Here is a 55253-nt window from a genome sequence, read left to right on the forward strand (position 1 = left end):
CTCGGTCTTAAGCCAGTGGACGATCTGGTCGGCAATAAATTCCCGCGTGCTTTCCCGCTGAATCAGGGTAATCAGGCGGTTGATGATGGCGTCCAGCAGCACCTGGTGACGGTTGTTTTTGGTCATGCTTTCCAGCATGACGGCGCTGGTCTCGGTTAGATCGACCTTGTCGATAGCCTTGTGGACGGCGCGTTTGAGCAGGCGTTGAATGCGTCCATCGTCGGTAAGTTCCAGAAAACCGCTCATCACCTGCACCAGATGCTGCCCCACGCGCCGGGCGTTATCGGGCTGGCTGAACCAGGCCCCAATCATCTGTGCGGGCTCGTAGCGACGGATAAGATCGACAAGGGATTGCGTATCGAGAAACTTTTCCTGCACGAACTGGCCGAGATTGTCGCCGATGCGGTCTTTATTGCGCGGGATAATCGCCGTATGGCGCGAGATAAAGGGAATGGGCACCCGGCGGAACAGCGCGACAACGGCAAACCAGTCCGCCAGCGCGCCGACCATCGCCGCCTCGGCAATGGCCTTTACGCCGCGCACCCAGAAGGTTTGCGGCAGGAACAGAGTGGTGATAAACGCTGCGACGGCAATCAGCAGCAGCGACAGCGCGAGAAGCTTGGCGCGTTTGAGTTCGGTATGTTTTTCCATGGGTTAAGGATAGAGGGATACGGGGGAAAAGTGCAAAGCTGCACGAGGCCAGTCATCTCACTTTCTGGAATGCTCCTTCAGAAATCAAATCAAAACATTGTCTTTTTCGTTCAAATACTGCTCTGTTTGTATATGCTTTTTTGTATATACAATCAGGGAAGGGTACACTATGCCTATAGAGTATGAATGGGATAGCAATAAGGCGAAAAGCAATCTGCAAAAACACGCCATTCGTTTTGAAGATGCAGTTCTGGTTTTTGACGATCCCTGCCATTTGTCTGTTCAGGATCGTTATGAAAACGGGGAGTTTCGCTGGCAAACCATTGGTCTTGTACAGGGTGTTATTGTCATTCTGGTCGCGCACACGGTACGTTTTGAAAGCGGGGATGAAATCATACGTATCATCAGTGCGCGTAAAGCGGATCGTAAAGAGAGGAGGCGTTATGAGCATCGTTAAACATAAACGCGGTAGTGCACCGGAAGTGAGTGCCCGCCGGGAGGCTGAACTCAAAGCGCTGGCGGATAAACCCGACAGGGAAATTGATTACAGCGATATACCGGCCACGGAGGATGATCGCTGGGCCGGTGCCGTGCGGGGAAAATTCTATCGACCGCTCAAAACTCAGGCATCAGTACGCATTGACGCCGACGTGATGGAGTGGCTTAAACGGCCAGGGAAAGGTTACCAGACGCGGCTTAATGCCATTTTGCGCGAGGCGATGCTGCGCGATCAGAACAAAAAATAACACAGGCAGCGTCAGGCTGCCTTTTCTCTCAGAGGATATTTGCCACTACCCGCCACAGCACCCACCCACCAAACCCCATCAACACCACCCCTGCCGTGCGCTCTATCAGCCAGAGCGAACGGCTGAGCTTTCGCTGAACCGCCGGTAACCCCATCAGCGATATCAGCGCCAGATCCCATACCAGCACCACCATCACCATCCAGACGCCGCAGGTCGCCTGCTGAAGCAGTGTGACGTCCGGCCCGAGTAACGCTGTCATTAGCGCCAGGTAGAACAACGCGTTTTTGGGATTTAACAGCGCCGAACCCAGCCCCAGCAGGATTTGCTTACGCAGAGAAGGGCAGCGCTGGCGGGTTTCTTCCAGCGCCAGCGGCTGCGGGCGGCTGCGCACAAGATGCGAGCCAATCCACAGCAGGTACAGCGCGCCGGACAGTTCGATAAGCGTAAACAGCCACCCAAACTGGCGCAGCGCGCTCCAGCCGATAATTACCAGTAAGATATATAACCCGTTACCTGCTGCGATGCCGAGACACAATCCGGCGCTGCCGCGCAGCCGGTAGCGGGCGGCGTAGCCTACCAGCAGGAAGAAATCCGGGCCCGGGCTTAACAGGGCAACAAAATGCGCCAGCGCCAGGGCAAGAAAGGCGGAGGGAAATAACAGTTCCATAGCGACCTCAGTGACAAATCTGAGGTCACCTTACGACGTTACGTATCCTGATTATTGTCTGATATTGATCGGCCCGTGGCGTACTGGCGCGGCGTGGCGGCGGTATAGTTCACGAAGGTCTTATGAAAATGACTCTGGTCGGCAAACCCGCTCTGGTAGCCCACGTCGGCGATATCATCCCCCGCGCGCAGCCGCGCTTTGGCGTACTCCACGCGCGAAATGTTGAGGAAACTGCCCGGCGTCAGGCCGGTATCCTGCCTGAAAGTGCGGATCAGCGTCTCCTTGCGCAGTGAGAATCGTTGGGCGAGTTCGTCAAGGGAAGGCGGTGCGGCAAGGTCGGAGAGTAACGCCTGCTGAACCTGCTGACTGGTTGAGCGAGGTGCATTCATCTCACCCGCGCAACGGGGAAGGGCAGAAAGCAGGGTCTCCACGGATGCGGAGGACATCGTCCCGACAACGGCAAGAAAGTGCTTAAAGAGCGTGGGATCGCGAATAACCTGTAGCGCCAGGGGAAGATCGGTGTCGATATAGAGCATATGGTAACTGCGCGGCTTCCCGACAACGGGGTTGCAGCTGTGCGGGGCATAAGCCGGGATCACGATAAGATCACCGGGATCAAGAACGTACGCATTGCCATGACTTACGCAGCAGGTCTGGCCTTCCACAATCGCGCCGATGGAGAGCTGTGGATGGCAATGACGTTTATATGCCCGGGTGCTTTGCCACGTACTGCGCAGCTCAAGGCCTGCTGCGCGGTTAAAGGTCTGGCGGATGTGGCGGGTATCGGTCATAGGAACTCCATTGATGAGCATTTTTTATACCATGTCTGCGCATCGCCTGGCAGCGTCTTGTTAAGAACCCTCCGTATATACCCAACTTTACCTTCAAAGCCAGTCAGATTGACTACCCTTAATACCCTAAGCGGTAAAACAAGGAGATTCGATATGGCTTATCAGACAGTAAATCCTGCCACGAACCAGCTCATCAAAGAATATCCCTCTCACACTGACGCAGACGTTGAAGCGGCGCTGAAGGCAGCCGATGCGCTCTATCATTCCGACTGGGCGAAAGGCGACATAAGCCAGCGCCTGCCGGTGCTGCATAAGCTGGCGGACCTGATCGACGAACGCGTGGAGGATCTGGCGAAAATCGCCAGTCAGGAGATGGGTAAGCTCATCGAACAAAGCCGCGGCGAAGTGAAGCTGTGCGCGCAAATCGCCCGCTACTATGCGGACAACGCGAAGCAGTTCCTGGCCCCGGTGAAGTATGACTCTGAACTCGGGGAAGCATGGGTTGAACATCACCCCATCGGCGTGCTGATGGCCGTCGAGCCATGGAACTTCCCGTACTATCAGCTGATGCGCGTTCTGGCGCCAAACCTGGCAGCGGGCAACCCGGTGATCGCCAAGCACGCCAGCATCGTGCCGCACTGTGCAGAGACCTTTGCACAACTGGTACGTGAAGCGGGCGCGCCGGAAGGGGCGTGGACCAACCTGTTTATCTCGTCCGAACAGGTGGCGAACATTATCGCCGACGATCGCGTACAGGGGGCGGCGCTGACCGGTTCAGAAAAAGCGGGTAGCGTGGTTGCGGCACAGGCTGCGAAGCACCTCAAAAAATCGACCCTGGAACTGGGCGGGAACGATGTCTTCGTGGTGCTGGACGATGCCGACCTGGATAAAGCCGTGAAGATCGGCGTTAACGCGCGGCTGAACAATGCCGGGCAGGTCTGTACCGCGGCGAAGCGCTTTATCCTGCATGAAAAGATTGCAGACGCCTTCCTGAGCAAATTCACCGAGGCGTTTAAGCAGGTGAAAATTGGCGATCCGCTGGACGAAAGCACCACGCTGGGGCCTTTGTCATCCAAAGACGCGCTGGAGACGCTAACTAAACAGGTTAACGAGGCGGTGAAAAATGGCGCGAAGCTGCACCATGGCGGCAAGCCGGTTCAGCGTGACGGAAGCTTCTTTGAGCCGACCATCCTGACACATATCTCGCGCGATAATCCGGCGTACTTCGAGGAGTTCTTCGGTCCGGTAGCGCAGGTTTACGTGGTGAAAAGCGACGACGAAGCGGTCGCACTGGCTAACGATTCCCACTACGGTCTGGGCGGCGCGGTGTTCAGCCAGAACATCGAGCGCGCGAAGAAAATGGCGTCGCGCATTGAGACCGGGATGGTGTACATCAACTGGCTCACCGACACTGCGGCAGAGCTGCCGTTCGGCGGCGTAAAACGTTCGGGTTACGGACGCGAGCTGTCGGACCTGGGGATCAAAGAGTTTGTGAACCAGAAGCTGGTGGTCGTTCGCAAGTAATGCGGTAATAAAAAAAACCTGCCATCCGGCAGGTTTTTTATTAACGGTCGCATCGCCTTTCTTGCCGGGTGGCGCTGCGCTTACCCGGCCTACAATGTGCAATAATTTTAATACATTGCACCCTTCATTGTAGGCCCGTGCAAGCGTAGCGCCGCCGGGCGAAACGCGCAAACAGGCTTAGAAGGACACTCCACCGCCTACATATGCACCATCGATCAGCGTGTGGTTTGGACGACCGTCTTTACCGTCTACGCTCACGTGGCGATAGCCCACTTTCAGCGTGACAGGTTTGACTGGCGTCCAGCTTACGCCGCCGTTAGCTTCAACATAGTTCTTCACGCTGTTGTTCAGGCCGTCTGGCGCCACATAACCTTCACCAAACACGTGAATGCTGTCCGTAAGCGCAACGTTAACGCCGCCGCCAATCGGGAATGCCACGCCGTTATCGCCTTTTTTCGGGCCGATGTAGATGGCTTTCGCGCCAGCATTCAGCATCACCGGACCCACTTCCAGGTTATAGCCTGCCCCAACGCCGCCGGTCTGGGTACCGTCATCGGTGTTTTTCAGCCAGTTGCTCTCCGCATACAGGCCGGATGAGGATTTCCCCATTTCCAGATTGAGGTTAGTAAAGTTTTTACCCTGCTCAATGCTGCCACCCATGGCCAGTGCGGAGCCCGATACGGCGGTCAGAGCAGAAAGGATCAGGATGTTAAGTTTTTTCATGAGTGTTTCCTCGTCATTAAATTAATCTGAGGGCACCTTAACAAGCGATGTTTATGACTGCAAATGTGATATGTATCGCATTTATATGCTGTTTGTGTTGGGTTTTTGAATGGTAAATGTTGATGAGTTGTTTATATGGCAAATCGTCAATGTCCAATACATTCGCGTTTAGGGACAGTTTACATTCCTGGCTAAACGTAAAATGAACGAGGCGCAAATAGTCCTTCGCCATGAATTAATTGGGTTTCTAATAATTTCCAAAAGTATTTCAGCTGACACAGATAAAGACAGAGGTTTACATTTCTGGTGATTGATATACGTCCGTACGCGCCGCTTCGTTGCCATTACATGTCATTTTTCTGACACCTTTCTTCATTACGTTGTTGGCTTCACTTACTGGATGCTAACAATATGAAAAGAAAAATTATTCCTGTGCTAGTCGGTTGTGCGCTCTCTTTCTCTGGCCTGGCGGCACAGCCAACCGCGGAGCGCTACGTCGTCAGCTTTCCCGAAGGCGCGCATGTCAAATACAGCGGTGCGTTTGCCAGCGCATTCCCGAACGGGCTCCCGGTGGGGATTGGTTCGGGTTTGTTATTCACGGGCAAGCAGGGCGATGCGCTGACGTTTGCGACCGTGACCGATCGCGGTCCTAACGCGGATTCGCCAAAAATGGGGAAAAACGATGCCAAAATCTTTGTTACCCCGGATTTCGCCCCGCTGCTGATGACGATCCGTGTGCTAAACGGCAAAGCGGAGGCCGTGGACGCGCGACCGCTGCATGATGATAAAGGCGAGATCAACGGCCTGCCGCTGCAAAGCGGCGTGATTGGATCTACCAATGAAGTCGCGCTAAGCGACACCTTAAAAGTGCTGAAAGGCGATAACCGCGGGCTGGATACGGAAGGCATCACGCCGGACGGGAAGGGCGGCTACTGGCTGTGCGATGAGTATGGCCCGTTCCTGATTAACATCGACGGGAAAGGGAAAATCCTCGCGATCCACGGCCCGCAGGCGACGGAAGGGGAGAAAGCCATCGCAGGTGGTCTGCCAAACGTTATCAAATGGCGTCAGGCAAACCGGGGCTTTGAAGGGCTGACCCGCATGCCGGACGGACGCATTATCGCCGCCGTGCAAAGCACGCTGGATATCGACGGGAAGAGCAAAAAACAGGCGCTGTTTACGCGTCTGGTGAGCTTCGATCCGGCGACCGGGAAAACCGCGATGTACGGCTACCCTGTCGACAGCGCGGCCTACAGCAAAAACAGCGACGCTAAAATCGGCGACATAGTGGCGCTGGATAACCACACCATCCTGCTGATTGAACAGGGCGAGGATAAAAATGACGCAATGCGTAACCTCATCTACAGGGTTGATCTGAGCAAGGCGAGCGATCTGGCGGCCTTCGACAAGCCGGGCGAATACCCGGAGTTTGATGATGAGAAAACGCTGGCGCAGCGCGGCATCACGCTTGCGGAAAAAACGCAGGTGGTCGATCTGCGTGCGCTGGGCTGGCAGCAGGAAAAGGCCGAAGGGCTGGCGCTGATTGACAGCAAAACGCTGGCAGTGGCGAACGATAATGACTTTGGCGTGAAGGTGGCGATGCAGAAGCCAGTCGAAGGCAAGAAGCTCAAGGATTATCGGGTGAACGCGCAGGGGGCGCTGAAGCTGGATGACAAACCGGTTGAAACCACCCTCAGCGTGAAGCCGTTGAAGAAACCGGAGTCCGACAGCGAGCTGTGGATTGTGACGCTGCCGGAGGCGTTGAAATAAGTTCCCCCTCACCCTAACCCTCTCCCCGCGGGGGAGAGGGGATAATCGGTGCGGTTATTTCTTCAGCCCCGCAAACGCTGCCCGAATTTCCTCTTCCGGCAGCTGTATTCCAATAAACACCATCACGCTGTGCGGCGCTTCATCGTCCCACGGGCGATCCCAGTCGGCGCTGTACAGGCGCTGCACGCCCTGGAACAGCAGGCGGTTCGGCTCGCCGTCGATCCACAGCATCCCTTTATAGCGCAGCAGCTTGTCGGCAAATGACAGCAGCAGGTTCTCCATCACGCGGGAGACCTCGCTGATGTCCACCGGGTAGTCCAGCTCCACCACAATCGACGTCACGTCGTTTTGCTTGTCGGACATAAAGTGGAAGCGCGGTTTCGCGGTGACGTTCTCTTCCAGCATAAAGCCGTTGGTGTTGAACAGCTGAGCGAGATCGATATCGCCATGCGTCACCGTGTAAATGGGCGCACGCGAGTTGATGCGCGTCAGGCGCTCGCGCAGTTTTTCACTTTCACCCGCCACGTCGGTTTTGGTCAGCAGGATGCGGTCGGCGTAGCCAACCTGGGACTGGGCGATGGTGAACTGGTTCATCTGCTCGTCGGCGTGTACCGCATCCACCAGAGCGATGACGCCGTCCAGCAGGTAGCGCTGGCAGAGGATCTCATGGGAGAAAAAGGTCTGAATAATCGGGCCGGGGTCGGCCATGCCGGTGCACTCGATCACCAGTCGGTCGAAGTCGATGTCACCGCGATCGCGGCTGTCGAGCAGGTCCAGCAGGGCGTCTTCTAATTCGTTAGAGCGGGTGCAGCAGATGCAGCCGTTGGTCAGGGTTTTGATCTGGGTGGCGCGGTCGCCAATCAGCTGATCGTCAACGGAGACTTCGCCAAATTCGTTTTCGATGACGGCGATTTTGAAGCCGTGCTGCTCGTTCAGAATGTGGCGCAGCAGGGTGGTTTTACCGGCGCCGAGGAAACCGGTCAGCAGGGTAACGGCAATCGGGGTCATGGTTTCTCCTTTAGCAGCAGCGGACGCCGCCTTCTCCACTTCCGCCGTAGCGCGCTTCCTGGCGCTCGCGGAAGAATTCAGTGTAGGTCATGTACGGCTTATCCGGATGGTTGGTCTTCATATGCTCAACGTAGTTGTCATAGTCCGGAATGCCAATCAGCATTTTCGCCGCCTGACCGAGGTATTTTTTTGCTTCGCCTAAGTTACCAAACATTGAGGGTTCCAGATAGAAGAAGCCCGGTGGCGCTACGCTTACCGGGCCTACAGTAACATGCTTAATTAATGGTGTGAGGAGGTCTTCACGCCGCCTTCCGGCACCGGTACGTACGGGGTCTCTTTGTCCGTACGGCCCTCAACGTTACGCACTTTCATCCAGGTTTTGATGCCGTAGAAGATAATGCTGTACACCACCACCAGGAACAGAATGCTCAGACCCGCGTTGGTGTAGTTGTTCACCACGATATGGTTCATGTTGGCAATCTGCTGCGCGGTCAGATCCGCGCCGCCTGCGGCAATCTTCTCTTTGTACTGGTTAGCCATGAAGAAGAAGCCTTCCAGCTGCGGGTTGGTGCTGAACAGTTTCAGACCCAGCGCCCAGGTAGTGCAGAGCAGCAGCCACAGCGCAGGCACCACGGTGACCCAGATGTATTTGGTGCGTTTCATCTTCACGAGGACAACGGTACCCAGCACCAGGGCCACAGCCGCCAGCATCTGGTTAGAGATACCGAACAGCGGCCACAGGCTCTTCACGCCGCCCAGCGGGTCAACAACGCCCTGATACAGCAGATAACCCCACAGGCCTACGCAGCCCGCAGTGCCCAGAACGCCGGCCACCAGAGAGTCGGTTTTCTTCAGGAATGGCACGAAGTTACCCAGCAGATCCTGCAACATGAAGCGGCCTGCACGCGTACCGGCATCCAGCGCGGTGAGGATGAACAGCGCTTCAAACAGAATACCGAAGTGGTACCAGAAGCCCATGTCCGCCCACGGCAGCACTTTGTGGAACACGTGTGCGATACCCACCGCCAGCGTTGGCGCGCCACCTGCGCGGTTCAGCACGGACGGTTCGCCGATGTCTTTCGCGGTCTGCATGATCTGCTCAGGCGAAATCACGAAGCCCCAGGAGCTGACGGTCGCCGCCGCGTGCGCGCTGGCGTCTTTCAGCTGCGCCAGGATCAGCGCGGTATTTTCGCCGCCCATCTCATGCAGGTTTGGCATGGTAATGCCGAGACCCGCCGGCGGGGTGTTCATCGCAAAGTACAGGCCAGGCTCGATAATCGACGCCGCAACCAGCGCCATGATCGCCACGAAGGATTCCATCAGCATCGCGCCGTAACCGATGAAGCGCGCGTCGGTTTCGTTGGCCATCAGCTTCGGCGTGGTGCCGGAGGCGATCAGCGCGTGGAAGCCAGACACGGCACCGCAGGCAATGGTGATAAACAGGAACGGGAACAGGGCGCCTTTCCACAGCGGACCGGTACCGTCAATGTACTGCGTCACCGCCGGCATTTTCAGCTCCGGGTTGATGATCACAATACCAATGGCCAGCCCGACGATAACGCCGATTTTCAGGAAGGTTGCCAGGTAGTCACGCGGAGCCAGAATCAGCCACACCGGCAGCAGCGCTGAGATGAATGCGTAGCCGATCAGCGCGAAGGTGATGGTGGTGTCTTTAAAGGTCAGCGCCGGACCCCAGTACGGGTCGTGCGCAATCACGCCGCCGAAGTAGATGGAGGCGACCAGCAGCACGATACCGATGATCGACACCTCGCCAACGCGGCCAGGGCGCAGGAAGCGCATGTAGATGCCCATGAACAGCGCAATCGGTACGGTAGAGCAGACGGTGAAGACGCCCCACGGACTTTCGGCCAGCGCTTTCACCACGATCAGGGCCAGCACCGCCAGGATGATGATCATGATCAGGAAGCAGCCGAACAGGGCGATCGTGCCTGGCACGCGGCCCATCTCCTCTTTGATCATCTCGCCCAGCGACGAACCGTTACGGCGCGAGGAGATAAACAGCACCATAAAGTCCTGCACCGCTCCCGCCAGCACCACGCCCGCCAGCAGCCAGAGCGTACCCGGCAGGTAGCCCATCTGCGCAGCCAGCACCGGACCGACCAGCGGACCCGCGCCTGCAATGGCGGCGAAGTGGTGACCAAACAGCACGTAACGGTTGGTTGGCACGTAGTTCAGGCCGTCGTTGTTAATAACCGCCGGGGTGGCGCGCGTCGGGTCGAGCTTCATAACCTTCTGCGCGATGTACAAGCTGTAGTAGCGATAAGCCACAAGGTAGACGGAAACCGACGCGACCACGATCCACAGGGCGCTGACGTGCTCGCCCCGGCGTAATGCGACAACCGCCAGACAGAAAGCACCGATGATCCCGAGGATGGCCCAGGGCACGTGCTTAAGTAGTTTTTTAGTATCCATAATAAGACCTGGTTTTTTATGTAAAGAAAAAAGGGTCAGGGTTCGTTGTGAGGAGGTATTGATTAATGCTGGAGCGATCGTGCCAGATCCTCGCGCGTGTAAAGCACGGTAAATGGGTGAGTGGTTGAAAGCGATGCGTGAGCGGTCAAAAGCGAGGGTGAGTGGTTAAGGCTCACCCCCGGTGGGAGAAAATATGTGATTGAGATCACTGAGAATAATCTAGCCCTGTGAGCTTTTGTCGTTCGCTTCAGGGCAGTGCACGCAGCGGCAGGGCTGATACGCGGGCAGCAGCTGATAGCGCCCTTTGCCGTCGTGTTCAATAATCGGGGAAAGCGCCTGTAAATCGCGGTACACCGTGCGTTCGGTAATGCCAAATTTTTGCATCAGATCGCGGCGATTAACGCTTCCGTTGCGATGCAGGGCAATAATGATTTCAACCAGACGTTCAGCCGAGCGGCTTCGGGGTGAAGGGGCCATAAGACTTTCCAGCGTTAAGGGGGCGGCTGACGACGTTGCCAGCCGCCCCGGAAAATTTATCTTATGGATAGTTAACGGCGCACCTTTGCGGAAACCTTAGCGTTTTTTTGTGCAACGGGATCAAATCGCGGCTTCCATCTCCATCATCACCGGGTGGAAACGGCGTTTGAAGTAGATCAGGCCGTGCCCCTCGCTGCTGAGGATGATGTTCTTAATCTCAACAAGGTAGACCAGATGGGTGCCGATGGTTTGCACCTGGGTTATCTCACCTTCCAGGCTTGCCAGGGCGCCTTTCAGCACCGGCTGCGCCAGCGGTCCTTTCTGCCAGCAGGAGAGAGCAAAGCGTTCCTCCATTGCCATGCCGGTCATCCCGGCAAAGTGGCGGGCCATGATCTCCTGCTCGTGGTTCAGCACGTTGACGCACAGTTTGCCGTTGCCCTGGAAGACCGGGTTCATGGCGCTGCTGGCGTTAATGCAGACCATGACCGAAGGCGGGGTGTCCGTGACCGAGCAGACGGCGGTGGCGGTAATGCCGCAGCGACCTGCATCGCCCTCGGTAGTGATCACATTCACCGCCGCCGACAGGCTGGCCATCGCGTCGCGAAAACGCAGGCGTTCTTCAGATTGCATTGAAACCTCCCGCTGCGTTATTTCAGCAGCTTATCCAGCATATTGATATCAGTGTTGTTGTGCAGGTGCGGTACCGTCCAGCCGTGCTGGTCGTACTCGGACATGCAGCGGTCAACCATCGCCATCATCTTGTCCATGTTGCCGGAGCTTTGCGCCTGACGCAGGCATTGCAGGCGGATCTCATCCTGGCTACCGGAGTAGTTGATTTCGTACAGCTCGTGACGTCCGCCAAACTCGCTGCCGATGGCATCCCACATCAGTTTCAGAATCTTGATGCGTTCGACATGATCCATTCCGTTGGAGCCGCGCACGTACTTCGCCAGGTACTGGTCGATCTGCGGGTTGTTCAGGTCCCGCGCGCTGGACGGCAGGTAGATCAGCCCGGAGGTCACGTTACGTTCGATGATGTTCTTGATCTTCGCATAGGCCATTGGCGCCATCACGCGGTAGGTCTGTAACGCCGCGTGGTCAGGCAGATACGCGCCGTTTACCCACGGCGTGGCTTCGGAGCACATGGAGTCGCTCAGCGCCCAGAACATGTTGCGCCACGCCACCACTTCGCCGAGATCCGCCTGCACGCCGCGGAACTCGAGGGTGCCGGTACACTCCAGCGACTTCTTCAGCAGAGCGGTGATGAAATCGAACTTCACTGCCAGACGCACGCAGGCCTGAAGCGGGTACATGCGGGCGAAGCCACCTTCCATCGTCCAGCGACGGCAGCGGTCGAAATCGCGGTAGATCAGCACGTTTTCCCACGGGATCAGCACATGATCCATCACCAGAATGGCGTCGTTCTCGTCAAAGCGGCTGGAGAGCGGGTAGTCGTACGGAGAGCCGGTCGCCCCTGCCACCATCTCGTAAGAGGCGCGGGAGATCAGCTTCACCCCTTCGGCATCCATCGGCGCGACGAACATCAGCGCGAAGTCCGGGTTTTCGCCCATCACCTGCGCAGAGCCGAAGCCGATCATGTTGTAGTGGGTCAACGCCGAGTTGGTGGCCACCACTTTCGCGCCGCTGACGATGATCCCGGCGTCGGTCTCTTTCTCCAGCTTGATGTAAACGTCTTTCACCTCGTCCGCCGGTTTATGGCGATCGATCGGCGGGTTGACGATGGCGTGGTTAAAGTACAGGCCGGTTTCCTGAATACGGGTGTACCAGTTGCGGGCATTCTGCTCGAACTGGCCATAGAAGGCAGGGTTGGCGCCGAGGGCGCAGCCGAACGCGGCTTTGTAGTCCGGCGTACGCCCCATCCAGCCGTAGCTCAGACGCGACCACTCGGCGATGGCGTCACGCTGCTGGCGCAGATCGTCGGCGCTTTTCGCCACGCGGAAGAATTTATGTGTGTAGCCGCCGCTGCCGGTGTCGGTGCCCCAGCAGAGGGTATCCTGCATGTCTGGCTTGTGCAGGGCATCGTACATCTGGGCGATGGACGCCGCCGCATTGCGAAATGCCGGGTGGGTAGTGACGTCCTTAACGCGCTCGCCGTAGATATAAATCTCACGGCCATCTTGCAGGCTTTTTAAATACTCTTCACCGGTTAACGGACGTTTGGCATCAGCGCGGAAATCTTCAGGCTTCATAGGGACCTCGTATCGGAAGATGATTGTTAAATTTATGTTTTGTTTTTGTTGTTTAATTGAAGCTTGAGAGGGGCGGAACGTGAAGGGACGATTGGGACAACGGCAGGTACTTTTCGGGTGGGATGTGGTTTTGTGATCTGTGCGGCTTTTCGGCGGGTGGCGCTGCGCTTACCCGCCCTACGAACCGTGATGCGTTCAGGAAACCGGTACTTTCTGCGCCCGGTACGCGCTGGGTGAGCACCCCGTCAGTCGGTTAAAAAAACGGGCGAAATAGGCCGGATCTTTAAACCCCAGCTGCCAGGCAATTTCGCTCACGGTGCTGTCGGAAAACAGCAGCAAACGCCTGGCTTCCCGCAGCTGGCGGTCGAAGATCAGCCGTTTCGGCGAGCGGTTGGCGAAGCGGCGACAGATATCGGTCAGGCGAGATTCGGTGAGATGCAATTCGCTTGCATACTCCGGCACCGTCCAGTGCTCGTGGTAATGAGCATCTGTCAGCTGGTTAAAGCGCTGAAAAAGCTTCAGCTCACCGCGCATGCCGCCTGACGCGTGGTCGTCGAGCTTCGCGTTGCGCAGCAACAGGGTAAAAACGGCCTGGGCCAGCAGGACCAGCGTATGCTCGCGACCGGGCAGTTGTTCCGTGGATTCCCGGGCAATCAGCTGCCAGTAGTGCTTCAGCGCCGCCAGCTCGTCCGGCTTGTCGGCAAGCGACAGGCAGATCCCCGGCAGGCCGAACGCTTCCCGCGTACCGGGGTAGAGCACTTCTAACAGCGGCCAGATGAGATCCTCGCGCACCGTCAGCACGTGGCCGTCGCTGTCGGATTCGGTAATAAACGCGTGCGGCACCGACGGCGGCGTCAGCACAAACAGCGGCGCCTGCACCGAGTAACGGTGGTCGTCGAGCTGGAGCTCAATCTGCCCGGTATCGAGAAAGTGCATCTGAAAATACTGGTCGTGGCGGTGCGCCTGCATGTCGCGGCCAAAAAAGGCCGCCATGCGGGCAAACGACTGGTAATGCACATCGTCGGTGCCCAGACTTTCGTCGTAATCCTTGCTGATATCAATGTTGGCGATGGGGCTCTGGCACATGATCGTTCCTCTGTTGATCCCGCTGCGTCATCGGAATGCGCGTCAGCACCAGCGCGCCCACCACCAGCAGACCCGCCACGAACCACAGCCCCGAGCTGAAGCTGCCGGTCGCGTCGCGCAGAATACCTATCAGCAATGGGCTGACGGCAGACCCGACGTTGCCGATGGCGTTGATCACCGCCAGCGCCACCGCGCGGGATTGCAGGCTAATAACCTGATCCGGCGTGGTCCAGAATATCGCCATGGCGGTAAACGATCCGGTTGAGGCCATGATGATGCCAAGCAGCTGGATCAGGCTGTGATCGGTCGCCGAGGCCAGCATCCATCCCGCCGCCGCAAACAGATACGGCAGGATGGTGTGCTTTTTTCGCTCTTTCAGCCTGTCGGAGCGGCGGCTCCACCAGATCATCCCGAGGATGGTGCAAAACTGCGGGATCGCCGCCAGCAGGCCAATCACGATATTGCTGCTGCCGGTGTTGAAGCTTTGCAGGATCTGCGGCGTCCAGATGTTGATCGCGCTCAGCGTATTCGTCAGGCAGAAGTAGGCCAGCGTGTAGAGCAGCACGGCGGGCGTCAGCACCTCGCGCAGCGTCGAGCGCGGCGTGGCGGTATGCGCAATAGCCAGCTCCTGTTCGCGGGCGATCATCGTTTTGAGTGCCTGCTTTTCGTCATCATCCAGCCAGGTGGCCTGATCCGGGGTGTCGTTAAGGTAGAACCAGGTCACCACGCCGAGCACCACCGATGGCAGCCCCTCCAGCAGGAACAGCCACTGCCAGCCCTTCAGGTTCCACAGCCCGTCCATCGCCAGAATGTACCCGGAGAGGATCGAGCCGAGCATCATGGTCACCGGCATGGCGATCATAAACAGCGCGTTGGCGCGGGCGCGGTGATACGCCGGGAACCACCAGGTGAGATAGACCAGAATGCCTGGCAGGAAACCGGCTTCGGCAATGCCCACCAGCATGCGCAGGACATAAAGCGTTTCGGGGCTGGTGGCGAACATGGTGCAGGTAGAGGCGATGCCCCACACCACCATGATCCCGGCGATCCAGCGGCGGGCGCCGACCTTCGCCAGCATGATGTTGCTGGGGATACCGCACAGCACGTAGGTCACGTAAAACAGCGTCGCGGCCAGGCCAAACATGGTTGACGTGAGGCCCAGATCTTTGCCCATCGTCAGCCCGGCAAAGCCGATGTTGATGCGATCGAGAAACGAGAAAACAAACAGGATAAAAAGAAACACGATCAAACGACGGAACAGCTTATTAATAACGCGATGTTCAACAGCTTTATTATGCAGGGTTGAGGTCGTCATGTTGCGCTCCACATCGTACGTTTAGTAGACGGATTTATTGTTATCAACTGCTGTGGTGACGTCGGTAAAGCGGGCCGCCAGCGCTTCGGCGCTGCGGGCGAGCAGGGTGGTATCCACGCCGACCGCGACAAACAACGCGCCGAGGCTGAGATAGCGTTTTGCCAGCTGCTCGTTCGCCATCAGGATGCCGGGCGCTTTGCCCGCGCTGAGGATCTGCGCGATCGCCTGTTCAATGGCGGCCTGCACCTCCGGGTGCTGCGGATTACCGGCGAAGCCCATGTCGGCGCTCAGATCCGCCGGGCCGATAAACACGCCGTCCACCCCTTCCACGTCCAGGATCTGCGGCAGGTTTTTCAGCGCCTCGCGAGTTTCGATTTGCACCAGCACGCACATGGCGTCGTTAGCCTGATGCAGATACTCCGGGATACGGTTCCAGCGCGAGGCGCGCGCCAGGGCGCTGCCGACGCCGCGAATGCCCGCAGGCGGGTAGCGGGTGGCGCTGACCGCCAGCCGCGCCTCGTCAGCGTTTTGCACCATCGGCACCAGCAGGGTTTGCGCGCCTATGTCCAGCAGCTGCTTGATCTGCACCGGATCGTTCCACGACGGGCGCACTACCGGCTGGCTGGGGTAAGGGGCGATGGCCTGTAACTGCGTTAAGACGGTTTGCACGTTGTTTGGCGCGTGTTCGCCGTCAATCAGCAGCCAGTCGAAGCCCGCGCCTGCCAGCAGTTCTGCGCTGTAGCTGCTGGTCAGCCCCAGCCACAGGCCGATTTGCGGCTTTCCGGCTTTCAGCGCGGTCTTAAATGCGTTTTCCATGGTGCACTCCTACACAAAGCGGCAGCTAATCGAGCCCATGTTGCCGTAGTCGACGTGGAAGGTGTCGCCTCTGCTGGCGGCAACCGGGCGGGTAAACGAGCCGCCGAGGATGATCTGGCCTGGCTCAAGCTGCACGTCGTATGGCGCGAGTTTGTTCGCCAGCCACGCCACGCCGTTCGCCGGGTGGTTAAGCACGCCTGCGGCGACCCCGGTCTCTTCGATCACGCCGTTGCGGTAGAGCAGGGCGGAGATCCAGCGCAGATCCAGCTCGTCGGGCTTAATCGGGCGGCCGCCGAGGATCACGCCCGCGTTGGCGGCGTTATCGGAGATGGTGTCGAACACCTTGCGCGGGCGCTGGGTTTCCGGGTCAACGTTATGGCAGCGGGCGTCGATCAGCTCCAGGGCAGGGATGACGTAATCCGTGGCGTTGTAGACGTCGAAGATCGTACAGTTCGGGCCGCGCAGCGGTTTTGCCAGCACGAAGGCCAGCTCCACTTCGATGCGCGGGACGATAAAGCGATCCACGGGGATGTCGCTGCCGTCGTGGAAGAACATATCGTCCAGCAGCGCGCCGTAGTCCGGCTCGCTGATCTGCGAGCTGGCCTGCATCGCTTTGGAGGTGAGGCCGATCTTGTGGCCTTTCAGCACGCGGCCTTCGGCGATTTTCAGGCTCACCCATTCGCGCTGGACGGCGTAGGCGTCTTCAATGGTGATCTCCGGGTACTCCAGCGAGATCGCGCGGATCTGCTCCCGGGATTGTTCCGCCTGATGCAGGCGGTGGGCGATCAGGGTATGGGTGTGTTTGTCGAGCATGGCGTATCCTTTGTGCGGCTGTTGCCGGGTGGCGCTTCGCTTACCCGGCCTACGGTTCGGTGCTGCTGTTGCCGGGTGGCGCTTCGCTTACCCGGCCTACGGTTCGGTGCTGCTGTTGCCGGGTGGCGCTGCGCTTACCCGGCCTACGGTTCGGTGCTGCTGTTGCCGGGTGGCGCTGCGCTTACCCGGCCTACGGTTTGGGGCCGTTGTAGGCCCGGTAAGCGCAGCGCCACCGGGCGAGCAAACGGCTACTTAAACAACGCGTGCACGTTGTTCTGCTTGTAATTAAGCGTCGGGTGCAGCTCGTCGAGCTCGAACGACAGCGCCAGATAGCGGGCGGCCATCAGCTCTGCAAAATGCGTTTTGATCAGCGCAAACAGCATCTCCCCCACGGCTTCCCGGCTTTCCAGGCTGCGCCCCGCGCCGATCTTCAGCGTCATATGCACAAAGGCGTAATCGTGCTTACCGTCTGCCATCTGCCAGGTGTCCAGCCAGTGGGCGCGGCTGCGGATGCCGCCGATGGGGAAGATGCCCGTGGCGGCGAGCGCCTCGTTCACTTTGGCGAACAGCCCTGGCAGGTCGGCTTGCTCGCGGATGTTGTCGGTACATTCAGCAATAAAATGCGGCATGGTGGCTCCTTACGCGGGCAGCGGGAAAACGGCGTTGACCTGGCCGGTGCCGGAGCTGGCGAACAGCTCGGTGAGAAACTCCACCTTACCGTCGTATTTGTCCCAGCCGAGCATCCCCAGCAGCATCACCGTGTCGTGCATATTGCCCTCGCCGTAGCAGTAGTCGGCGTACTCCGGCAGCATGCTGCAAAACTCCTTGAACTGACCCTCGCGCCACAGCTTCACCACGCGCTCGTCCATCTGACGGTCAAACTCGCGGGTGTAGCTGTTCATCCCTTCCTCCGCGCGCTGGTCGTCGATAAAGCGGTGCGACAGCGAGCCGCTGGCGAGCACTGCCACGGTGCCGTCATATTTTTCGATGGCGCTGACGATGGCCTCGCCCAGCCTGCGGCTGTCGGCGAAGTCGTGAACCGTGCAGAACGCCGAGATGGAGACCACTTTGAAGTGCTTATCCGCGTTCATGTAGCGCATCGGCACCAGCGTGCCGTACTCCAGCTTCAGGCTCGGGATGTTGTGCGCCTTGGCGCGCACGCCAAGCTTCACCGCTTCGTCGGCAATCAGCTGGCCGAGTTCCGGGTTGCCGTTGTAGTCGTAGGTCATATCGCGAATAAAATGCGGCAGCTCGTTGCTGGTGTAGACGCCCGAAAAATGGTCCGCGCAGTTGATGTGATACGCGCTGTTCACCAGCCAGTGGGTGTCGAAGACGATAATGGTGTCCACGCCCAGCTCGCGGCAGCGCTTGCTGATCTCTTTATGCCCGTCGATGGCCGACTGGCGGCAGCCGTGGTTTTTGCCCGGCAGTTCAGAGAGATACATTGACGGAACGTGTGTGATTTTTGCCGCTAACGCTAATTTTCCCATGATCAGATCCCCCACTTTGGAATCGGATGGTCGCCCATGGAGATGCAGACGTTTTTCATCTCCGCGAAGACCTCGAAGCTGTACTCGCCGCCCTCACGCCCGGTGCCGGAGGCCTTCACGCCGCCAAACGGCTGGCGCAGGTCGCGCACGTTCTGGGTGTTGACGAACACCATGCCCGCTTCGATGCTGCGCGCCAGACGCAGCACTTTGCTGACGTCCTGGGTCCAGATGTAAGATGCCAGGCCGTACTCCACGTCGTTCGCCAGGCGCAGGCCTTCCGCTTCATCCTTAAACGGCAGCAGGCAGGCCACTGGCCCGAAGATCTCCTCCTGCGCCACGCGCATGCGGTTATCGACATCCGCCAGCACGGTCGGGCGCAGGAAGTTGCCGCCTTTCAGGTGCGCAGGCAGATCGGTCGGTTTGTCCGGGCCGCCCGCCAGCAGGGTTGCCCCCTCTTCAATGCCGAGGCGGATATAGCCGGAGACTTTTTCCCAGTGCTGCTGGCTGATGAGCGCGCCAATCTGGGTGTTCGGATCGGTCGGGTCGCCCACGCGCAGGCGGTTGGCGCGCTCGGCAAAGCGTTTGACGAACTCCGGGTAGATGCTCTGCTGGATGAAGATGCGCGAGCCGGCGGTGCAGCGTTCGCCGTTGATGGAGAAGATGGTAAACAGGGCGGCGTCCAGCGCGCGCTCAATGTCCGCGTCTTCAAAAATCAGCACCGGCGATTTGCCGCCCAGCTCCATGGAATACTTCTTCAGCCCGGCGTTTTTCATGATGTTGCGCCCGGTGGCGGTACCGCCGGTGAAGGAGACGGCGCGCACGTCATGATGACGCACCAGCGCGTCGCCCGCCGTGGCGCCATAGCCCTGCACCACGTTGAGCACGCCCGCCGGAATGCCCGCTTCGAGGGCCAGCTCGCCCAGACGGTCGGCGGTCAGCGGGGAGAGTTCAGACATCTTCAGCACCGCGGTATTCCCTAAGGCCAGGCACGGCGCGACCTTCCAGGTGGCGGTCATAAACGGCACGTTCCACGGCGACACCAGCGCGCAGACACCCACCGGCTGCACCAGGGTGTAGTTGAGCATCTTGTCGTCGACCGGGTAGGTTTTGCCGTTCATCTGCTGGCACACCTCGGCGAAGAACTCGAAGTTGTGCGAGGCGCGCGGAATGAGCACGTTTTTGGTCTGGTGGATCGGCAGGCCGGTGTCGGCGGTTTCCATCGCGGCAATGTCCGGCACGTTCTGGTCAATCAGATCCCCCAGGCGACGCATCAGGCGCGCGCGCTCCTTCATCGGCAGGTTGGCCCATTTCGGAAACGCCTCTTTGGCGGCGGCAACGGCCTGATGGATTTCGGCTTCGCCGCCTGAGGCCACTTCTGCCAGCACCTCGCCGGAGGCCGGGTTAGTGGTGTGGAAGTACTCACTTCCGGCGACGTTTTTACCGTTGATCCAGTGGTTAATCTTTTTCATTTTGCAGTCTCCTCACTGACAATTCGGTTTACCAGACGGCCTACGCCTTCCACTTCCACCACCACCTCATCGCCCGGCACCACGTCGGACAGCCCCTTCGGCGTGCCGGTGGCAATCATGTCGCCCGGTTGCAGGGTCATGAAATCACTCAGATACGCAATCAAGAAGGGGATGCTGAAGATCAGGTCTGCCGTGGTGCCTTCCTGACGCAGTTCACCGTTGACGTAGGTGCGAAGACGAAGGTTGTGCGGGTCAGGAATGGCTTCTTTTGGCACTACGTTCGGGCTGATGGGGGTCAGCCCGTCGCGGCTTTTCACCCGCAGGTTCGGGCGATAGTAGTTTTCGAGATAATCGCGGATGGCGTAATCGTTGCACACCGTATAGCCCGCCACGTAGTCCATCGCCTCGGCTTCGCTGACCTTGCGCGCGGTTTTGCCGATGACCACCACCAGCTCCGCTTCGTAATGCATGTACTCGATATTGTTCGGGCGCACCGACGTCTGGTTGTCGCCGTTGAAGGTATTCGGCGCTTTGATAAACACCAGCGGCTCGGTGGGTGGCTTGAAGTCCAGCTCGCTGGCGTGGTCGGCATAGTTCAGACCGAGGGCAAACAGCGTGGCGTGCGGCGGCGTGCGCGAAGCGATGGCAACGTCGCGTTCCTCCACCACCGGGTTTTCCAGCGGCGGAAATCCTTCTGCCAGAATACGTACCCGATCGCCCGGGCGAACTTCGACGCGGCTTTGCGGAGTGCCGAGCAATATCGCATCGCCGGGGTTCAGGGTGGCAAATTCGCTCAGGGCGCTCAGCAGTTCGGCGGCGTTGCGGTGCAGATCGACCGTGTTCCAGTGGTCCGCTTCGCGGCCGTTGATCTCGGTGATGATGGTCAGATTATCCACGTTATCAACGGCGACAGGTTCGCCGAGCGGGCAAAATCCATCCCGGCATTTGGCTTTGATCGCCGGACGGTAGAAGCTCTCTTCCGGCAGGCTGATTTCGTTAGCCAGCGCGTAGCCGGCGATGTACGCCGCCGCCTCTTCAACGCGTACTTTGCTGGCGGTTTTGCCCACCACCAGCGCCACCGTCGCGCCGCTTAACACGGTTTCTCCCTGCGGGAAGGGAATCGGTTCGCCTGCGCGGATAACAGTGTTATGTGGCTTGATAAACCACACCGCCGTTTTTGGCGGCGCGTTATAGGGGGCTTTTTCAAACGCCTCAGCCCAGGCCACACGCTGGCTTTGGTGGTTTAGCGCTACGGCAAAAACAGTACCTTTCATTCCCATACTCCTCAAACCGGCTGTCCGGTTTTGATTTCATTAATATGTTAATGATCTGGTTTTATGCTTTTGCTGTTCGTTTCGCAATCAGAAGTGAATAATTTGTGATGCAAATAACAATAAATTTACATAAAAGGGTGAATTGATATTTAAATCAATAATTTAAAAAAAACAGCTTTGTTTCTGTTAGACTTTTTGGGTTAAAACGTGTTGTCTATAAAAGCATCTTTTTTTAATTGTTTATTTGTTAATGATGTAAGGGGTAGATGATGCATGACTCATTAACCATCGCGCTGTTGCAGGCGCGTGAAGCGGCGATGGGCTACTTCCGCCCGATAGTGAAGCGGCATAATCTGACCGAGCAGCAGTGGCGTATCGTCCGCGTGCTGGCCGAGCATCCCTCCATGGATTTTCACGATCTGGCGTTCCGCACCTGCATTTTGCGCCCAAGCCTGACCGGCATTCTGACGCGGATGGAGCGCGACGGTCTGGTGCTGCGCTTAAAACCGGTGACTGACCAGCGCAAGCTGTACGTGTCGCTGACGAAAGAAGGCAACGCGCTGTACCAGCGTGCTCAGGCTCAGGTGGAAGAGGCGTACCAGCAGATAGAGGCGGAATATACGCCTGAGAAGATGAAGCAGCTCACGGCGCTGCTGGAAGAGTTTATTGAACTTGGAAACCGACATATCGCCGCGAGGGACGAAGCGTAAAAACCCTAAATTCCAGGATGATTTTCGTAAAGTTTTCTCATGCCAGGCCGAATATTCTGTATCTGCCTGAGGAAAGAGAAAACATGTTAAACCGAATCAAGATTGTCACCAGCTTACTGCTGGTTTTAGCGATATTTGGCCTTTTACAACTCACGTCTGGTGGTCTTTTCTTCAATGCCCTGAAGCATGACAAAGAGAATTTCACCATCCTGCAAACCATTCGCCAGCAACAATCCACCCTGAACGGTAGCTGGGTGGCGCTGCTGCAAACCCGTAACACCCTGAACCGCGCGGGTATCCGCTATATGATGGATCAGAACAATATCGGCAGCGGCTCAACCGTCGCCGAGCTGATGCAGATTGCCTCTGCGTCTCTGAAACAGGCGGAAAAAAACTGGGCGGATTACGAAGCGCTGCCGCGCGACCCGCGTCAGAGCGACGCTGCGGCACTGGAAATCAAACGTAATTACGATATTTACCATGGCGCGCTGGCTGAGCTGATCCAGCTGCTGGGGGCGGGCAAAATCAATGAGTTCTTCGACCAGCCGACCCAGAGCTATCAGGATGGCTTTGAGAAGCAGTACGTCAACTACCTGCAACAGAACGACGCGCTGTATCAGACCGCGGTTGAAGACAGCAACAGCTCTTACCGCCAGGCTATCTGGGTGCTGATTAGCGTGCTGGCTGCGGTGCTGGTGGTGATTGTTGCCGTCTGGCTGGGTATTCGTCAGGCGCTGATTTCGCCGCTGAACCGTCTGATTGACAGCATTCGTCATATCGCCAGCGGCGACCTGGTGAAGCGCATCGACGTGGAAGGCTCCAACGAGATGGGTGTACTGGCTGACTCCCTGCGCCATATGCAGGGCGAGCTGGTGCGTACCGTGGGTGACGTGCGTAACGGCGCCAACGCTATTTACAGCGGTGCGAGCGAAATCTCGATGGGCAATAACGATCTCTCATCCCGTACCGAACAGCAGGCTGCCTCTCTGGAAGAGACCGCCGCCAGCATGGAACAGCTGACTGCCACCGTGAAGCAGAACGCCGAGAACGCCCGTCAGGCGAGCAACCTGGCGCTGAGCGCGTCTGAAACCGCGCAGAAAGGCGGCAAGGTGGTGGATAACGTGGTGCAGACCATGCGTGACATCGCCGGCAGTTCGCAGAAAATCGCCGATATCATCAGCGTGATCGACGGGATTGCCTTCCAGACCAATATTCTGGCGCTGAACGCGGCGGTAGAAGCGGCGCGTGCGGGCGAGCAGGGGCGTGGTTTTGCGGTGGTTGCAGGTGAAGTCCGAAACCTGGCGCAGCGCAGCGCCCAGGCGGCTCGCGAGATCAAGAGCCTGATTGAAGACTCCGTGGGGCGCGTGGAAATTGGTTCAACGCTTGTTGAAAGCGCGGGTGAAACCATGGGTGAGATCGTGAATGCGGTAACGCGCGTGACGGATATCATGGGCGAAATCGCGTCTGCGTCTGACGAGCAGAGCCGCGGTATCGACCAGGTTGGGCTGGCGGTGGCTGAGATGGATCGCGTGACCCAGCAGAACGCCTCGCTGGTGGAAGAGTCTGCGGCGGCGGCCGCGGCACTGGAAGAGCAGGCGAGCCGTCTGACGCAGGCCGTTGCGGTGTTCCGTATTCAGCAGGAACAGATGAAGGCGCGCGAGTTCGCCTCGGCGAAAAGCGTTGCCGCACCGGTAGTGGCGCGTAAACCGGCGACCGCAGACGCGGGCGATAACTGGGAAACGTTCTGACGCTGTGCGTTTTGCCGGGTGGCGGCTGCGCCTTACCCGGCCTACGGATTGTGCGTTTCGCCGGGTGGCGGCTACGCCTGACCCGGCCTACGGATTGTGCGTTTTGCCGGGTGGCGGCTACGCCTTACCCGGACGGCGGAATTGGGTTTTGTAGGCCCGGTAAGCGCAGCGCCACCGGGCGATTTTACAGAGGCAGGCGCATGGCGCAGCGGGAACCATACGCTAAACCGTGCGCCGTCTCTTCCTCGCGTTTCTGGCGCAGTTCTGGCGTCAGCGTCGTCATCATTTCAAACCCTAATCGCCTGTAGAAGGGCGCATTCCACGGGACATCACGAAACGTCGTTAACGTCAGCGAGTTCAGCCCCAGACTGCGGGCATGCGCGGCGGCACGGGCGATTAACTGGCGTCCAAGACCTCGTCCCTGCCAGTCCAGGTGAACCGACAGTTCCACAATAAACAGCGACGATGGATGAGCTTCGGCGAGAATAAAACCCACGGGCCTGTCGTCAGCCAGCGCCAGCCAGCTTAATCCGCGTCCGGCGTAACCGAGGTGATCTTCAACAGAAATAACCTCATTGTCTGCCAGCCAGGCCAGCTTAGGAACGTCGCGAAACCGCTGCCCCGCCGCGCGTTCAATGGCGGGCAGGGCAGCGACGTTGTCGAGGCGCGTCGGGCGAAGAGTGAACGCCGTCATCAGCCAGCGCTGCTCACAATTTTAATCTCCACCATGCCGATCCCCAGCTTGCGCGGAGCGTGACCGAGAATATTCCCTTCGTTAGTGGACTGCGGATCGGGTGGCACAATAACCAGCGTATTGCTGCGCGTTGGGTTATCGAAATGCAGCGTGCTGGTGGTGACATCGTTGCTCAGCGTCAGCGTCTGTTCTTTATCACCGACGCGCACCGGTATAGGACGGTTTGCGTTGGGACCAAATGCCCTGGCGGTGATCACCAGATCGAATTTCTCCGGCAGCGGATGGGTATACTCAATTTTCACTTCATCGCCCAACTGCGCGTTAGACCAGCGCCCCCAGGATTCCGGCCGTGAAATACCGCTGAACTGCTTCACCTCTTCCGGCGCGCCGGCAACATTAAAGATGAAGCTGTCTGCTTTATAACGAATGTCGTTGTCGACGATTTTCAGCAGGTCTACGTTGCGCTGATAGCGTGCGGTATCAATAACCGTATCTTTAAACGCGGTTTTTCCCTGCCACTGCGGTTTGTCAACGTGTTGCACGGTCTGCTCGCCGCCGAGTTGCCCCTGAGAGACGCACCAGTCGGTGGACAGCGACAGCTGTTGCGACCAGAGCTGGCCCATTTTGTAGCATTTGTCGACCCAGACGAAATTATCGCGCGGGGCAAATTCCGCCAGCTGGAAGCGCAGTGGCGCGGAGTATTCGCTTTCCGGCAGCGGCTCGACGCGGTTATCCGACACGCGCAGCAGCAGCGGCAGGCGGAAATGGCTGCCGGAGAACGCGATCATTTTTTTATCCTGATCGATGGTGAAGTCTTTTATCTCTTTCGGGAAGTTCCACAGACGAATGATATCCGGCTTCCAGGCGAGAATTTTTTCCTTCATGTTGAGGAAGATTTCCGACAAGGACTGGCCCGAAAGCGTACTGCGGCCCAGGCCAATGAAGTTATCGCCACCCAGAATATCCAGCACGGTAGCGCCGTTATCCATCGAGTTACGTTTAGCGGCAATGATCTCCTGCTGCGGTTTATCGCCGCGCAGCACAAAGAACAGGTTGCTGCGATCCAGCTTATTCAGCTCATCCCAGGCGCTGTTTTTCATCGCCAGATGGTCAGATGAGACGACGATGACCGTATTTTTGAAATACGGCGACGCTTTGATTTTCTCGATTAACGCCGCGATATGCTCCTGGCTACAGGTCACGGCGCTGAACGACTTGTTGTTTTTACCGTCAATGTCATAGCCCTGACGTTTACAGGTGCGTGAGACGAAACCATCCGGATGATGCGTGTCAACGGTCAACGCAAACAGCGAGAAGCGTTTACCGGCGCGGGAAAGCTCCTCGAATTTCTTCCAGGTTTCATCCAGAACGGTATCGTCGTAAAAGCCCCAGTCGTTGCGGTAGGCCGGATCGGCCACCGTGGTTTTCAGCTCTTCGGAACCATACAGGTGATCGAAACCGTGGGATTTCAGGAACACATCTTTCCCGGCAAAGCGCAGGTTAGCGCCCTGCATAAAGTAGTTTTCATAGCCCGAGTTTTTCAGGATATCGCCGAGGCAAATGTTCTGCGGGAAGAAGCTCGACATCGAGGCGGAGGCGTTGCCTTCAAACGGGGCAAACAGCGGAATGCCGCACTGGGAGGCCACCATCCCTGCGATGGTGTAATCCGTGCCAGGGAGCTGCATGGTGTGGCTGAAGTCGAGGCCCTGGTTTTTCAGTGCGCCAAGCTCTGGCGTCAGGTTCGGGAAAGCATCGTTATCAAAATAGGTGCGTTCCAGACTTTCGCCGTAGATATAGACCAGGTTGAGTCTGGGATTGTCGATCTTCTTCGAGGGTTCTTTGTAATAGGCCGCAAAGTCCGGATCGCCATCGCGCGACTGGGATTTTACCAGCTCGGTAATTTGATGGAATGCCGGGCTGGCATCCACGGAGGCCAGCGCCAGGCACAGCGCCAGCAGGCTGTAGCCATGATGATGCGGACGGTGACGGCGACGGCGCAGAACCCAGGCCAGCGCGGCGAAGATGCCCACCAGGGCGACCACCAGCCCCAGACCCGGAAGGATGTACTTACCCACACCAGCGCCGGTGAGGCTGTTGGTCAACGTGTAGAGCACCGCGTCGTTAATACCGTCGCCGGTAAAGTAATCGCTGGCATATAACGTAATGTTTAAAACAATAAAAATGCCGAGCACCACCAGGGTGGCCACAAACCACCAGGTGTGACGACCGGCTTTCCAGGCATAAACGCCGATGGAAGCCAGGAAAAGGACAAGGGACATTAACTCTGACAACAGCAGCTCCTCATCATGCCGGACGCTTAGCCGACTAACTGCTTATTTTTTGGGTAATACAATGTAATTGCGATGTCGCTTAGCTGCAATTTTAGTGTCACGAAAGTGTGCTGTTGTTAGGATTTGGTTTATAAAATCGGATTTTTGAATACAGTCGCAGCGTGGCACACGGAGGCTGAGGTGGTGGCAGGGGGTAAAAAAACGCACTTCACGCCGCGGTGTAAGACTAACGTAATAAACCCGGCGTGTTGTGGCAGAAAATGGGAGGCGATCAGGAGAGGAAATTAACGCCTTGTTTCAGCACCAGATCGCAGGCTTTCGTTTTTACCTGTTTCGCCAGAGATGAATTTCCAAGGGTGCTGAGGTTCAGCTGCTGGCCATTTTGCGCGTTCAGCAGACCCTGAATACCGTCCATATAGTTGGTGTCCGCTTTCTGCTCCTGGGTGTCCAGACCCAGTTTACCCAGTACCTGGTTTTTGATGTTTTCGGTATCGGTAACGGAAGCCAGTTTCTGCTTCGCGCAGTATTCCAGAATGCCCGCCGCGTTGTTCATCGTTCCGGCGCTCAGGCTTTGGGAGCTGTTACTCAGCAGGCCGGTGAGGGACGAGGCTGACAGCCCGCCCTGGGAAGTGCCGCTCTCTTTGGTTAACTCACTTGCTGCGCTGGAGAGCGACTCCTGCCATGATGCGGCCTGCGCTGCGCCAGTCACCAGCAGGGCGCCAGTAAGGATGCTGATAAGAAACTGTTTTTTCATAATGATTTACTCAACAAGGTCCGTTTTGGGCCAAAAGTGGGTTCAGTATATACCTCTGCTCTTCCAGTGCTCCCTGGAAATATCTTAATACTCTTTGCCGGTGACGCGGCTGCGATAGCTGTCCCAGTCGAAGATGACGTACAGGCTGTTACCCAGCTTCATGCGATCCATCACCCGCTCGCCAAGAAGTCGGGTCATCTCGTCGATATTGTGGTTCGTCAGCATACCGGTTGGGCGTTTTGACGACGAACGGCGATCGACAATCTGATTGATGATCACTTTTTCGTAGCGGGACTCCGTCTGGACGCCGATCTCGTCGATGACCAGCAAATCCACGTTACTCAAATCATTCAGCAGCTGTTCTTCGCTGGTTTCGCGGTTACTGAAGGTGTCCTTCATGGCGGACATAATATCGGCCACGGTGATAATCAGCACTGACTTCCCGCGCAGCAGCAGCTCGTTGCAGATTGCGGCCGCAAGGTGATTTTTCCCCGTGCCGGGTTTTCCGCTAAAGATGAAGCTGGCAATGTTGCCGTCAAATTCATCCACGTACTGGCGCGCCTGGTTGAGGGCGTTCATCTGCCCCTGTGACTCGACCTTATAATTCTCGAAGGAGCAGTTCTGGTGCAGAGGGCGAATGCCCGAGCGGTTAAAGGTGCGCTGCATTTTCATCGCGCGGTTTTCGCGGGCGAGGGCAGCCGCGCGAATTTTACCTTGCTCTTTTTGCCATGCCAGCAGCTCTTCACCGGTGGTGAAGGCGGGCTTCACGTTGGCGGGCATCATCTTCTGCAAACGTTTCATCAGGTCGCCGACGTTTTTCATTTCGCACCTCGGAATCCATCAGGGATTTTTTTGTCCGGTTCTGAAAAGGCATTGATATCACGTTTTGGCTGGCCATTGTTGCTGGCGCGGTTGATTTGCAGACTGCGCGCGAACTTTTGCTGCCACTGAACATGGTGGAAGACTTTTCCTTCAGCCTGCCAGTAAGCGGTAAAGGCCGCCAGCTCTTCTGGCGTCGCGGGCTGCGCGAGGGCTATTCCCCATAAGGCCGCCTGCCGCTGAAAATCGGCGTCCGGCTGCCAACCGGCGTACATGGGAAATTTCCCCATTGGAACGGCCACCGGGGCGCTGGCGGGTTCGTCAAAAAACTGATTATCCAGCATGACATCGCTCGCCGGACGCGACAGCTTCGCTTCAATTTCCAGAAGCTGCGCCAGACGTTCCGGCGTGACCGCATAAAACGCCGGGGCGTTGTCGGCAAATACCGCGAGCGTGCCGCCTTCGGCGTGCGTCAACACACCGCGAGGATCGCGCATAAAGGCATCAATGCCAGCAATGCTGGTGGTCAGGATTCTGGAGGACATAACACTTTCTCAACTGATTACTACGGACGTGATTGAGGGTTATGGTAGCACAGAGAGAGGAGAGGAAAGGAGAGGATTTCCCCGGCGGCGTTACGCTTACCGGGGCTAAAATCACAAGGGCTGTTTACGCGATGATGTTCAGCGTCACGTCGATATTGCCGCGCGTCGCGTTAGAGTACGGACAGACGATATGCGCTGCATCCACCAGTTTTTTGGCTTCCGCTGCGTCCATCCCTTCAACGTGGATGTTCAGCTTCGCTTCGATACCAAAACCGGTTGGCAGCGGGCCAATCCCCACTTCGCCTTCAATAAAGGCGTCTTTTGGCAGAGCGAATTTGTCGCGTGCCGCAACGAACTTCATTGCGCCCAGGAAGCAGGCGGAGTAGCCCGCAGCGAACAGCTGTTCAGGGTTGGTTACTTCACCCCCCATGCCGCCCATCTCTTTTGGCACACCCAGTTTGACATCCAGAACGCCATCGGAAGACGTTGCGCGGCCATCACGGCCTCCGGTTGCTTTGGCTTTGGCAGTGTAGACAACTTTTTCTAAAGACATGGCAGGTTCCTCATCTTACGTTTATATGCACTATTAAATAGCGCGCGATGTATTAAGTTAGAATCAGACGCGTAAAGTATAGCCTTACGCGCGATGAAGCTGTTGGCGCAAAAGTTCGAGCTGTTGCTTGAGCGCCAGCATGGTGTCGGTATCACACTGCGCTGCACAGCCCACGGCGTGGGGTATCGTCACGGCCTGCTGTTGCAGCGCCCGACCCGTGTCGCTCAGGGTGACGGCGACCTGACGCTCATCCTGACGGGAACGCTGGCGGAAGATTAATCCTGCGCTTTCCAGGCGTTTCAGCAGGGGAGTCAGCGTGGCGGAATCCAGGAACAGCCGCTCGCCAATGTCTGACACCGTAATATCATCCTGCTCCCACAGCACCAGCATCACCAGGTATTGCGGGTAGGTCAGGTTAAGCGGCGCCAGCAGTTGCCGGTACAGCTTGTTAAGCGCCAGATTTGCCGAATAGAGGGCAAAACAGAGCTGGTTATCCAGCAGAAGCGCGTTGGTGGTGTCGTTCGTTTTTGCGTCCATGAAATGAATATAGATAGCGAACGATACAATTGCAAGCGATTTTATTATACGCGTGGACGTTTGCGGTAAAGCCATAATCCGGGGATCGACAGGCCGATGGAGAGCGCGCCCACAATCGACGAGGCTTTAAGGAAATTGCTCAGAAGCAGGATCATCTGCGGTTCGCTGTAGCCAAAGTGGCTGATTTTGACGGCGGAGATCATCGCCGTATAGGCTGAAATGCCCGGGAACATAGGAATGACTGCCGCCACGGTGAACACTTTCGGGTGCGCCAGATACCAGCGGGACCACTGAATACCGATGCTGCCGACCAGCATGGAGGCGATAAACGTCGACCATTCGATATTAAAGCCCGAGGTCATCATGATCATACGTGAGCCGTGGCCAATGGCACCCAGCAGCGCACACCAGGGTAATGCACGCTGTGGAACGTTAAACACCATCGCAAAGCCAACGGCGGGAAGGGCTGCCAGGAGCATGTCCTGCGCCAGTGCGAGCAGAAAATCCATCACGCCCATCCGCGTAACCCCCAGAGTGTCATGGCCATTACCACCCCGATACAGGTCGCCAGCGTCAGCAGGCTGGCTATCGCCCAGCGCGCCAGACCGGTGTTGATGTGGCCTTTGAACATATCAGCGACGGCGTTGATTAAGGGAAAACCCGGCACCAGCAGCAATACGCTGGCGGCCATCGCAACAGTAGGCGTGCTGGCGAAGTAAGGCTGGCGCAAAAGCAGGCCGGATACGGTTGTCGCCACGAACGCCGTGATGCAGAAGTTAATTTGCGGATGCAGTTGCCTGTGCGTCAACAACTGGCGGACATACATCGCGATGCTGCTGGCAAAGAAGGTCACGACAGCGCCGTCCCAGCCGCCCGCGTTGAGCTTGCAGAAGCAGGCGCAGGAGAGTCCCACCATCAGCACAACCAGCCAGCGTGGATACCGGAGAGGTTTGATCTGGTTGAAGCGTTTCTCTATCTCCCTCAGATCGAGCAGCTTGTGTTCAGCAAGGATCACGATGTGCTGCACTTCCGTCACGACGTGCATGTTAATGCCGCGGTCATGATTTTTACGGGTGGAGGTCAGGCACTGTCCGTCTTTAATGGTGGTCAGCACAATGGCATTTGACGAGATGGAGCTCTCAACGCTGTCCATCCCCAGCGCCAGCCCAAGGCGTGTGGAAAGTTCTTCCACGAGGGCGCTTTCTGCCCCGTGTTGTAAGAGAAAAAGCCCGCACTGAATACATAGCCGCGTGGTAGCACGTTGCGTAGACCGATCTGCCTGCATGAAACGCCCTGAAGAGAAGAGAGATTGCTTACTTTTAACACAAAGGGCCGGGCCCTTTGCGCTGGGCCAGATCAACATTTGTGCAATCAGTCGCGTGAGCAGGGGGAGAAAACCGCACTTTCTATTTATTTAATGAATATAAAAATAGAGATTTATAAAGACAATATATTAAGTATTTCTAATTTCATATTTTCAATCTTTTCACGCAATCTTAATTAAAGTTTTGTGGTCTTTATGCGATATTAAGCCAGTATTGGGCGTTTCTTAACCCATGTGACATTTCTTCTGATTTGCGAGTATTAAGCCGTTTTGTACTGAGGGATGCAAGCGTGTTTAAACTCGTAGGGTTAGTTCGTTCTTAAATAATGAATTTATGACAGGGAGGGTCTATGTTGCCATTGAATGGTAAACACGGAGTGGTGATTAGTAGAGTGCCGGTCATGCAAAATGGGCTAGGTGGCGTCATGACGCGTCATTTTCCTGATTTTGAAATAACGTACTGCCGTTCGATGCAGGAGTTGACGCTACTACAATTGCGTCGCGCTGGGGTCGTTATTGCCGATATTTCAGGTGAGTATCGTAATCCTCGCGGCACGCTTGAGCAGTATTATGGATTAATGAATCAGTATCGGGACATTCACTGGATATTCCTTGTCTCGCGTCCCCTTTATCCACTTGCAGTAGAGCTTCTTATGCGTCCGGAAAGCACGCTGCTTTCGGATATGGAACCGATTGAAGGCGTTATTAACGCTATTCGCGCGGGCAGTGAACGTGCGGAGCGAATAAGCCAGACGTTATTAATACCGGAAACGTCCGATATTGAAGAAGAGAGTGAGCAAATGATTGCACTCACCCACTCTGAACGCAAGGTGTTGCGTTTATTAGGTAAAGGTTGGGGAATCAACCAAATAGCCACGCTGCTGAATAAAAGTAATAAAACGATCAGTGCACAGAAAAACAGTGCAATGCGCCGCTTATCACTTCGCAGTAATGCCGATATGTACGCGTGGATAAGCAGTACCCAGGGAATGCGAGAACTCAGTTTAATGTCGGCTTATGGAGAGTTTGAGGAATGGAAAAGACCACTGCAACAAGACATATCGCCGTCATCGAAAGCTGCTCAATGAGCGCTGTAGGGCTGAAGCATCTCTTTGCGATGCCCGCCCTGAGCCATTACCAGGTGCACCTGTTTAGCAGATTCGCCAGCTTTAAAGCGGCGCTCTCGGATATCTCATTCTATGCGGTTATCTATTCACTGTCTGATGAGCGTGAAGAGCGGAGAAACTGTCTGGCCTGTTTACGGGATCTCACCTTCACCCACAGCGACGTCCAGCGTATCGTGCTGGCCTCTGACGAAATGGAGGCGAGGCTGGTCAGCCATCTTTCGCCTTCTCGCTTGCATGGGATAATCAGTAAATCGGTTCCGCTAAAGCAGTTAATGGAGGGGCTGGAGACATTACTCAGCGAAACGCATCAGGTGAATGACAACATGTACAATCACTGGTGTGTTAGCCAGAATCGTATGTTAAGCCCAACCGAAAGGGCAATACTGCGTTATATGTCATCGGGATTTTCAATCCCTGAAATTGCGGCGCAGCTTGAACGCAATATTAAAACCATCCGGGCGCATAAGTTTAACGCAATGGTAAAGCTGGGCGTCAATTCTGACGTGGGATTACTGGATGCGGCGGATATCCTGGCGCATCTCCCTGCCCGGGAAGTGCGTCGTTCAGCTCTCACCGTTCCTTCATTCTCTCAGCGTTAAGTGGTGCGCCAGAGTTCTTCTGGCGCAACGTTTAAATGCAGACATCGACCCATTTTGCTGCGGTCAGCTCCGCCATTCTGTCGGGCGATATACGCACCGCACTGTGGATGGCACCCGCTGCGGGTAACACTTCCGCGTACTGTTTTAATGTGATGTCACAGTAAACAGAGAGCGGATTTTCCAGTCCGAAAGGGCAGACGCCGCCAACAGGATGACCCGTCAGGGTGACGACCTCATCGCTGCTGAGCATGCGGGCTTTCGCGCCGAATGTCTCTTTAAGCTTTTTGTTATCCAGACGCGCATCGCCTTTTGCAACCACCAGAATCACGTCATTTTTAATTTTCAGTGACAGCGTTTTGGCAATTTGGCCGGGTTCAACGTTGTGCGCGGCAGCAGCAAGGGCAACAGTCGCTGTGCTTTGGTTAAGCTCAATAATCTCTATATCCGGAGCGTGTTCGGCAAAAAACTGTTGTACAGACTGCAAACTCATTGATTCCTCCTGACAAATATCCTGCGTAATCTGTCATAAGAATTTAGTCGCTGTAAATATCCCTTAAGTAACAAATATCCGTCAGGGGCGATTTCTGGATCGCCTTCACATTCACAGAAACCGGTTACAGTAACCGGTTGCAGAGCGTGATGCAGAGATTAATACTAAGTGTGTAACTTCCCCTGTATCTAATAATAAGAGCTAATTATGAAACCATTCCGTTTGAGCAGTACCGCAGGTACACGATCCGGCAAGGTTGTGACGCTGATGTATGGAACAACGTGTGACGTGAGAGCGTCCAAAACGAACGTCTGACAGGAGATCTGCTATGTCTGCCAACCACGCTGCATTTAATCTGATTTTCCGCTTCGTTGAAAATTATGTCAGCCCTATTGCCGGGCGCATCTCTTCCCAGCGTCACGTTATGGCTATTCGTGACGGGTTTATCTCAGCGATGCCGTTTATGATTGTAGGCTCGTTTTTATTAGTGTTCGCTTACCCGCCTTTTTCGCCAGATACCACCTGGGGTTTTGCTCGCGCCTGGCTGGATATGGCGAAGCAGTTTGAAGGTCAAATTCTGACGCCGTTTGATATGACAATGGGGGTGATGTCCCTTTATATCTGTGCGGCTATTGCCTACCACCTGGGCAAACATTACGTTAAAACGCATCAGCTGGATCCGTTCATGTGCGCGATGCTGTCGCTGATGGCGTTCCTGCTGGTCGCCGCCCCTAAAACCAAAGGCGCTTTACCGGTGGATAGCCTGGGAGGGACCGGTATTTTCACCGCGATTCTGGTGGCGATCTATTGCGTTGAGATGATGCGTTTCCTGAAAGCACACAATATCGGGATCCGCCTGCCAGACCAGGTTCCACCGATGATCAAAAACTCGTTTGACCTGCTGATCCCGGTGCTGGTAGTGGTGCTCACGCTATACCCGCTGAGCCTGCTGATCCAGTCGCAGTTCGGTATGCTGATCCCACAGGCCATCATGTCGATATTCAAACCGCTGGTCTCTGCGGCTGACTCGCTCCCTGCGATCCTGCTGGCGGTGTTGATTGGCCACCTGCTGTGGTTTGCCGGGATCCACGGCGCGGCGATTGTCTCCGGGATGCTGCAAATGTTCTGGCTGACAAACCTGGGGGCGAACCAGACCGCGCTGGCGGCGAGCCAGCCTTTGCCACACATCTTTATGGAAGCCTTCTGGACGTTCTTTATCGTTATCGGCGGATCGGGGGCGACGATGGGGCTGGTGTTCTGCTATCTGCGTAGCCGCTCCGCGCACCTGCGCTCCATTGGACGTCTGAGCGTGGTACCAAGCATTTTCAATATCAATGAACCGGTGATTTTCGGTACGCCGATTGTGATGAACCCGGTGTTCTTTATTCCTTTCCTGCTGGCACCGATGGTTAATGCCGTGCTGGCATGGGCAGCGATGAAGTTTGATCTGATTGGCCGCGTGATTTCCGTTGTGCCGTGGACGGCACCGGCTCCGGTTGGTGCCGCCTGGGCGCTGGGCTGGGATTTCCGTGCAGCCATTCTGGTGCTGGTTTTGGCCTGCGTTTCCGCCATTATCTATTTCCCGTTCTTCAAGGTGTACGAGAAACAGTTGCTTCAGCAGGAAGCGGAAGAAGCACAGCGTAATGGAGAAGAGGAAAATCAGCAGGTCGCTTAGGTAAAAGCAAAACGGCAACGCAGGTTGCCGTTTTTAATGTTTGTTCCCTCTCTCTGCGGGTTTCAGGCCGGGCCAGACTACTTAAGCGTGCAATCGCCACACTGCTGCACGTCCGGCAGACGGTAGCGCTGACAGCAGGTACGACGTACCAGAAGTCCCTCACGCGGAACCACGGTGCGGTAAAGAGGGTTGTCCCGTCCATCCGACAGCTGTCTGGCAAAGAAACAGCTCTGACGCAGTGCATCCACTTTCTCGTCGCCGAGCAGCGGCTTCATCTCCGTTAAATACCAGTGGATAAGATACCCGGTATTACTCCAGATCAGTTTGCCGTTAATCTCTCCCGTCGCTTCCAGCGCATCAATGACCGGAACCAGCGCTCTTGTAATCAGCCGTTCCATACGCGCCTGCGCTGACAGGTGTCTCGCGCTCGGATCTTCATGTACATCAATCCAGAAACAGGCAGCACGCCCGGTTTCATGAAACTCAACATGGAAATGTTCTGACGAGAGATCGAGCATCGTTTCCTGGGTCAACAGGGCCAGCATGACAGGCGGCACCATCAGCCCGATATACCACTGTGCCCAGAGGGATAACAGCGGTTTGTTTTCCCGCGTCAGGGTAGGTTGGTTACGATAAATATGGTCGGAATAGGTTGCCAGCAGTGACCGCAGCTCCGCAGGGCGTTGCCACTCAGTCAGCGTCAGAGCATGATGCGGCGGTGCTTCATCCAGTTTGATGAAATCCAGCAGATGGGCGCGCGTTACGGCAATTTTTTCCCGAATGGCATCCGCAAACGTCGTTTCCCCGGCGGAGAGTGGAGCTCGCCAGAGCAGGGGCTCAACGATGTGTGCGGTACGAGTCGCCATAGTGTGGATTACAAATCTAAATGATAATGATTGCCAATCCTAACTATAGATAAAACCGAGCGCAAGCGTTTTATCCTGGCGCTGTGAAGGCGGTTTTAGGCGGTATGAAGCTCTTCGCTCAGCAGAATGCTGTTACGTCCCATATGCTTGGCTTCATAGAGGGCTTTATCGGCTTTCGCCAGCGCGCCCTCAACGTCGTCACCTTCGAACATGGCGATGCCGATGCTGATGGTCACGTTAGTGGCGACGCTTTCGTTAAACATATGGGGGATTTTAAGATCGTAAACCTTCTGACGTATGCGTTCAGCCGTCTGTCGCGCTTGCTCCAGCGGGATGTTACTCAACAGCACCATAAATTCTTCCCCGCCAAACCGGGCGACAACATCGCGTGAGCGCACGGCGTCGCGTATCGCAGCCGAGACCCTGATCAAGGCCTGATCGCCCATCATATGGCCATAATGGTCGTTGTAGGCTTTGAAGTGGTCGATATCCATCAGCAGCACGAAGTGCTCGCCAGCGTCAGGCCTGGGAAGATTCTCCAGCCGGCTTTGCAGCCCGCGACGGTTATATAGGCCGGTGAGCGGGTCCATCATGCTGAGATCGGTCAGGGTTTCGCGCTCCTCCAGCAGTTCGGAAAGCAGCTCCTGGGCGAAACGGTCATTGCGCCGCTGAAGAACATGATGGATACCAATGGCGACCACCGGCAGCGCGAAAAAATAGGCCATTCTCAGCCAGTTTTCGGACGGACTAAGCCACAGGCAGGATATAAAAGCGGGAAATGAATGTAACGTAAAGGCTTTAATATTACTTGCGAACGCCAGAGACCCTATAAAAAGCACTGTTAATAGCGCCATCATTAAATAGGTCGCGTGATCGTGCGTGATTAACAGAAATTTAGAGACGATCTGCCAGGCCCATAAAAGACCAAAAATAGCTGAAACAACAGGGATATTTATTTTTCGCGTGCTGTTTTTCCAGTGCCAGATAAGTAAGCCTGTGCTGATAGTCAGTACGGCAAAGAGCGGGACTGATAACACACGCACGGAATAGAGAGGGTTTGTTACCGAGAACAATGCTGATGCGGCGTTCAGAAATAAAAACAAACGTAAAGATAGCTGATATTTCTTGCTGACTAAAGACAGCCAGGATTGTGATGTCATATGCGTGCGTTTTTATTAAAACTCAATTAAAACAATGAGCAAGGTGTTGTTGTGTAATATTGGGCGCTAAAAAATTGAATTTTTATTATCAGAAAAACTTTATCGGAAGTTAACAGGTGGGCAATTTATCACCTTACACATTCTCTGTCATTATGGGAAAGCAATTGCTGGCGCAATTTCTTACGTCGCATGCTGACAAGTGATAATTACTATCATATGATACTGGTTATCATTATCAGTGCGAGAGGTGAAACCATGTTGAGCAAAGCGCTGGGAAGTGGGTGGGGAATATTACTGCCTGGTTCCATTATCGGTGGGCTAATGTTTGCCGATCTCCCCATTGATGTCTGGAAAGCAATGATTGTTTCAGGCTTGCTGGTGACATCCGCAATGATCTGGCACAAACAGTTACGGCATTACGTGCTGCTGCCATCATGCGTTGCGCTAATCAGTGGACTGCTGGTGATTCTGATGAGTTTGAAATAAAAGGGAAAAACAGGAGGCACTGCTGAGGGGATGTAAGATAATTGGTGCGAGGGGGGGGACTTGAACCCCCACGTCCGTAAGGACACTAACACCTGAAGCTAGCGCGTCTACCAATTCCGCCACCTTCGCACAGTCATCTTACTGGTTTGATATCGCCTCGTTGGTGCGAGGGGGGGGACTCGAACCCCCACATCCTAAGGACACTAACACCTGAAGCTAGCGCGTCTACCAATTCCGCCACCTTCGCCCAGTGCGAGCAATATCAACGTGATTTATGGTGCGAGGGGGGGGACTTGAACCCCCACGTCCGTAAGGACACTAACACCTGAAGCTAGCGCGTCTACCAATTCCGCCACCTTCGCATACCATCGACACTGTAAAAGTATCGTAACCACGGAGGCGCATTCTAGATGTTTTCAGCTTTACGTCAACAGAAAATTGCGCACGTTGTTTTGATTGCTGCAAAAATGGGCGATGGCAGCGTCAGCCATCGCCGGACCGGGGGGTTACTTTTTCGCCTGGCGCGTCATCACGGTGCGATAGACCTTAAAGCGGCCCGTCTGGGCGATCACTTCGTGGAAGCCAAAGGTTTCATCCAGCACTTTCGGGTACGCGAGGAAGGCGTTCGCTACGATACGCAGCTCACCGCCGCTGTTGAGGTGACGGGTTGCGCCACGGATCAGCGTTTGCGCCGCTTCAAGGCTGGTCTCCATTCCGTCGTGGAACGGCGGGTTAGAGATGATCATGTCAAAGCGACCGGTCACGTCGGAGAAGACGTTGCTGGCAAACACGTCACCTTCTATGCCATTCGCAGCAAGCGTGGCGCGGCTGGCTTCTACTGCCGGGGCGCTCACGTCACACAGGGTTAAACGCACTTTTGGTGAGTGGCTGGCGAGAACCGTTGACAGCACGCCCGCGCCACAGCCGACGTCCAGCACCTTGCCCTTGGTGTGAGGCGTCAGGGTGGACAGCAGCAGCTTGCTGCCCGTATCGAGCGCATCACGACTGAACACGCCCGGCAGGGTTTTAATGGTCAGGCCGTCGAGCTGGTACTCGTCCCAGAAAGCGTCGGCATCGAAGGTGGTCTGTTTTTCCAGACGACCATGGTACAGTCCGCAGCGACGGGCGCTGTCGATTTTCGTCAGCGGCGCCCAGGCTTCGAGCATCTGCTCTGCGCTACGCACCCCGCTGCGGTTCTCACCGACAACAAAAATATCGCAGCCGACCGGCAGCAGAGAAAGCAGGTTCATCAGCTGGAACTGGGCTTCCGGCTTGTTTTTCGGCCAGTAGTAAATGAGCGTATCGCAGTCAGCAATATCGCTCTGCTCCGCCGCCAGGCTAAAGCGCGCGCGCTCGCCCATCTGGCGGCTCAGCACCTGCCAGTGGTGATAGTACTGGGTGTGGGCACGGCTTTCAGCACAGTCGAAACGCGCGGGCAGGTCATCCTGCATATCTCCGGCAAACAGAATACGGCTTTCTTCGAAATCATCACTGTGACGCAGCAAGACTTCACTTGCCGGGGTAAATGCAGACATGAATTGTTCCTCAATAAACTCAGGCGGGGATTATAGTAGGTAGATGGCGCAGTTTCGACACATTTGCTATATTTGCGCGCCTGAGAGACAGGAGTTTTCGCTATGACATCCCGACGAGACTGGCAGTTGCAGCAGCTGGGCATTACCCAGTGGGCTTTGCGTCGCCCGACGGCGTTGCGGGGCGAAATAGCCATCTCTATACCTGCGCATGTCCGCCTGGTGATGGTGGCAGAAGCGCCGCCTGCCCTGAACGAGCCCCTGATTGAGGATGTCCTTCGCACCCTGAAGGTGACCCGCGATCAGGTATTACAGCTGGCGCCCGAAAGCGTCGCGATGCTTCCCCCTGACAGCCGCTGTAACAGCTGGCGAATCGGGGCGGTGGACGAGCTACCTCTTGAAGGAAGCCAGATCAGTTCGCCAGCGCTGGACGAACTGAAAGCCAACCCAAAAGCGCGTAGCGCGCTATGGCAACAAATTTGCGAATATGAACACGATTTCTTCCCTCACGACGGCTGACCTGACCACCGCGTTCGCGATTGAAACCCGCGCCCATGCCTTTCCGTGGAGCGAAAAGACGTTTGCCAGCAATCAGGGCGAACGCTATTTAAATCTCCGCCTGGACGTTGACGGTGCGATGGCTGCGTTCGCCATCACGCAGGTCGTTCTGGACGAGGCGACGCTGTTTAATATTGCGGTCGATCCCGCTTATCAGCGCCGCGGGCTGGGCAGGGAACTGCTTGAGCACCTCATTCGTGAGCTGGAAACCCGTGACGTTTTCACCCTGTGGCTGGAGGTGCGCGCGTCCAATGTCGCTGCCATCGCGCTCTATGAAAGCTTAGGCTTCAACGAGGCGACTATCCGCCGTAACTACTACCCCACCGCAGAGGGACGTGAAGACGCCATTATCATGGCTCTGCCGATTGGATAACGAAAATAAGGTTGTAACGATGAAATGGGACTGGATTTTCTTTGATGCCGACGAAACGCTGTTTACGTTTGACTCGTTCGGCGGCCTACAGCGAATGTTTCTCGACTATAGCGTGACGTTCACCGCGGAAGATTTTCAGGACTATCAGGCGGTGAACAAACCGCTGTGGGTGGATTACCAGAACGGAGCCATCACCGCGTTACAGCTTCAGCATCAGCGTTTTGACGTGTGGGCTGAACGGTTAAACGTCAGTCCTGGGGCGCTGAACGAGGCCTTCCTGAATGCGATGGCGGATATCTGCGCGCCGCTGCCCGGCGCCGTTTCTCTGCTGGATTCGCTGAAAGGGAAGGTGAAGCTTGGGATCATTACCAACGGCTTTACCGCGCTTCAGCAGATCCGCCTTGAACGCACCGGCCTGCGCGATCATTTCGACGCGCTGGTGATCTCCGAAGAGGTGGGCGTACCGAAGCCGGATCCGCGTATTTTCGATTATGCGCTGGCGCAAGCGGGCAATCCTGACCGCGATCGCGTGCTGATGGTGGGGGATACGGCAGAATCTGATATTCTGGGAGGTATGAGATCGGGCCTGTCGACCGTCTGGCTGAATGCGCATGGCCGCACGCTGCCGGAAGGCATCGAACCGACCTGGACCGTTACATCATTGAACGAACTGGAGCAGCTCCTGTGTAAACAATGATTGCCTGCCCCCTGTTGATGGGTAAAATAGCCGCATTTTTCGTATTCCATGATGCGCGGCCTGCTGCCGCGCTTACCTAAGAAGAATTGATTATGACGTTGTCTCCTTATCTGCAAGAGGTGGCCAAACGCCGCACTTTTGCCATTATCTCGCACCCGGATGCCGGTAAAACGACCATCACCGAGAAGGTGTTGCTGTTCGGACAGGCGATCCAGACCGCGGGTACCGTTAAAGGCCGTGGCTCCAGCCAGCATGCTAAATCCGACTGGATGGAGATGGAAAAGCAGCGTGGTATTTCGATTACCACCTCCGTGATGCAGTTCCCGTATCACGACTGCCTGGTGAACCTGCTGGACACCCCGGGCCACGAAGACTTCTCCGAAGATACCTACCGTACCCTGACGGCGGTGGACTGCTGCCTGATGGTGATCGACGCCGCGAAAGGTGTTGAAGATCGTACCCGCAAGCTGATGGAAGTCACCCGTCTGCGCGATACGCCGATCCTCACCTTTATGAACAAACTCGACCGTGACATCCGTGATCCGATGGAGCTGATGGATGAAGTGGAAAACGAGCTGAAGATTGCCTGCGCGCCAATCACCTGGCCGATTGGCTGCGGCAAGCTGTTCAAAGGGGTTTACCACCTCTATAAAGACGAAACCTACCTGTACCAGACCGGTAAGGGCCACACCATTCAGGAAGTCCGCATTGTGAAAGGTCTGGACAACCCGGAGCTGGACGCCGCTGTCGGTGAAGAACTGGCCGCCCAGCTGCGCGATGAGCTGGAGCTGGTTAAAGGCGCGTCGCATGAGTTCGACAGAGAGCTGTTCCTGAGCGGTGAAATTACCCCGGTCTTCTTCGGTACCGCACTCGGCAACTTCGGCGTTGACCATATGCTCGACGGTCTGGTTGAGTGGGCCCCGCAGCCGATGCCGCGTAAGACCGACACCCGCGAAGTAGAAGCGAAGGAAGAGAAGTTCTCCGGCTTCGTCTTTAAAATTCAGGCCAACATGGACCCGAAACACCGCGACCGCGTCGCCTTTATGCGCGTGGTCTCCGGTAAGTATGAGAAGGGCATGAAGCTGCGTCAGGTCCGTATCGGTAAAGACGTGGTGATCTCCGACGCGCTGACCTTCATGGCGGGCGACCGTTCGCATGTAGAAGAAGCCTATCCGGGTGACATCATTGGCTTACACAACCACGGTACCATTCAGATTGGTGATACTTTCACGCAGGGCGAAATGATGAAGTTCACCGGTATCCCGAACTTCGCGCCAGAACTGTTCCGCCGCATTCGCCTGCGCGATCCGCTGAAGCAGAAGCAGCTGCTGAAAGGCCTGGTCCAGCTTTCCGAAGAGGGCGCGGTACAGGTGTTCCGCCCAATCGCCAACAACGATCTGATCGTGGGCGCGGTGGGTGTGCTCCAGTTCGACGTGGTGGTTGCCCGTCTTAAGAGCGAGTACAACGTGGAAGCGATTTACGAATCGGTGAACGTGGCGACGGCGCGCTGGGTTGAGTGTTCTGACGTGAAGAAATTCGAAGAATTTAAACGTAAGAACGAAGTTCAGCTGGCGCTGGACGGTGGCGATAACCTGACCTATATCGCCCCAACCATGGTAAACCTGAACCTGACGCAGGAACGTTATCCTGATGTTCAGTTCCGCAAAACGCGCGAGCATTAATTTCCTCTCAGGGCACGGCAGCCGCCGTGCTCTTCTTTAATTCCTGTGTTATTAAACCCTTGCGGAATGTTCTTAATTCACCGCAATTTTTTGCTATTCGTTCGTTTTTTCCCCAATTCTGAATGCACCCCTCTGATTGTGATCTATATTTAACTCAGTGTTTAGCACCGGGCGTGGATGAATTAACTGTTCAATGCATGTCGATTGGTTCTCCATTTTGCCCCGGTGTTAATTCGCAATATATAAAACCAAGATTAGGGAAGTATGTCGCCCAAATAATGGGCAAAACACAGGAATAAATCGATGAATATGACAAGACTGAAGATTTCTAAAACTCTGCTGGCTGTAACATTGGGTAGTGTCCTGGTAAGCGGTTCTGCTCTGGCGGAAACCAGCACCATGGATAAAGCGCAAAATTCCGCCAATACCGCAGGGGAAAAAATCGATAGCTCTATGAATAAAGTCGGTAATTTCATGGATGACAGCTCAATCACAGCAAAAGTGAAAGCCGCACTGGTGGATCACGAATCCATCAAGAGCACCGATATTTCTGTTAAAACCGACAACAAGGTTGTCACCCTGAGCGGTTTCGTTGAAAGCCAGACCCAGGCCGAAGAAGCCGTTAAAGTGGCGAAAGGCGTTGAGGGCGTAAGCTCCGTCAGCGACAAATTGCACGTACGTGACAGCAAAGAATCGTCGGTGAAGGGCTATGCCGGAGATGCAGCAACTACCAGCGAAATCAAAGCTAAACTGTTAGCTGACGACATCGTGCCATCCCGTATGGTGAAAGTTGAAACCACCGATGGTGTGGTCCAGCTGTCCGGTACGGTTGAGAATCAGGCACAAAGCGATCGTGCCGAGTCAATTGCGAAAGCTATTGATGGTGTGAAAAGCGTCAAAAACGATCTGAAAACGAAGTAAAGCAGTACCATTCGCCCGTCTGGCTGAAAACCGCGGGCGAAATAAAAACGATTCTGGAAAAGCCGGTGAGTGACCTGAGCGCTCACGTTTAGCGGCCGACATTAACTATGGTAAAGGAGAGGCTTATGTTTCGTTGGGGCATTATATTTCTGGTTATCGCGTTAATTGCCGCCGCATTGGGCTTTGGTGGACTGGCGGGTACCGCGGCATGGGCAGCGAAAATTGTCTTCGTCGTCGGTATTATTCTGTTCCTGGTCAGCCTGTTTACGGGTCGACGTCGCCCGTAGCAAACGCAATATTTACTAAACAAACTCAAGCCAGTCCTCGTGACTGGCTTTTTCTCGTTTGAGAACCACCGGGGAAGTGCGTTACTGTGTCTCATCAAAATAATGAAAACAGGAAGGCAGAGGTGGGGCAACGAATTCCCGTTACGCTCGGCAATATTGCGCCGCTGACGTTAAAACCGTTTCATGCAGGCCAGCTTGCGCTGGTCTGTGAAGGGGGAGGGCAGCGCGGTATCTTTACCGCCGGCGTGCTTGACGAATTTATGCGCGCACAATTCAACCCGTTCGATCTCTATTTCGGCACCTCTGCCGGGGCGCAGAACCTCTCCGCCTATGTCTGCAACCAGCCCGGCTATGCGCGCAAAGTGATTATGCGCTACACCACCTCCAAAGAATTCTTCAATCCGGTACGCTTCGTACGCGGCGGGAACCTGATCGATCTCGACTGGTTACTGGATGCTACCTCCAGCCAGATGCCGCTGGCCATGGATACCGCGTCACGTCTGTTCGATACCGGCAAAGAGTTCTGGATGTGCGCCAGCCGTGGCGATGACTATTCGCCGGGTTACTTTTCGCCGCAGAAAGAGAACTGGCTGGATATCATCCGCGCGTCCAGCGCGATCCCGGGATTCTACCGCACCGGCGCCCTGCTGGAGGGGATAAGCTATCTTGACGGCGGTATCAGCGACGCGGTGCCGGTACAGGAGGCGGCGCGGCGCGGGGCAAAAACCATTGTGGTGATCCGCACGGTGCCTTCGCAGATGTATTACACCCCACAGTGGTTTAAGCGGATGGAACGCTGGCTGGGCGACAGCAGCCTGCAACCGCTGGTGAATATCGCGAAGCAGCATGAAACCACCTACGGCGCGATGCAGCGTTTTATTGAAAAACCACCGGGCAAGCTGCGCATCTTTGAAATTTATCCGCCTAAGCCGCTGTTGAGCATGGCGCTGGGCAGTCGGCTGCCTGCGTTGCGTATGGATTACAAAACGGGGCGGCTGTGCGGGCGTTACTTCCTGGCGACCGTCGGGAAAATGCTGGCGGAGCAACCGCCTCTTCATCGGCATAAAAGCATCATTTTGCCGCCTGCCGTTGTGGCCAATGACGCGGTGGCGATGCCGCTGGTGGACGCGCCGCAGGCCAACGATGGCTTACTCGATAACGAGGATCTGGCGTGACGCACTGCTTTATCGATACCCATTGCCACTTTGATTTCCCGCCGTTTAGCGGGGAGGAAACATCAAGTATTGCGCGCGCGGCTGAGGCCGGTGTGAGAGCCATTATTGTGCCCGCTATTGAAGCGGCGAGATTCGACAAAGTTCTGGCGCTTGCCCGGGAGCACGATGCGCTGTATGCCGCGCTGGGTCTGCATCCGATCGTTATTGAGCACCATCTTGATGACCATCTCGACAGGCTGGATGCCACGCTGCAAAATGCGGATACGAAGCTGGTTGCCATCGGTGAGATCGGCCTCGATCTCTATCGTGAAGATCCGCAGTTTGAGCGCCAGCAGACGATCCTGGATGCGCAGCTCCGGCTGGCAAAGCGCCACGATCTGCCGGTGATCCTCCACTCCAGACGTACCCATGACAAACTGGCGATGCACCTGAAGCGTATCGACGTGCCGCGCAGGGGCGTGGTCCATGGTTTCGCTGGAAGCCTTCAGCAGGCGCAGCGTTTTATTGAGCTGGGCTATAAGATTGGCGTCGGTGGCACCATTACCTATCCGCGTGCCAGCAAAACCCGTGATGTGATGGCGCAGCTCCCGCTGACCTCGCTCCTGCTGGAAACGGATGCGCCTGACATGCCGCTGAATGGTTTTCAGGGCCAGCCCAACCGCCCGGAGCAGGCGGCGCGCGTTTTTGATGTGCTGTGTGAGCTGCGTCAGGAGCCTGAAGATGTGATTGCCAGCGCGCTGCTGGAAAACACCCGCGCGGTCTTCGGCATCACGCTATAGATAAAGGGCCGGGCGGATCACCGTGATCTGCTGCCGTTCCAGGGCCTGCGCCAGCGGCTCGATGTCCTCCGGCGTGGCGCTCCGCCATCGCGCCGCCTCCCCGTAAACCCCATGAGCATGAAACGCGTTGATCCGCACAGGAACGTTCCCCAACGCGTGGATAAAAGCGGTCAGCGATGGCAGATGGTGCAGATAATCACACCGAGCGGGGATCACCAGCAGGCGCAGCTCCGTCAGGCGATGACGATCGGCCAGCCAGCGGATGCTCTGCTTGATCTGCGTGTTTTCGCGCCCGGTCAGAAAACGGTGATGTTCATTGCCCCAGGCTTTCAGATCCACCATCGCGCCGTCAAACACCGGTAACAGCTTTTGCCAGCCGGTTTCGCTTAACAGGCCGTTGCTGTCCACCAGGCACGTCAGATGGCGCAGGGACGGATCGGCTTTGATCGCGGTGAACAGCGCAACCAAAAACGGCAGCTGCGTGGTGGCCTCACCCCCGCTGACGGTCACGCCCTCAATAAACGGCGCGGACGTGCGAACCCGGGAGAGGATCTCCTCGACGCTATAGCGCTGCGCCATCGGCGTCGCCTGCTGCTGACACAGGTGCAGACAGGTGTCGCACTGCTGACAGTGACTCTCCTGCCACCAGACGCGCCCGGCCTGAATTGCCAGCGCATCATGAGGACAGTGGGGAACACAGTCGCCGCAGTCGTTGCAGCGCCCTATCGTCCACGGGTTGTGGCAGGTTTTGCAGCGCAGGTTACAGCCCTGGAGGAACAACGCCAGGCGGCTGCCCGGCCCGTCCACGCAGGAGAAGGGTATGACCTGACTAACTAAAGCGCATCTGCTGTTCATGACTTATCACGCGCGGCTGACGTTCCAGAATACGGGTATTGCGCGCGGCCTCCTCGCCGAGCCAGGTGGTGTTGGTGCGCGAGCCGGCCTCCCGGTATTTCTCCAGATCGGAGAGCCGCACCATATACCCGGTGACGCGCACCAGGTCGTTTCCAGCTACATTCGCGGTGAACTCACGCATACCGGCGTTGAACGCCCCCAGGCACAGCTGCACCACAGCCTGAGGATTGCGTTTAACCGTTTCCTCCAGGGTGAGAATATCGCTGATCCCCGAATGATAGTGTTTATGGTGCGGCGCCACGGCCAGCAGGTGGCTGACAGGGTCCGGTTCGTCGCCGTACGGCAGACGTGCGCCCGGCGTGGTGCCAGAATCGGAACTGATCCCAGACTGGGCATGCAGCATCGCGCGGTGCTGCCAGCCGTGTTTCACCGGCGTGTTTTCAACAAACGCCGCAAGCTGTTCACTGATGCGGTAGCCCAGCGCATTGGCCTGTTCGTTCTTACCGTAACGTCCCGTAATGCCTGCTTTCTCGCACAGCACATTCACCGCTTCGGCCAGACCGTACATGCCAAACATCGGCACAAAGCGATCGGCATCAATCAGCCCCTCTTTCACCAGGAAGCTATTCTCAAAGAAGCCGGATTGTTCATATAGAAAATCGCAGCGCGCATTGATGATCGCGATTTGTTGCTGGCAGTAGTGGGGAAGGGTACGGGTGAAAAAGTCTTCCGGTGAGCGGCTGTGTTCCGCAATCGCCTTCAGGTTAAGGCGCACCAGCGTGCTACCGCCGCCCGCCAGCGGCAGGGAGTTGTAACAGCTCACCACGCCATAGCGACCTTTTGTGAAAATTTTATCATTCACCGGGCCATTAGAAATATGCGGTTTACTACATTCACAAATGTTTTCCGCCACGCTCAGCAGCAGATCGCCGGGGGTTACATTCGGGTCGTAGATAAAGGTCAGGTTCGGCGCAACCTGCTTCAGTTCTGCATCCGCGCGAAGGATGGCTCGGGTGACAGGCGTATCCGCCGGGCCGATATTGGCATGCATAAACGCATCGGGCAGGGTTCTGTCCAGGTAACGCCAGAAACGTTTTATTCGGCTATCAATTTCATCCTGTGTTAGAATTTTAACATAGGGGCTGAGTATCTCATCGAGCTGGCCCAGATAGACCGGCATCGATGTGACGGACGGAACATGGTGATAAAGGATAGTGAGCAGCGAGAGGGCATCATCCAGATCTTTAGCCCCTTCCAGCTCCAGCCATTCTGAGCCGTTAGCCAGAAATTTAGCGTAGTCCGGCAGCACGTAGCGCGGTTTGTAAGGCGCATGGCCTTCGAACATGTCGCAGATGAATCCCTCGTCCAGCGCGGCCCGGGCCGCCTCTGGCAGAGCGGGATAGGGCAGATTGTTCTCTGCTTCCAGCGCCAGAAAATGACGTTTTTGTTCCGGGGTTAACACCGGGCTGGTCACAATGTGCTGGCAACGTTGTTGCAGGGCGTCGGGCATGTTCACTTCCTTGGTTGTTCTGCGGATAGTGAACGAATTGTAGGAAGCCAGCCTGGTGGCGCTTTTGATCAGACAGGGGATATCGCCGATTTAGTCAGCAATTAACGCACTAAAATTTGAAGAAGATCTCATTACAGTAATGCAAATTTGCACATAGTTTTCATTAACTGTGATGAATGTCGAAGTGTGGATGCGGGTGAATGTTAGAATACTCACAGACCCGCAAGGTAAAATTTATACGGCACTGCCGTTGGAGAATGTTATGACCGATTTAACTGCAAGCAGCCTGCGCGCGTTGAAACTGATGGACCTGACCACCCTGAACGATGACGACACCAATGAAAAAGTCATCGCCCTGTGCCATCAGGCGAAAACGCCAGTGGGTAACACCGCCGCCGTCTGTATCTATCCGCGCTTTATCCCGATTGCCCGCAAAACGCTGAAAGAGCAGGGCACGCCGGATGTGCGCATTGCCACCGTAACTAACTTCCCGCACGGCAACGACGATATCGAGATCGCGCTGGCAGAAACCCGCGCGGCGATTGCGTACGGCGCAGACGAAGTTGACGTGGTATTCCCGTACCGCGCGCTGATCGCCGGCAACGAGCAGGTCGGTTTTGACCTGGTGAAAGCCTGTAAAGACGCGTGCGCGGCGGCAAACGTGCTGCTGAAAGTGATCATCGAAACCGGCGAGCTGAAAGAAGAGCAGCTGATTCGTAAAGCGTCTGAAATCTCCATCAAAGCGGGCGCGGACTTCATTAAAACTTCTACCGGTAAAGTGCCGGTCAACGCTACCCCGGAAAGCGCACGCATCATGATGGAAGTCATCCGTGATATGGGCGTGTCCAAAACCGTTGGCTTCAAACCGGCGGGCGGCGTGCGTACCGCGGAAGACGCGCAGCAGTTCCTGGCGATTGCCGACGAGCTGTTCGGCGCCGACTGGGCTGATTCCCGCCACTACCGCTTCGGCGCGTCCAGCCTGCTGGCCAGCCTGCTGAAAGCGCTGGGTCACGGTGACGGTAAGAGCGCAAGCAGCTACTAAGTTGAATTGCCGGGTGGCGCTACGCTAACCCGGCCTACAGGATCGTAGGGCGGGTCAACATATCCGCCGCCATTCACCCGATTCCGCATGGAGGTTACCGTGTTTCTCGCACAAGAAATTATTCGTAAAAAACGTGATGGTCATGCATTAAGCGACGAAGAAATCCGCTTTTTTATCAATGGCATTCGTGATAACACCATCTCTGAAGGGCAGATTGCGGCTCTGGCGATGACCATTTTCTTCCACGATATGTCGATGCCTGAGCGCGTGTCGCTGACCATGGCGATGCGAGATTCAGGAACCGTTCTGGACTGGAAAAGCCTCAACCTCAACGGCCCGATTGTGGACAAACACTCCACCGGCGGCGTGGGCGACGTGACCTCCCTGATGCTTGGCCCGATGGTGGCAGCCTGTGGCGGTTACATCCCGATGATTTCCGGGCGCGGCCTGGGTCATACCGGCGGTACGCTCGACAAACTGGAAGCCATTCCGGGCTTCGATATCTTCCCGGATGACAACCGCTTCCGCGACATTATTAAAGACGTTGGCGTGGCGATTATCGGCCAGACCAGCTCTCTTGCTCCGGCTGACAAGCGTTTCTACGCGACGCGTGACATTACCGCGACCGTAGACTCCATCCCGCTGATCACTGCCTCTATCCTTGCCAAAAAACTGGCGGAAGGTCTGGATGCGCTGGTGATGGATGTGAAAGTGGGCAGCGGCGCGTTTATGCCAACCTATGAACTCTCTGAGGCGCTGGCCGAAGCGATCGTTGGCGTCTCCAACGGCGCGGGCGTGCGCACCACTGCACTGCTGACGGACATGAACCAGGTGCTGGCCTCCAGCGCCGGTAACGCGGTTGAAGTCCGTGAGGCCGTGCAGTTCCTCACAGGCGAATACCGTAACCCGCGCCTGTTCGATGTCACCATGGCGCTGTGCGTTGAGATGTTAATCTCCGGCAAGTTGGCCAAAGACGACGCGGAAGCCCGCGCGAAGCTTCAGGCGGTGCTGGACAACGGCAAAGCGGCGGAGATCTTTGGTCGGATGGTGGCGGCGCAGAAAGGCCCGACCGACTTCGTGGAAAACTACGCGAAATACCTGCCCACCGCGATGCTCAGCAAAGCGGTCTATGCGGACAGCGAAGGCTTTGTCTCGGCTATGGATACCCGCGCGCTCGGCATGGCTGTTGTGTCTATGGGCGGCGGTCGTCGTCAGGCATCGGACACCATTGATTACAGCGTCGGCTTTACTGATATGGCCCGTCTGGGCGACAGCGTTGACGGCCAACGTCCGCTGGCGGTGATCCACGCGAAAGACGAAGCCAGCTGGCAGGACGCGGCGAAAGCGGTGAAGGCGGCAATATCTCTTGACGATAAAGCACCGGAAACCACACCGACGGTCTATCGTCGTATCACTGAATAGCGGTATACTGAACTGATCGCATTTTTATGAAGCACTAAGTACGGAGAACAATTATGAAACGTGCATTTATTATGGTGCTGGACTCATTCGGCATCGGCGCAACCGAAGATGCAGAACGATTTGGTGACGTGGGTTCCGATACCCTGGGTCACATCGCGGAAGCCTGTGCAAAAGGCGAAGCGGACAACGGTCGTAAAGGCCCTCTGAACCTGCCAAACCTGACCCGTCTGGGGCTGGTAAAAGCGCATGAAGGCTCTACCGGTAAGATCGCAGCCGGTATGGACGGTAACGCGGAAGTCGTGGGCGCCTACGCGTGGGCGCACGAGCTCTCTTCCGGGAAAGATACTCCGTCCGGTCACTGGGAAATTGCCGGCGTGCCGGTGCTGTTTGACTGGGGCTACTTCTCCGATCACGAGAACAGCTTCCCGCAGGAGCTGCTCGATAAGCTGGTGAAGCGCGCCAACCTGCCGGGCTACCTCGGCAACTGCCACTCTTCCGGTACCGTGATTCTGGATCAGCTTGGCGAAGAGCACATGAAAACCGGTAAACCGATTTTCTATACCTCTGCTGACTCCGTGTTCCAGATCGCCTGCCATGAAGAGACGTTTGGCCTGGATAAACTGTACGAGCTGTGCGAGATCGCCCGTGAAGAGCTGACCGAAGGCGGCTACAACATTGGCCGCGTTATCGCGCGTCCGTTTATCGGCGACAAAGCGGGTAACTTCCAGCGTACCGGCAACCGTCACGATCTGGCCGTGGAGCCACCGGCGCCGACCGTGCTGCAAAAACTCGTCGATGAGAAAGACGGCCACGTGGTTTCCGTGGGTAAAATCGCGGACATTTACGCCAACTGCGGCATTACCAAAAAGGTCAAAGCGACCGGTCTGGATGCGCTGTTCGACGCCACCATCAAAGAGATGAAAGAAGCGGGCGATAAGACCATTGTCTTCACCAACTTCGTGGACTTCGACTCCTCCTGGGGCCACCGTCGCGACGTCGCCGGTTATGCTGCGGGTCTGGAGCTGTTTGACCGCCGTCTGCCAGAGCTGATGGAGCTGGTGGGGGAAGATGACATTCTGATCCTGACCGCTGACCATGGCTGTGACCCGACCTGGACCGGTACCGACCACACCCGTGAGCACATTCCGGTGCTGGTGTACGGCCCGAAAGTCAAACCGGGCTCGCTGGGTCACCGTGAGACCTTCGCGGACATCGGCCAGACGATTGCGAAATACTTTGGTACGTCTGACATGGAATATGGCAAGGCTATGTTCTAAACGGATTGGGTGCGGCCTGATGCCCTCACCCCGGCCCTCTCCCACCGGGAGAGGGAGAAACAGAATGTAGGCCGGGTAAGGCGTAGCCGCCACCCGGCAAAAACAACAATGTAAAAGGAACTGAAGATGGCAACTCCTCACATTAATGCAGAAATGGGTGATTTCGCTGACGTCGTATTGATGCCGGGCGACCCGCTGCGCGCGAAGCACATTGCAGAAACCTTCCTCGAAGACGTGCGTGAAGTGAACAACGTGCGCGGCATGCTGGGCTTCACCGGCACCTATAAAGGCCGCAAAATCTCCGTGATGGGTCACGGCATGGGTATCCCATCCTGCTCCATCTACACCAAAGAGCTGATCACCGATTTCGGCGTGAAGAAAATCATCCGTGTCGGCTCCTGCGGCGCAGTGCGCATGGACGTTAAGCTGCGTGACGTGGTGATCGGCATGGGCGCGTGCACCGACTCTAAAGTCAACCGCATTCGCTTCAAAGATCATGATTTTGCAGCCATCGCTGACTTTGACATGGTGCGTAACGCGGTTGACGCGGCAAAAGCGCTGGGCGTTGACGCGCGCGTGGGCAACCTGTTCTCTGCCGATCTGTTCTACTCGCCAGAAGGTGACATGTTCGACGTGATGGAAAAATACGGCATTCTGGGCGTGGAAATGGAAGCGGCCGGTATCTACGGCGTGGCGGCTGAATTCGGTGCGAAAGCGCTGACCATCTGCACCGTGTCTGACCACATCCGTACCCACGAGCAGACTACCGCTGCCGAGCGTCAGACCACCTTCAACGACATGATCAAAATCGCGCTGGAATCCGTTCTGCTCGGCGATAAAGAGTAATACCTGTTGTGCCGGGTGGCGGCTTCGCCTGACCCGGCCAGCGGTTTTCCAGGCCCGCTAAGCAGAGCGCCAGCGGGCTTTTTTATTAGCGTACTGCCTGCGCAATCCACGCCGATAACTCCCGCAACTCTTGTTCCTGTTCCGGAAAATCAACACGTAACGCGTCACACTCCTGTTGCAGCATATCTGCCCGATAGAGACAGCCCTGCAAACGTGCAGCCAGCGCTTCTAACGGTGCCGGATTAAGACTATCCGTAAATACCTGGGTACGAGAGATATGGCCTTTCTCGACGTCAAAGTGCAGCTCAACGCCGCCCCAGGTAAATCGCTCATCCAGCAGGTGTGAAAACGCCGGTGCCTGACCGAAATTCCACTCCCAGCTGCTCTGGCGGGCGAAGGTTTCCGCGAAGTTTGGCAGATCCGGGGTTTTATCCGGAGAAATCACCTCGGCTTCTACGCGTTCACCGTAATGCCTGAAAAAGGCCTCGCGGATCGCATCGCAAATGTGTTCATGGGTAATCCCCGGCAGGAGCTCCACCAGATTCGCCACGCGACCGCGCACGGAGGTAATGCCTTTGGCCTGGAGCTTTTTCTTGTCCGGATTCAGATAGTTTGCCAGACGGCTCAGATCGGCATTCAGCAATAATGTGCCGTGGTGGAATCCGCGATCCATCGTTTCGCGGTAGGCTGAGCCTGACACTTTCCGGTCGCCTTCAGGCGTTTTCACGACCAGATCGTTACGTCCCGAGGCTTCAGCCGTCACGCCGAGTGAATTGAGCGCGTTAAGCACAATGGAGGTCGAGATGGTTTTGTCGTATTCCGGCTTGCCCGCCATAAAGGTAAAGCAGGTGTTGCCCAGATCGTGAAACACCGCACCGCCGCCGCTGCTGCGGCGCGCCAGGCGGACGTTGTCCTCTTCCATACGGCGGGTGTTACACTCTTTCCACGGATTTTGCGCGCGACCAATAACGACCGTATCGGCGTTGCGCCAGAGAAACAGGACGCGCTGGGTGGCAGGCATCTGGCGGAAGATGCACTCTTCCACCGCCAGGTTAAACCAGGGATCGTAAGAGTCAGAGATTAGCAGGCGTAACGTCGACATGGCAGAGTTCCTTTTCCGAATCATCCGCCTACTTTATCACTATTCTTTCTTCTCGCTCTCTTCCTCTTCGGGAACCGACTTGCTGGCGGTTAACAGGAACGGCGACTGCTGCCAGCGGGTGCGTTTGCCCTGGAGCAGCGTGCGCGCCAGTACCACGCCAATCGCCAGCGAGAGCAGCAGCATCAGGCGCAAAATATTGGTGGTGTTATCCACCTGTTTGGCTTCGGTTGGCAGGGTGTGGGTGTCGAGTGTCAGACGTAAATAGCCGAGCGGACCATTCTTGCCCTGAATGGGTTCGACGATTTGTTGGTTGAAATAACCACCGGCTTTTTTGCCATCCAGCGCCAGCCTGTCACGCACGTCGACATGCTCACCCGCGCGGGCAATCAGGTCGCCCTGTTCATCGTACACGCCTGCATCCAGAATGCGGCTGTTTTCCGTAAGCTGGCGCAATACCTGGGCTATTCGCTTATCATCCGGCGTTTCGGTGCGCATAGACGGCGCAACGTTGAGCGTCACCTGGCGCGCCAGCGTCCGGGCCAGTTCCTCAAACTGCGGGTTACGCTGTCGTTGGTGATTCTGGCTAAACCAGGATGCCCCCTGCATCAGCGCCACTAATAGCGCGAGACAGATCAGGACAATCACGGCGCGATGAAGCCGGAATTTCAGTTTTGCGCGAGCCATATTCCACCTGCTTAAAATTTACGGCTTAATGTTGCCAGAAGTGATGGTTACAGGGTAGCCTCATGCGTTATTTTCCCTCTGGAACCTTCCGGCGCGAACGAAATTACAGGAGCTTCAATGCCGAACATTACCTGGTGCGACCTGCCAACGGATGTCTCTTTATGGCCAGGATTGCCGCTCTCTTTAAGTGGCGATGAGGTGATGCCTCTCGATTACCACGCTGGCCGTAGCGGCTGGCTGCTGTACGGACGCGGCCTGGATAAGCAACGCCTCACCCAGTATCAAACCAAACTGGGCGCAGCGATGGTCATCGTTGCGGCCTGGTGCGTGGAAGATTATCAGGTTATTCGCCTGGCGGGTTCCCTGACGCAGCGCGCCACGCGTCTGGCGCACGACGCCGGGCTGGACGTTGCCCCCCTCGGCAAAATTCCGCACCTGAAAACGCCCGGCCTGCTGGTAATGGACATGGACTCCACCGCCATTCAGATCGAATGTATTGACGAGATTGCTAAACTGGCGGGCAGCGGCGAGCTGGTGGCGGAAGTCACCGAGCGCGCGATGCGCGGCGAGCTGGATTTCACCGCCAGCCTGAGACAGCGCGTGGCGACCCTGAAGGGGGCCGATGCTAACATTTTGCGTCAGGTGCGCGATGAACTGCCCCTGATGCCTGGGCTGACGCAGCTGGTGCTCAAGCTGGAGACGCTCGGCTGGAAAGTGGCGATTGCCTCCGGCGGGTTCACCTTCTTTGCCGACTACCTGCGTGACAAGCTGCGTCTGACCACCGTGGTGGCAAACGAGCTGGAGATCATGGACGGCAAACTCACCGGACAGGTCATCGGCGACATCGTGGATGCGCAGTACAAAGCCAAT

Annotated in this window: 58 protein-coding genes and 3 tRNA genes (2 of these 61 running past the window's edge); 23 read left to right on the plus strand and 38 right to left on the minus strand. The window is 56.4% G+C overall.

Features of this window, described 5'->3' with window-relative positions:
* Window positions 1–651: the 5' portion of a DUF445 domain-containing protein gene (locus ACQG0T_RS02995; protein WP_252051980.1), read on the minus strand. The gene continues 621 nt to the left of window position 1, outside the view; only the first 651 of its 1272 coding nucleotides appear in the window; its start codon is at window positions 649–651; its stop codon lies off the left edge, out of view.
* A 169-nt stretch (window positions 652–820) separates the two neighbouring features.
* On the opposite strand from ACQG0T_RS02995, the gene ACQG0T_RS03000 reads away from it, so the two are divergent.
* Together ACQG0T_RS03000 and ACQG0T_RS03005 are read left to right on the plus strand one after the other, a co-directional pair.
* A complete protein-coding gene (locus ACQG0T_RS03000; RefSeq protein WP_015572580.1) occupies window positions 821–1108 on the plus strand; it encodes a BrnT family toxin in 288 nt (95 codons plus the stop codon).
* Entirely contained in the window at window positions 1095–1397 is a 303-nt protein-coding gene (locus ACQG0T_RS03005; RefSeq protein WP_017694570.1) for a BrnA antitoxin family protein, read from the plus strand. The genes ACQG0T_RS03000 and ACQG0T_RS03005 overlap by 14 nt, the downstream gene beginning before the upstream one ends.
* Before the next feature lie 28 nt (window positions 1398–1425).
* Here the strand turns inward: ACQG0T_RS03005 and ACQG0T_RS03010 are convergent, their stop codons facing one another.
* Window positions 1426–2064, minus strand: a complete 639-nt coding sequence (locus ACQG0T_RS03010; protein WP_017694569.1) for a LysE family translocator — start codon at window positions 2062–2064, stop codon at window positions 1426–1428.
* A 38-nt stretch (window positions 2065–2102) separates the two neighbouring features.
* Entirely contained in the window at window positions 2103–2855 is a 753-nt protein-coding gene (locus tag ACQG0T_RS03015) for an AraC family transcriptional regulator (protein WP_015572582.1), read from the minus strand.
* Between the two features lie 153 nt (window positions 2856–3008).
* Here ACQG0T_RS03015 and ACQG0T_RS03020 point away from each other — a divergent pair, with 153 nt between their 5' ends.
* The gene (locus ACQG0T_RS03020) at window positions 3009–4379 is read left to right on the plus strand and encodes an NAD-dependent succinate-semialdehyde dehydrogenase (protein ID WP_017694568.1); all 1371 of its coding nucleotides are present in this window, start codon (window positions 3009–3011) and stop codon (window positions 4377–4379) included.
* A gap of 177 nt (window positions 4380–4556) precedes the next feature.
* Here the strand turns inward: ACQG0T_RS03020 and ACQG0T_RS03025 are convergent, their stop codons facing one another.
* Window positions 4557–5102, minus strand: coding sequence for a YfaZ family outer membrane protein (locus ACQG0T_RS03025; RefSeq protein ID WP_006810254.1), 546 nt, complete (start codon window positions 5100–5102; stop codon window positions 4557–4559).
* Between the two features lie 411 nt (window positions 5103–5513).
* Between ACQG0T_RS03025 and ACQG0T_RS03030 the strand changes: the two genes are divergently transcribed.
* Window positions 5514–6872 (plus strand): esterase-like activity of phytase family protein, encoded by a 1359-nt coding sequence (locus ACQG0T_RS03030; protein WP_032104666.1) that lies wholly within the window; start codon window positions 5514–5516, stop codon window positions 6870–6872.
* 54 nt (window positions 6873–6926) lie between these two features.
* On the opposite strand, the gene yjiA is transcribed toward ACQG0T_RS03030, so the two are convergent.
* From yjiA to hpaG, 14 genes are all read right to left on the minus strand, one after another.
* Window positions 6927–7880 carry a GTPase gene (yjiA, locus tag ACQG0T_RS03035; protein ID WP_032104667.1) on the minus strand — a complete coding sequence of 318 codons (954 nt, stop codon included), beginning with the start codon at window positions 7878–7880 and terminating at the stop codon, window positions 6927–6929.
* A 10-nt stretch (window positions 7881–7890) separates the two neighbouring features.
* On the minus strand, window positions 7891–8094 hold the full coding sequence (locus tag ACQG0T_RS03040) for a YbdD/YjiX family protein (protein WP_003856610.1): 204 nt from the start codon (window positions 8092–8094) through the stop codon (window positions 7891–7893).
* A gap of 65 nt (window positions 8095–8159) precedes the next feature.
* Entirely contained in the window at window positions 8160–10313 is a 2154-nt protein-coding gene (locus ACQG0T_RS03045; protein ID WP_017694565.1) for a carbon starvation CstA family protein, read from the minus strand.
* Between the two features lie 219 nt (window positions 10314–10532).
* A complete protein-coding gene (locus ACQG0T_RS03050; protein WP_045330232.1) occupies window positions 10533–10790 on the minus strand; it encodes an HTH domain-containing protein in 258 nt (85 codons plus the stop codon).
* A gap of 120 nt (window positions 10791–10910) precedes the next feature.
* Complete coding sequence (locus ACQG0T_RS03055; RefSeq protein WP_023303043.1) at window positions 10911–11420, minus strand: 4-hydroxyphenylacetate 3-monooxygenase reductase subunit; 510 nt, start codon at window positions 11418–11420, stop codon at window positions 10911–10913.
* A gap of 17 nt (window positions 11421–11437) precedes the next feature.
* Window positions 11438–13000 (minus strand): 4-hydroxyphenylacetate 3-monooxygenase, oxygenase component, encoded by a 1563-nt coding sequence (gene hpaB / locus ACQG0T_RS03060; RefSeq protein WP_180260674.1) that lies wholly within the window; start codon window positions 12998–13000, stop codon window positions 11438–11440.
* A 195-nt stretch (window positions 13001–13195) separates the two neighbouring features.
* Window positions 13196–14086 (minus strand): 4-hydroxyphenylacetate catabolism regulatory protein HpaA, encoded by an 891-nt coding sequence (gene hpaA / locus ACQG0T_RS03065; protein WP_047735126.1) that lies wholly within the window; start codon window positions 14084–14086, stop codon window positions 13196–13198.
* Entirely contained in the window at window positions 14058–15401 is a 1344-nt protein-coding gene (gene hpaX, locus ACQG0T_RS03070; protein WP_045348391.1) for a 4-hydroxyphenylacetate permease, read from the minus strand. Before hpaX ends, hpaA begins: the two co-directional genes overlap by 29 nt.
* Before the next feature lie 21 nt (window positions 15402–15422).
* A complete protein-coding gene (gene hpaI / locus ACQG0T_RS03075) occupies window positions 15423–16217 on the minus strand; it encodes a 4-hydroxy-2-oxoheptanedioate aldolase (protein WP_059295583.1) in 795 nt (264 codons plus the stop codon).
* 9 nt (window positions 16218–16226) lie between these two features.
* Window positions 16227–17030 carry a 2-oxo-hept-4-ene-1,7-dioate hydratase gene (gene hpaH / locus ACQG0T_RS03080; RefSeq protein WP_015572593.1) on the minus strand — a complete coding sequence of 268 codons (804 nt, stop codon included), beginning with the start codon at window positions 17028–17030 and terminating at the stop codon, window positions 16227–16229.
* Window positions 17031–17278: 248 nt separating this feature from the next.
* Window positions 17279–17659, minus strand: a complete 381-nt coding sequence (locus ACQG0T_RS03085) for a 5-carboxymethyl-2-hydroxymuconate Delta-isomerase (RefSeq protein WP_023303044.1) — start codon at window positions 17657–17659, stop codon at window positions 17279–17281.
* A 9-nt stretch (window positions 17660–17668) separates the two neighbouring features.
* On the minus strand, window positions 17669–18520 hold the full coding sequence (gene hpaD / locus ACQG0T_RS03090; protein ID WP_023295877.1) for a 3,4-dihydroxyphenylacetate 2,3-dioxygenase: 852 nt from the start codon (window positions 18518–18520) through the stop codon (window positions 17669–17671).
* A gap of 2 nt (window positions 18521–18522) precedes the next feature.
* Window positions 18523–19989 carry a 5-carboxymethyl-2-hydroxymuconate semialdehyde dehydrogenase gene (gene hpaE, locus ACQG0T_RS03095; protein ID WP_023303046.1) on the minus strand — a complete coding sequence of 489 codons (1467 nt, stop codon included), beginning with the start codon at window positions 19987–19989 and terminating at the stop codon, window positions 18523–18525.
* Window positions 19986–21263 (minus strand): 4-hydroxyphenylacetate degradation bifunctional isomerase/decarboxylase, encoded by a 1278-nt coding sequence (gene hpaG / locus ACQG0T_RS03100; RefSeq protein WP_426723743.1) that lies wholly within the window; start codon window positions 21261–21263, stop codon window positions 19986–19988. The genes hpaE and hpaG overlap by 4 nt, the downstream gene beginning before the upstream one ends.
* 269 nt (window positions 21264–21532) lie before the next feature.
* Between hpaG and hpaR the strand changes: the two genes are divergently transcribed.
* A complete protein-coding gene (gene hpaR / locus ACQG0T_RS03105; RefSeq protein WP_017383846.1) occupies window positions 21533–21973 on the plus strand; it encodes a homoprotocatechuate degradation operon regulator HpaR in 441 nt (146 codons plus the stop codon).
* An 83-nt stretch (window positions 21974–22056) separates the two neighbouring features.
* The gene (gene tsr, locus ACQG0T_RS03110; RefSeq protein ID WP_017383845.1) at window positions 22057–23721 is read left to right on the plus strand and encodes a methyl-accepting chemotaxis protein; all 1665 of its coding nucleotides are present in this window, start codon (window positions 22057–22059) and stop codon (window positions 23719–23721) included.
* 184 nt (window positions 23722–23905) lie between these two features.
* Here tsr and ACQG0T_RS03115 read toward each other — a convergent pair whose 3' ends face one another.
* The 9 genes from ACQG0T_RS03115 to ACQG0T_RS03155 all read right to left on the minus strand — a co-directional run bounded on the left by ACQG0T_RS03115 (window position 23906) and on the right by ACQG0T_RS03155 (window position 31199).
* Window positions 23906–24415, minus strand: coding sequence for a GNAT family N-acetyltransferase (locus tag ACQG0T_RS03115; protein WP_126498712.1), 510 nt, complete (start codon window positions 24413–24415; stop codon window positions 23906–23908).
* Complete coding sequence (gene opgB, locus ACQG0T_RS03120; protein ID WP_022650356.1) at window positions 24415–26706, minus strand: phosphatidylglycerol--membrane-oligosaccharide glycerophosphotransferase; 2292 nt, start codon at window positions 26704–26706, stop codon at window positions 24415–24417. The genes ACQG0T_RS03115 and opgB overlap by 1 nt, the downstream gene beginning before the upstream one ends.
* 271 nt (window positions 26707–26977) lie before the next feature.
* Entirely contained in the window at window positions 26978–27460 is a 483-nt protein-coding gene (locus ACQG0T_RS03125; protein ID WP_015572603.1) for a DUF2501 domain-containing protein, read from the minus strand.
* A gap of 84 nt (window positions 27461–27544) precedes the next feature.
* On the minus strand, window positions 27545–28282 hold the full coding sequence (gene dnaC / locus ACQG0T_RS03130; RefSeq protein ID WP_003856580.1) for a DNA replication protein DnaC: 738 nt from the start codon (window positions 28280–28282) through the stop codon (window positions 27545–27547).
* Window positions 28279–28824 carry a primosomal protein DnaT gene (gene dnaT, locus ACQG0T_RS03135; RefSeq protein ID WP_003856579.1) on the minus strand — a complete coding sequence of 182 codons (546 nt, stop codon included), beginning with the start codon at window positions 28822–28824 and terminating at the stop codon, window positions 28279–28281. The genes dnaC and dnaT overlap by 4 nt, the downstream gene beginning before the upstream one ends.
* Before the next feature lie 124 nt (window positions 28825–28948).
* The gene (locus ACQG0T_RS03140) at window positions 28949–29377 is read right to left on the minus strand and encodes an organic hydroperoxide resistance protein (RefSeq protein ID WP_003856578.1); all 429 of its coding nucleotides are present in this window, start codon (window positions 29375–29377) and stop codon (window positions 28949–28951) included.
* Window positions 29378–29461: 84 nt separating this feature from the next.
* Entirely contained in the window at window positions 29462–29914 is a 453-nt protein-coding gene (locus tag ACQG0T_RS03145) for a MarR family winged helix-turn-helix transcriptional regulator (protein WP_045338421.1), read from the minus strand.
* A gap of 44 nt (window positions 29915–29958) precedes the next feature.
* Window positions 29959–30432 carry a threonine/serine exporter gene (locus ACQG0T_RS03150; RefSeq protein WP_015572605.1) on the minus strand — a complete coding sequence of 158 codons (474 nt, stop codon included), beginning with the start codon at window positions 30430–30432 and terminating at the stop codon, window positions 29959–29961.
* Window positions 30423–31199, minus strand: coding sequence for a threonine/serine ThrE exporter family protein (locus ACQG0T_RS03155; RefSeq protein ID WP_017383842.1), 777 nt, complete (start codon window positions 31197–31199; stop codon window positions 30423–30425). The genes ACQG0T_RS03150 and ACQG0T_RS03155 overlap by 10 nt, the downstream gene beginning before the upstream one ends.
* A gap of 389 nt (window positions 31200–31588) precedes the next feature.
* Here ACQG0T_RS03155 and ACQG0T_RS03160 point away from each other — a divergent pair, with 389 nt between their 5' ends.
* Window positions 31589–32326: a helix-turn-helix transcriptional regulator gene (locus ACQG0T_RS03160; protein ID WP_017383841.1), complete on the plus strand. Its 738-nt coding sequence runs from the start codon at window positions 31589–31591 to the stop codon at window positions 32324–32326.
* Window positions 32323–32964, plus strand: coding sequence for a DNA-binding transcriptional activator BglJ (gene bglJ / locus ACQG0T_RS03165; protein ID WP_017383840.1), 642 nt, complete (start codon window positions 32323–32325; stop codon window positions 32962–32964). Before ACQG0T_RS03160 ends, bglJ begins: the two co-directional genes overlap by 4 nt.
* Window positions 32965–32995: 31 nt before the next feature.
* Here bglJ and ACQG0T_RS03170 read toward each other — a convergent pair whose 3' ends face one another.
* Window positions 32996–33454 (minus strand): YbaK/EbsC family protein, encoded by a 459-nt coding sequence (locus tag ACQG0T_RS03170; protein WP_003856572.1) that lies wholly within the window; start codon window positions 33452–33454, stop codon window positions 32996–32998.
* A 328-nt stretch (window positions 33455–33782) separates the two neighbouring features.
* Between ACQG0T_RS03170 and ACQG0T_RS03175 the strand changes: the two genes are divergently transcribed.
* Window positions 33783–35129 carry a PTS sugar transporter subunit IIC gene (locus ACQG0T_RS03175; RefSeq protein ID WP_271040546.1) on the plus strand — a complete coding sequence of 449 codons (1347 nt, stop codon included), beginning with the start codon at window positions 33783–33785 and terminating at the stop codon, window positions 35127–35129.
* Between the two features lie 77 nt (window positions 35130–35206).
* On the opposite strand, the gene fhuF is transcribed toward ACQG0T_RS03175, so the two are convergent.
* Window positions 35207–35995, minus strand: a complete 789-nt coding sequence (gene fhuF, locus ACQG0T_RS03180; RefSeq protein WP_032103057.1) for a siderophore-iron reductase FhuF — start codon at window positions 35993–35995, stop codon at window positions 35207–35209.
* A 95-nt stretch (window positions 35996–36090) separates the two neighbouring features.
* Entirely contained in the window at window positions 36091–37155 is a 1065-nt protein-coding gene (locus ACQG0T_RS03185) for a GGDEF domain-containing protein (RefSeq protein ID WP_271040547.1), read from the minus strand.
* 216 nt (window positions 37156–37371) lie between these two features.
* On the opposite strand from ACQG0T_RS03185, the gene ACQG0T_RS03190 reads away from it, so the two are divergent.
* Entirely contained in the window at window positions 37372–37641 is a 270-nt protein-coding gene (locus tag ACQG0T_RS03190) for a DUF1435 domain-containing protein (protein ID WP_026080652.1), read from the plus strand.
* A gap of 42 nt (window positions 37642–37683) precedes the next feature.
* Here the strand turns inward: ACQG0T_RS03190 and ACQG0T_RS03195 are convergent.
* From ACQG0T_RS03195 to rsmC, 4 genes are all read right to left on the minus strand, one after another.
* Window positions 37684–37770, minus strand: a tRNA-Leu gene (locus ACQG0T_RS03195).
* Between the two features lie 32 nt (window positions 37771–37802).
* A tRNA-Leu gene (locus ACQG0T_RS03200) sits at window positions 37803–37888 on the minus strand.
* Between the two features lie 28 nt (window positions 37889–37916).
* Window positions 37917–38003: transfer RNA gene (locus ACQG0T_RS03205), tRNA-Leu, on the minus strand.
* A 144-nt stretch (window positions 38004–38147) separates the two neighbouring features.
* Window positions 38148–39176: a 16S rRNA (guanine(1207)-N(2))-methyltransferase RsmC gene (gene rsmC, locus ACQG0T_RS03210; protein WP_015572609.1), complete on the minus strand. Its 1029-nt coding sequence runs from the start codon at window positions 39174–39176 to the stop codon at window positions 38148–38150.
* 102 nt (window positions 39177–39278) lie between these two features.
* Here rsmC and ACQG0T_RS03215 point away from each other — a divergent pair, with 102 nt between their 5' ends.
* The 8 genes from ACQG0T_RS03215 to ACQG0T_RS03250 all read left to right on the plus strand — a co-directional run bounded on the left by ACQG0T_RS03215 (window position 39279) and on the right by ACQG0T_RS03250 (window position 45645).
* Window positions 39279–39692 carry a DNA polymerase III subunit psi gene (locus ACQG0T_RS03215; RefSeq protein ID WP_023295888.1) on the plus strand — a complete coding sequence of 138 codons (414 nt, stop codon included), beginning with the start codon at window positions 39279–39281 and terminating at the stop codon, window positions 39690–39692.
* Window positions 39661–40104 carry a ribosomal protein S18-alanine N-acetyltransferase gene (gene rimI, locus ACQG0T_RS03220; protein ID WP_003856565.1) on the plus strand — a complete coding sequence of 148 codons (444 nt, stop codon included), beginning with the start codon at window positions 39661–39663 and terminating at the stop codon, window positions 40102–40104. The genes ACQG0T_RS03215 and rimI overlap by 32 nt, the downstream gene beginning before the upstream one ends.
* Before the next feature lie 19 nt (window positions 40105–40123).
* On the plus strand, window positions 40124–40801 hold the full coding sequence (gene yjjG / locus ACQG0T_RS03225) for a pyrimidine 5'-nucleotidase (RefSeq protein ID WP_017383835.1): 678 nt from the start codon (window positions 40124–40126) through the stop codon (window positions 40799–40801).
* Between the two features lie 92 nt (window positions 40802–40893).
* On the plus strand, window positions 40894–42483 hold the full coding sequence (gene prfC / locus ACQG0T_RS03230; protein ID WP_006810210.1) for a peptide chain release factor 3: 1590 nt from the start codon (window positions 40894–40896) through the stop codon (window positions 42481–42483).
* 303 nt (window positions 42484–42786) lie between these two features.
* Window positions 42787–43404: a molecular chaperone OsmY gene (gene osmY / locus ACQG0T_RS03235; protein WP_015572610.1), complete on the plus strand. Its 618-nt coding sequence runs from the start codon at window positions 42787–42789 to the stop codon at window positions 43402–43404.
* Window positions 43405–43529: 125 nt separating this feature from the next.
* Window positions 43530–43691, plus strand: coding sequence for a DUF1328 domain-containing protein (locus ACQG0T_RS03240; RefSeq protein ID WP_003856556.1), 162 nt, complete (start codon window positions 43530–43532; stop codon window positions 43689–43691).
* Between the two features lie 122 nt (window positions 43692–43813).
* Complete coding sequence (locus tag ACQG0T_RS03245; RefSeq protein ID WP_003856550.1) at window positions 43814–44866, plus strand: patatin-like phospholipase family protein; 1053 nt, start codon at window positions 43814–43816, stop codon at window positions 44864–44866.
* The gene (locus ACQG0T_RS03250; RefSeq protein ID WP_032652508.1) at window positions 44863–45645 is read left to right on the plus strand and encodes a TatD family hydrolase; all 783 of its coding nucleotides are present in this window, start codon (window positions 44863–44865) and stop codon (window positions 45643–45645) included. Before ACQG0T_RS03245 ends, ACQG0T_RS03250 begins: the two co-directional genes overlap by 4 nt.
* Here the strand turns inward: ACQG0T_RS03250 and ACQG0T_RS03255 are convergent.
* Both ACQG0T_RS03255 and ACQG0T_RS03260 read right to left on the minus strand, forming a co-directional pair.
* On the minus strand, window positions 45640–46500 hold the full coding sequence (locus ACQG0T_RS03255; RefSeq protein WP_017694551.1) for a YjjW family glycine radical enzyme activase: 861 nt from the start codon (window positions 46498–46500) through the stop codon (window positions 45640–45642). The genes ACQG0T_RS03250 and ACQG0T_RS03255 overlap by 6 nt on opposite strands.
* A complete protein-coding gene (locus ACQG0T_RS03260) occupies window positions 46475–48010 on the minus strand; it encodes a YjjI family glycine radical enzyme (protein WP_271040549.1) in 1536 nt (511 codons plus the stop codon). The genes ACQG0T_RS03255 and ACQG0T_RS03260 overlap by 26 nt, the downstream gene beginning before the upstream one ends.
* A gap of 262 nt (window positions 48011–48272) precedes the next feature.
* Between ACQG0T_RS03260 and deoC the strand changes: the two genes are divergently transcribed.
* The 4 genes from deoC (at window position 48273) to deoD (ending at window position 52597) form a co-directional block, all read left to right on the plus strand.
* Window positions 48273–49052 carry a deoxyribose-phosphate aldolase gene (deoC, locus tag ACQG0T_RS03265; protein ID WP_047730952.1) on the plus strand — a complete coding sequence of 260 codons (780 nt, stop codon included), beginning with the start codon at window positions 48273–48275 and terminating at the stop codon, window positions 49050–49052.
* Between the two features lie 99 nt (window positions 49053–49151).
* A complete protein-coding gene (gene deoA, locus ACQG0T_RS03270) occupies window positions 49152–50474 on the plus strand; it encodes a thymidine phosphorylase (protein WP_017383831.1) in 1323 nt (440 codons plus the stop codon).
* Window positions 50475–50527: 53 nt separating this feature from the next.
* On the plus strand, window positions 50528–51751 hold the full coding sequence (gene deoB / locus ACQG0T_RS03275) for a phosphopentomutase (RefSeq protein ID WP_003856540.1): 1224 nt from the start codon (window positions 50528–50530) through the stop codon (window positions 51749–51751).
* Window positions 51752–51877: 126 nt separating this feature from the next.
* Window positions 51878–52597, plus strand: a complete 720-nt coding sequence (gene deoD, locus ACQG0T_RS03280; RefSeq protein WP_003856538.1) for a purine-nucleoside phosphorylase — start codon at window positions 51878–51880, stop codon at window positions 52595–52597.
* Between the two features lie 85 nt (window positions 52598–52682).
* Here the strand turns inward: deoD and lplA are convergent, their stop codons facing one another.
* Window positions 52683–53699, minus strand: coding sequence for a lipoate--protein ligase LplA (lplA, locus tag ACQG0T_RS03285; RefSeq protein WP_023295895.1), 1017 nt, complete (start codon window positions 53697–53699; stop codon window positions 52683–52685).
* 39 nt (window positions 53700–53738) lie between these two features.
* Window positions 53739–54383, minus strand: coding sequence for a YtjB family periplasmic protein (locus ACQG0T_RS03290; protein WP_015572615.1), 645 nt, complete (start codon window positions 54381–54383; stop codon window positions 53739–53741).
* A gap of 117 nt (window positions 54384–54500) precedes the next feature.
* Between ACQG0T_RS03290 and serB the strand changes: the two genes are divergently transcribed.
* Window positions 54501–55253, plus strand: partial view of a phosphoserine phosphatase gene (gene serB, locus ACQG0T_RS03295; RefSeq protein WP_003856524.1) — the 5' portion only. The gene runs 216 nt beyond the window's last position; 753 of the gene's 969 nt are visible here — the first part of the coding sequence; its start codon is at window positions 54501–54503; its stop codon lies off the right edge, out of view.

The organism is Enterobacter cloacae complex sp. 302F9, from assembly GCF_050030335.1.
Classification (GTDB): domain Bacteria; phylum Pseudomonadota; class Gammaproteobacteria; order Enterobacterales; family Enterobacteriaceae; genus Enterobacter; species Enterobacter hormaechei_C.

What these genes read in the sequence shown, in the direction of transcription:
- ACQG0T_RS03000 (WP_015572580.1), top strand. Translation starts at nt 821, where the DNA reads ATGCCTATAGAGTATGAATGGGATAGCAATAAGGCGAAAAGCAATCTG.
- ACQG0T_RS03005 (WP_017694570.1), top strand. Translation starts at nt 1,095, where the DNA reads ATGAGCATCGTTAAACATAAACGCGGTAGTGCACCGGAAGTGAGTGCC.
- ACQG0T_RS03010 (WP_017694569.1), bottom strand. Translation starts at nt 2,064, where the DNA reads ATGGAACTGTTATTTCCCTCCGCCTTTCTTGCCCTGGCGCTGGCGCAT.
- ACQG0T_RS03015 (WP_015572582.1), bottom strand. Translation starts at nt 2,855, where the DNA reads ATGACCGATACCCGCCACATCCGCCAGACCTTTAACCGCGCAGCAGGC.
- ACQG0T_RS03020 (WP_017694568.1), top strand. Translation starts at nt 3,009, where the DNA reads ATGGCTTATCAGACAGTAAATCCTGCCACGAACCAGCTCATCAAAGAA.
- ACQG0T_RS03025 (WP_006810254.1), bottom strand. Translation starts at nt 5,102, where the DNA reads ATGAAAAAACTTAACATCCTGATCCTTTCTGCTCTGACCGCCGTATCG.
- ACQG0T_RS03030 (WP_032104666.1), top strand. Translation starts at nt 5,514, where the DNA reads ATGAAAAGAAAAATTATTCCTGTGCTAGTCGGTTGTGCGCTCTCTTTC.
- yjiA (WP_032104667.1), bottom strand. Translation starts at nt 7,880, where the DNA reads ATGACCCCGATTGCCGTTACCCTGCTGACCGGTTTCCTCGGCGCCGGT.
- ACQG0T_RS03040 (WP_003856610.1), bottom strand. Translation starts at nt 8,094, where the DNA reads ATGTTTGGTAACTTAGGCGAAGCAAAAAAATACCTCGGTCAGGCGGCG.
- ACQG0T_RS03045 (WP_017694565.1), bottom strand. Translation starts at nt 10,313, where the DNA reads ATGGATACTAAAAAACTACTTAAGCACGTGCCCTGGGCCATCCTCGGG.
- ACQG0T_RS03050 (WP_045330232.1), bottom strand. Translation starts at nt 10,790, where the DNA reads ATGGCCCCTTCACCCCGAAGCCGCTCGGCTGAACGTCTGGTTGAAATC.
- ACQG0T_RS03055 (WP_023303043.1), bottom strand. Translation starts at nt 11,420, where the DNA reads ATGCAATCTGAAGAACGCCTGCGTTTTCGCGACGCGATGGCCAGCCTG.
- hpaB (WP_180260674.1), bottom strand. Translation starts at nt 13,000, where the DNA reads ATGAAGCCTGAAGATTTCCGCGCTGATGCCAAACGTCCGTTAACCGGT.
- hpaA (WP_047735126.1), bottom strand. Translation starts at nt 14,086, where the DNA reads ATGTGCCAGAGCCCCATCGCCAACATTGATATCAGCAAGGATTACGAC.
- hpaX (WP_045348391.1), bottom strand. Translation starts at nt 15,401, where the DNA reads ATGACGACCTCAACCCTGCATAATAAAGCTGTTGAACATCGCGTTATT.
- hpaI (WP_059295583.1), bottom strand. Translation starts at nt 16,217, where the DNA reads ATGGAAAACGCATTTAAGACCGCGCTGAAAGCCGGAAAGCCGCAAATC.
- hpaH (WP_015572593.1), bottom strand. Translation starts at nt 17,030, where the DNA reads ATGCTCGACAAACACACCCATACCCTGATCGCCCACCGCCTGCATCAG.
- ACQG0T_RS03085 (WP_023303044.1), bottom strand. Translation starts at nt 17,659, where the DNA reads ATGCCGCATTTTATTGCTGAATGTACCGACAACATCCGCGAGCAAGCC.
- hpaD (WP_023295877.1), bottom strand. Translation starts at nt 18,520, where the DNA reads ATGGGAAAATTAGCGTTAGCGGCAAAAATCACACACGTTCCGTCAATG.
- hpaE (WP_023303046.1), bottom strand. Translation starts at nt 19,989, where the DNA reads ATGAAAAAGATTAACCACTGGATCAACGGTAAAAACGTCGCCGGAAGT.
- hpaG (WP_426723743.1), bottom strand. Translation starts at nt 21,263, where the DNA reads ATGAAAGGTACTGTTTTTGCCGTAGCGCTAAACCACCAAAGCCAGCGT.
- hpaR (WP_017383846.1), top strand. Translation starts at nt 21,533, where the DNA reads ATGCATGACTCATTAACCATCGCGCTGTTGCAGGCGCGTGAAGCGGCG.
- tsr (WP_017383845.1), top strand. Translation starts at nt 22,057, where the DNA reads ATGTTAAACCGAATCAAGATTGTCACCAGCTTACTGCTGGTTTTAGCG.
- ACQG0T_RS03115 (WP_126498712.1), bottom strand. Translation starts at nt 24,415, where the DNA reads ATGACGGCGTTCACTCTTCGCCCGACGCGCCTCGACAACGTCGCTGCC.
- ACQG0T_RS03125 (WP_015572603.1), bottom strand. Translation starts at nt 27,460, where the DNA reads ATGAAAAAACAGTTTCTTATCAGCATCCTTACTGGCGCCCTGCTGGTG.
- dnaC (WP_003856580.1), bottom strand. Translation starts at nt 28,282, where the DNA reads ATGAAAAACGTCGGCGACCTGATGAAACGTTTGCAGAAGATGATGCCC.
- dnaT (WP_003856579.1), bottom strand. Translation starts at nt 28,824, where the DNA reads ATGTCCTCCAGAATCCTGACCACCAGCATTGCTGGCATTGATGCCTTT.
- ACQG0T_RS03140 (WP_003856578.1), bottom strand. Translation starts at nt 29,377, where the DNA reads ATGTCTTTAGAAAAAGTTGTCTACACTGCCAAAGCCAAAGCAACCGGA.
- ACQG0T_RS03145 (WP_045338421.1), bottom strand. Translation starts at nt 29,914, where the DNA reads ATGGACGCAAAAACGAACGACACCACCAACGCGCTTCTGCTGGATAAC.
- ACQG0T_RS03150 (WP_015572605.1), bottom strand. Translation starts at nt 30,432, where the DNA reads ATGGGCGTGATGGATTTTCTGCTCGCACTGGCGCAGGACATGCTCCTG.
- ACQG0T_RS03155 (WP_017383842.1), bottom strand. Translation starts at nt 31,199, where the DNA reads ATGCAGGCAGATCGGTCTACGCAACGTGCTACCACGCGGCTATGTATT.
- ACQG0T_RS03160 (WP_017383841.1), top strand. Translation starts at nt 31,589, where the DNA reads ATGTTGCCATTGAATGGTAAACACGGAGTGGTGATTAGTAGAGTGCCG.
- bglJ (WP_017383840.1), top strand. Translation starts at nt 32,323, where the DNA reads ATGAGCGCTGTAGGGCTGAAGCATCTCTTTGCGATGCCCGCCCTGAGC.
- ACQG0T_RS03170 (WP_003856572.1), bottom strand. Translation starts at nt 33,454, where the DNA reads ATGAGTTTGCAGTCTGTACAACAGTTTTTTGCCGAACACGCTCCGGAT.
- ACQG0T_RS03175 (WP_271040546.1), top strand. Translation starts at nt 33,783, where the DNA reads ATGTCTGCCAACCACGCTGCATTTAATCTGATTTTCCGCTTCGTTGAA.
- fhuF (WP_032103057.1), bottom strand. Translation starts at nt 35,995, where the DNA reads ATGGCGACTCGTACCGCACACATCGTTGAGCCCCTGCTCTGGCGAGCT.
- ACQG0T_RS03185 (WP_271040547.1), bottom strand. Translation starts at nt 37,155, where the DNA reads ATGACATCACAATCCTGGCTGTCTTTAGTCAGCAAGAAATATCAGCTA.
- ACQG0T_RS03190 (WP_026080652.1), top strand. Translation starts at nt 37,372, where the DNA reads ATGATACTGGTTATCATTATCAGTGCGAGAGGTGAAACCATGTTGAGC.
- rsmC (WP_015572609.1), bottom strand. Translation starts at nt 39,176, where the DNA reads ATGTCTGCATTTACCCCGGCAAGTGAAGTCTTGCTGCGTCACAGTGAT.
- ACQG0T_RS03215 (WP_023295888.1), top strand. Translation starts at nt 39,279, where the DNA reads ATGACATCCCGACGAGACTGGCAGTTGCAGCAGCTGGGCATTACCCAG.
- rimI (WP_003856565.1), top strand. Translation starts at nt 39,661, where the DNA reads ATGAACACGATTTCTTCCCTCACGACGGCTGACCTGACCACCGCGTTC.
- yjjG (WP_017383835.1), top strand. Translation starts at nt 40,124, where the DNA reads ATGAAATGGGACTGGATTTTCTTTGATGCCGACGAAACGCTGTTTACG.
- prfC (WP_006810210.1), top strand. Translation starts at nt 40,894, where the DNA reads ATGACGTTGTCTCCTTATCTGCAAGAGGTGGCCAAACGCCGCACTTTT.
- osmY (WP_015572610.1), top strand. Translation starts at nt 42,787, where the DNA reads ATGAATATGACAAGACTGAAGATTTCTAAAACTCTGCTGGCTGTAACA.
- ACQG0T_RS03240 (WP_003856556.1), top strand. Translation starts at nt 43,530, where the DNA reads ATGTTTCGTTGGGGCATTATATTTCTGGTTATCGCGTTAATTGCCGCC.
- ACQG0T_RS03255 (WP_017694551.1), bottom strand. Translation starts at nt 46,500, where the DNA reads ATGAACAGCAGATGCGCTTTAGTTAGTCAGGTCATACCCTTCTCCTGC.
- ACQG0T_RS03260 (WP_271040549.1), bottom strand. Translation starts at nt 48,010, where the DNA reads ATGCCCGACGCCCTGCAACAACGTTGCCAGCACATTGTGACCAGCCCG.
- deoC (WP_047730952.1), top strand. Translation starts at nt 48,273, where the DNA reads ATGACCGATTTAACTGCAAGCAGCCTGCGCGCGTTGAAACTGATGGAC.
- deoB (WP_003856540.1), top strand. Translation starts at nt 50,528, where the DNA reads ATGAAACGTGCATTTATTATGGTGCTGGACTCATTCGGCATCGGCGCA.
- deoD (WP_003856538.1), top strand. Translation starts at nt 51,878, where the DNA reads ATGGCAACTCCTCACATTAATGCAGAAATGGGTGATTTCGCTGACGTC.
- lplA (WP_023295895.1), bottom strand. Translation starts at nt 53,699, where the DNA reads ATGTCGACGTTACGCCTGCTAATCTCTGACTCTTACGATCCCTGGTTT.
- ACQG0T_RS03290 (WP_015572615.1), bottom strand. Translation starts at nt 54,383, where the DNA reads ATGGCTCGCGCAAAACTGAAATTCCGGCTTCATCGCGCCGTGATTGTC.